The sequence below is a fragment of the Burkholderia sp. AU4i genome (genome assembly GCF_000466765.1).
In the GTDB taxonomy this organism is placed as follows: Bacteria; Pseudomonadota; Gammaproteobacteria; order Burkholderiales; family Burkholderiaceae; genus Burkholderia; species Burkholderia cepacia.
The window spans coordinates 1-57,671 of sequence record NZ_ASSI01000194.1; the positions used below are offsets into that span (position 1 = coordinate 1).

The following is a 57,671-nucleotide window of genomic DNA, read 5'->3' on the forward strand; positions in this document are numbered from 1 at the left end:
GAATAAATCAGCGTTTCCCTAGGGAAAAGAAATCGGCAAAAAAACGCGCGTCATTTATCCGACGACAAACATTCAAATGCCGGTTAATTCGGTAGAGGGATGAATGGTCGCCGCCCGGGAGGCCCCGCCAGGCGGCCAAAAGCGGCACTTTCTACAGACTGGAAAGCGAAAGGCGGTCGTAATTGCCGTTTTCGGGTGTCTTTGCGCGTCTGTTCCGGTTCGATATTTCAGGCGGAAACATCCCCAAATATTTCCAAATTTCTTGTGATTATTTTTGCTTGTAACCTGCATCGCGACGTTTGAAACCCATTTAGCGACAGGGTGCGCCGGCAGCGGTGCCGGTTGCTGTTGCATCAAGTCTGGAGAAGCGCATTGCGACGTCTGATTCTGGTAGGCATGACGGTATGCGCGACGCTGCTGACGAGCGCCGTACCGGCCGAAACGGTGTTGCCCGCGACGACGTCGTGGATCGGCAATACGTTCGGCTATGGCGACGGCAGCTGGACGCAGATCGACATCCGCGCGATCGCGGTGACGCCTGAAGGCAAGGTGTATACGAATGCGCCGTGGGACGAGAGCGGCGCCGAAGCGAGCGTCTACCAGGACGGGAAGATGCTCGGCTTCGCCGGCGGCACGCACGGCTGGGGCAACCTCGGCGGCAGCGCGATCGCCGTGAACAGCAAATATGCGTACGTCGCGATCGGTGTCGGCAACGAGCGCGGCCACCTGCAGTCGCCCGGCATCTGGCCGGACAAGGGCAAGCAGTGGTTCGGCATCTCGCGCCGCACGATCGGCGACATGAAGCAGCCGGCGCCGTTCCGCGCGGCGCCGCAGGTGGCCCCGGGCGGGCGTGCCGATGCCGGCCGCGCGCGGATGGCCGCGAGCTTCATGGTGATGAACGAGGTGGCGGCGCCCGCGCGCTCGGAAACGGGCGAGCAGAAGGCGGAAGTCGGCGGCCTCGCGGCCGACGACAAGACGCTGTTCGCGACGAATCCGACGCGCGACGCGGTGGACGTGTACGACGCGGAGACGATGCAGCAGAAGGGCACGTGGAGCGCGCACGAGCCGGGCCGCATCGCGCTCGCGGGCGACGGCACGTTGTGGCTGCTCACGGACACGATCAAGGGGCCCGCGCACCTCGCGCACGTGCGCGCCGACGGCCGCAAGCTCGACGACGCCCCCGCGCTGCCGGAAGGCACCGACGCGGTGGACGTGGCAGTCGACGCGAAAGGGCGCGTGCTCGTCGCGGACAACGGGCCGCGCCAGCAGATCCTGATCTTCTCGAAAGGCGGTAAGGGTTATGCGCAGTCGGGCACGCTCGGCGAGCGCGGCGGCATCTTCGCGGGCCCGGTGCCGGGCCGGCCCGGGCCGCAGCGTTTCAACGGGCTGACGGGCGTCGGTGTCGACCGGGCGGGCAACATCTACGTGTCGATGAACGGCATCGGGCCGCGTCACGACACGATCGGGGCGGGGCTCGGCGCCGTGCTCGAAAGCTACACGCCGGACGGCAAGCTGCGCTGGCAGGTGCAGGGGCTGCTGTTCGTCGACGGCGCATGGCTCGACCCGGTGCGGCCGAACAGCGTGTACACGGGCAACAAGCGCTTCGAGCTCGACCTGTCGAAGCCGCCGGGCCAGGACTGGAAATACGTCGGCTTCCTGTCGAACCGCTTCAAGTATCCGGACGACCCCGTGTTCCATACGGACCAGTGGCCCGGCATGCCGATCGCGCGGCGCCTCGATGGCCGCACGTTCCTGTACCTGACGGACATGTACGCCGATCACCTGAAGATCTACCGCTTCGACGCGAAGCGCGACGGCGAAGTCGCGATTCCGTCCGGTTTGATCGCGGGCCGCGCGCGGCCGGTCGACAACGTGCCGAACAAGCCGCCGGGCGGCGACTGGATGTGGCGCGACGCGAACGGCAACGGCCGGCTCGATGCAGACGAGTTCGAGATCAATACCACCGGCAAGGCGAAGGCGGGCGGCTGGGGCTGGTGGGTCGACACGAAGGGCGACATCTGGCGCACGAGCGACGTGCGCGGCATCCACCGCTTCCAGTACGGCGGCGTCGACAAGGCCGGCAACCCGATCTACTCGTATGACAAGGTCACGACCTATCCGATGCCGCAGCCGTTCACGCAGATGCGCCGCTCGATCTACGACGCGCAGACGGACACGCTGTACGTGACCGGTTACACGGCCGACGCGCCGCCGCAGCCGGGCATCAACAAGGAAGTGGGCCGTGTGCTGGTCCGCTTCGACAAGTGGTCGACGGGTTCGCCGGTCGTGCGCTACCAGGTCGCGCTGCCGTGGCAGCTCGACGCGAAGCCGATCTTCGACCTGATCGGGATCACGGCCGAGGGCCGCTACCTGTTCGGGGTGGAGCCGGTCGGCAAGATCCACGTGTACGACAAGGAAACCGGCAAGGAAGTGGGCGTGATGAGCCCGGGCGCCGAGGTCGGCAAGGCATCCGGCTGGGTCGACGTGCCGTTCGGCATCAGCGCGTTCCGGCGCGAGAACGGCGAGTACCTCGTGTTCGTCGAGGAAGACGCGCGCGGCAAGGTGCTGATGTATCGCTGGAAACCGTGACGGACGACGTCACACAAGGCAGAAGCATGGACAAAGGCATACTCAAGAACGTTTCGATCAACTTCATCGGGCTGATCCTGCCGACCTTCGTGTCGCTGGTGACGGTGCCCGCATATATCCACGCGCTCGGCGTCGAACGTTATGGCGTCGTCAGCCTCGTGTGGACGCTGATCGGCTATTTCGGGATCCTCGATCTCGGGATGAGCATGGCCGCGCAGAACCACATCTCGAAGGCGCTCGCGAGCGGCAACGACGACGAAAGCGCGCGCGTGTTCTGGAGCGCGTTCTGGCTGAACCTCGGCACCGGCATCGTGGGCGGGCTGCTGATCTATTTCGGCGCGTTCATCTACACCGCTTACTTCACGAAGGTGTCGGCGGCGATGCAGCACGAGGTGTATCTCGCGCTGCCGTGGCTCGCGCTCGCGATTCCGCTGGCGAACGTGTCGTGGGTGTTCGCCGGCGCGATCAACGGCGCCGAACGCTTCGGCGTGTTCAACACGAACCAGACGATCGGCACGTTCCTGTTCCAGCTGCTGCCGCTCGGCGCCGCATGGTGGATCGCGCCGAACCTGCAGACGGTGCTCGCCGCGGCGGTCGTCGCGCGCCTGATCGCGGCGGTGATGCTCGGCCACGCCAGCATCAAGGTGCTCGGGATCCGGCGCATCGACCCGCCGCAATGGGGCACCGCGAAAGGGCTGTTCAATTTCGGCGGCTGGATGCTGATCGCGAGCACGACGAGCATGATCGCCGACACGCTCGACCGCGTGATGCTCGGCGCCGGCATGGGCGCGAAGTTCGTCACTTACTACACGGTGCCGCAGAACCTCGTCATGCGCCTGAACATGCTGCCGAACGCGCTCGTGCGCACGCTGTTCCCGCGCCTGTCGGCCGTCGGCCGCGACCATGCGGACACGCTCGCGCGCCAGTCGCTCGAATTCCTGAACGGGGTGTTCACGCCGGTCGGCATCGTCGCGATCTTCGCGCTTGCGCCGTTCCTCACGCTGTGGGTCGGCGCGGATCTCGCCGCGCATTCGGCGCCGGTCGGCCGCGTGCTGGTGATCAGCGTGTGGCTCGTCGGCCAGGCGAGCGTCACGCGCATCCTGATCCAGTCGCAGGTCAATCCGTCCCGCGCGGCCTTTGCCGGGCTCGTCCAGATGCCGTTCTTCGTCGGCGGCCTGTGGTTCGGTATCCATCACTTCGGGCTGATCGGCGCGGCGGTGGTCGTCGCGGCGCGCGCGTTCGTCGACTACGGCGTGCTGCTGTACCTGTCGGCGATCCGGATGCGCGCGATCGTGCTCGACATGCTCGCGCACCTCGCGTTCCTGCTGGCGAGCCTGTTTCTGGCGCAGGCATGGCCGGGGCTCGTCGAGTCGATCGGCATGTGCGCGGTCGTGCTGCTGCTGAACGTCGCGTGGTCGCTCACGATGACGCCGGGGCTGCGTGCGCTCGTGCGCGACCTGTTTGTCCGTCTCAATGCGAGGAGAACCGCATGAATCGCGATCTGGCGGAACACGCCTTGTTGAATCTCGCCACGGCCGATGCCGCCGCGGCCGAAGCCGGCGATGTCGCCGCACTGCGCCGGCCCGTGCCGGCCGAGCGCGCCAGCGCGCGACAACCGTCGCGCGCGCTGCGCGTGGCGATCGTCCACGACTGGCTCGTGACCTATGCGGGCGCCGAGCGCGTGCTCGAACAGATCGTCGCGTGTTTTCCCGACGCCGACCTGTTCAGCCTCGTCGACTTCCTCGACGACCGCGCGTTCGTGCGCGGCAAGCCGGTGACGACGTCGTTCATCCAGAAGCTGCCGTTCGCGCGCACCAAGTACCGCAGCTACCTGCCGCTGATGCCGCTCGCGATCGAGCAGCTCGACGTGTCGGAGTACGACCTGGTGATATCGAGCAGCCACGCGGTCGCGAAGGGCGTGCTGACGGGGCCGGACCAGATGCACATCAGCTACGTGCATTCGCCGATCCGCTATGCGTGGGACCTGCAGCACCAGTACCTGGAACAGTCGAACCTCACGCGCGGGCCGAAATCGCTGCTCGCGCGGATGATCCTGCACTACATCCGCAACTGGGATACGCGCACCGCGAACGCGGTGGACGGTTTCGTCGCGAACTCCGCGTTCATCGCGCGGCGCATCAGGAAGGTCTACCACCGCGACGCGGCGGTGATCTTCCCGCCGGTCGACGTCGACGCGTTTTCGCTGAACGCGGAGAAGGACGATTTCTACCTGACCGCGTCGCGGATGGTGCCTTACAAGAAGATCGACCTGATCGTCGAGGCGTTCTCGAAGACGCCCGAGCGCAAGCTCGTCGTGATCGGCGACGGCCCCGAGATGCAGAAGATCCGCGCGAAAGCCGGCCCGAACGTCGAGATCATGGGCTACCAGCCGTTCGCGGTACTGCACGACCGGATGCGGCGCGCGAAGGCGTTCGTGTTCGCGGCCGAGGAGGATTTCGGGATCTCGGTCGTCGAGGCGCAGGCGTGCGGCACGCCCGTGATCGCCTACGGCAAGGGCGGCGCGCTCGAAACCGTGCTCGACCCGCAGTCGAACCGGAATCCGACCGGGCTCTTCTTCGACGAACAGACGCCGCACGCGATCGTCGCGGCCGTCGACGATTTCGAGCGCGCGCCGCAGCGTTTCACGCCGGACGCATGCCGCGCGAACGCGGAGCGGTTTTCCGCCGATACGTTCCGGCGGCGCTTTCTCGACTACGTGGAAGCCGCGCTGCCCGGCTCGACCGCGCAGCGCGGTACGGCCGTCGCGCCGCTGCCGGCCGCGCGCGGCCCGGCGACGCTCGTGCTCGACCAGAGCGGCGTGCTTGGCGGCGCCGAGCTGTCGCTGCTCGAGATCATGAAGCACATGCGCGCGAACGCCGACGTGCTGCTGTTCGACGACGGCCCGTTCCGTGCGGCGCTCGACGAGATCGGCGCGCGCGTCGACGTGGTCGACCAGGGGGCGCTCGCGGGCGTGCGCAAGCAGGGCGGCGTGTCGGTCGGCGCGGTGAAGCAGCTCGTGCGGCTCGTGCGCGATGTGGCGCGGCGGGCACGCCGCGCCGAGGTGATCTACGCGAACACGCAGCGCGCGATGGTGGTCGCCGCGCTGGCCGGGCGGCTCGCGCGCAAGCCGGTGGTGTGGCATCTGCGCGACATCGTGAGCACCGACCATTTCGGCAGCAAGCAGTTGCTGGCGATCAAGTACTGCGCGCGGCTCGGCGTCACGCGCGTGATCGCGAACTCCGACGCGTCCGCGCAGGCGTTCCGCGCGCTGACGGGCTTCACGCCGCAGCACGTCGACGTCGTGTTCAACGGCATTTCGGCCGAGCCGTTCGATGCGCTGGAAGGCGTCAGCCAGGCCGCACTGCGCGCGCGGCTGGGGTTGCCCGAGCACGCATGGCTCGTCGGTTCGTTCAGCCGCCTCGCGCACTGGAAGGGGCAGCACGTGCTGCTGGAGGCCGCCGCGCGGCATCCCGACATGCACGTGGTGCTGGTTGGCGCGCCGCTGTTCGGCGAGGACGAATACGCGGCGCAGCTGCACGAATTCGTCGCCCGGCACGGGATGGACGAGCGCGTGCATTTCCTCGGGTTCCAGCGCGACGTGGCCGCGTGCATGACGGCGGTCGACGTCGTCGCGCATACGTCGATCACGCCCGAGCCGTTCGGGCGCGTGATCGTCGAGGGAATGCTCGCGCGCCGGCCGGTTGTCGCGGCCCGCGCGGGCGGCGTCGTCGAGATCATCGAGGACGGCGACAACGGGCTGCTCTGCACGCCGGGCGACGCGGCCGCGCTGGCCAGGGCGCTGGATACGCTGAAGCGCGACGGTGCGCTGCGCGAGCGGCTCGTCGCGAGCGGGCGTGCGACGGCGGTGCGCCGGTTCGGCACCGAAACCTACGTGGAACGGGTCGAGAAGATTCTCGCGGATACGGCGAAGGCCGCGAAGGCGAAAAAGCAGTAGCCGGCGCGAGCCGCCCCGGGGAACGAGCCCTCATGCGGCAATACGCTGCGTGGGGGCTTTGCTTTTCAGCGCGGGGGGCTGGTCGGGCGAGTGGCGGGCGGGTCGTTGCGGAGTGTGGCGGGCGCGTGTTTGCACGATCGCCGTTGGGGGAGCTGCGGGCGATGTGAAAGGGCGGCGCGAGAGGGAGACGCGAGAAGGCAACGCGAGAAGGCAACGCGGGAAGGCAACGCGGGAAGGCAACGCGAGAAGACAACGCGAGAAGACAACGCGAGAAGACAACGCGAGAAGACAACGCGAGAAGACGGCGCCCAGGGCACCCCCCGCAGCGAAAGCAGGCCGAGGACGGCCCAGGCGGGGCGTGGCGCGGCCCGGCGCCGGAGTCCTGCCCATCCGGTCAACCCTGCGTGCCGACGCGCTCAGGCCACGATAAAGCCCCCGCGCGGCGGGGTGCCGCGCGAGGGCTCGGGAACCCGGGCCGGCCGGATCAGGCGGCCCGTTCGGGCGCCGACGTAACGACGCGGGCGGGGCGGGTCGGCTTGAAGCTGGCCGACCACGTCATCGCGGGCCGTTCGAACATCCGGTAGAACAGGTACGCGACCGGGATCGCGACGGCCATGAACGCGAACGACGGCCAGATCGACAACTGCAGTTCGGAATGGAACAGCACCGAGCCGAGGCAGACGAACAGCGGCAGGTGAATCAGGTACAGCGAATAGCTGAAGTCGCCGAACCAGCTCAGCACGCGCAGCGGCGGCGTCGTGCGCGGCGGGCGGGCGAGCGCGCGGTACAGGAAGCACGCGAAGCCGGCCGACCAGAGCTGGAACGCGCCGTACTGGCCGAAATGGAATGCGCCGCAGCCGGCGGCCAGCAGCACGGCGGCCGCGCCGTACCACGCACGCGACGGCACGGCGGCCGCGTCGCGCGGCGACTGTGCGCGCACGTCGGCGATCCACGCGCCGATCGTCCAGGACAGCCAGTACGACGTGAAGAACTGCAGGTCGTGCCGTTCGAGCAGCCACGCCGACGCGACGTTGACGAGCGCGACCGCGGCCACGACCGCCGGCATGCCGATGCGCCGGCGTACCGCGAACAGCAGCGGGTAGATCGCGTAGAACTGCACTTCGAGCGACAGCGTCCACAGCGCGCCGTTCGACCCGTACGTGTAGCCGGCGACGCCCTGCAGCGAGAACAGGTTCACGAGGAACGCGACGAGGCCGACGTCGCGGATCTTGTGGCTGACGGGCTCGATCTGCAGGCTGACCGAGTCGAGCGCGAGCGTGAACAGCAGCGCGGCGAGCAGCACCGGGTAGATGCGCGCGAACCGGCGCATCCAGAAGTTCGGCGCGTCGAGCCGGTACGCGGGATCGGCCGCGAGCTTGAGCGCCGCGTTGCGGTGGATGCAGTAGCCGCTGATCACGAAGAAGATCGGCACGCCGGCGGAGCCCCACGCGAACGGAAAGGTCAGGTAGCCGGCGATCGCGCCCGGGTTGAGCGCATGGCCGTAAGCGTGATGGAAGCTCTGCATGCCGACCCAGACGACCTGCCGGCAGTGGAAATAGGCGACGAGCAGCGCCGCGAAGCCGCGCATCGCGTCGATCACGTGTTCCTTGTGGTCGGCGACGGGCGGCGCGGTCAGAGACGATCCGCTGAAAGCTTGCATGCGATTCGATTCCTTGCGACGGATGGACGGGAAGTTTCATCCAATCGTAATGCGCAAGAATTCGATCAATGAATAAAAAAATCTCACCGGGAAATATCGGTATTCCACATCATGGTTTTATCGCGTTCGGAAAGCGGTTCCGCGAGGCGGGTCAATTATTTACCGATTTTTTTCTGATAGTTTGAAGCTCCAGTTGATTGATGCAAGGAGCGGCAAGATGGACATGCATTGGATCGCGAGCGCTGCAGTACTGCTGGTCATGGCCGTGCTGTCGGCGTACCGCGAGGCGCTGAAGAACGAACCGATTCGCCCGGGGCTCGAACGGGGCGGCGTGCCCTATATCGAGGAATTCGAATCGTAAGAATTTGTATCTGGAAAATCGGTAATTTGTTTCTGCCTCGGCACTCGGTTCGGCAATATCGACCGGGTTGAAAGGATTATATTTTTTCCGGAATCATTGGGCAATCAGTCCATATCGATAATGAGCGGAGTCGAATTGGCAGTACCGTCGATTCTCGATATGCCGTTCGGAACACAATCGCGCCGGGTCGCTGGTCGACGCGGCGCAGTCAACGCAATCAGGATGCGAACATGTTGAAAGTCACCAAGGCCGTGTTCCCCGTTGCCGGTCTCGGCACGCGGTTCCTCCCGGCAACGAAGGCGAGCCCGAAGGAAATGCTGCCCGTCGTCGACAAGCCGCTGATCCAGTACGCGGTCGAGGAAGCGATCAACGCCGGTATCACCGAGATGATCTTCGTCACCGGGCGCAGCAAGCGCGCGATCGAGGATCACTTCGACAAGTCGTACGAGATCGAGGCCGAGCTCGAGGCGCGCGGCAAGGAAAAGCTGCTCGAGCTCGTGCGCGGCATCAAGCCGAGCCACGTCAACTGCTTCTACGTGCGCCAGCCGGAAGCGCTCGGCCTCGGCCACGCGGTGCTGTGCGCGGAGAAGCTGGTGCACGGCGAGCCGTTCGCGGTGATTCTCGCCGACGACCTGCTGCACGGCGAACAGCCGGTGCTGAAGCAGCTCGTCGACGTGTTCGACCACTATCACAGCTCGGTGATCGGGGTCGAGACGATCGCGCGCGACGACAGCCGTTCGTACGGCGTCGTCGAAGGCCGCGAATGGGAAGAAGACATCATCAAGCTGTCGGGCATCATCGAGAAGCCCGCGCCCGAGGATGCGCCGTCGAATCTCGGCGTGGTCGGCCGCTACGTGTTCATGCCGACGATTTTCGATCACCTGCGCAAGCTCAAGCCGGGCGCCGGCGGCGAGCTGCAGCTGACCGACGCGGTCCAGTCGCTGCTCGCGAACGAGCAGGTGCTCGCGTATCGCTACTACGGCACGCGCTTCGACTGCGGCAGTAAGATCGGCTATCTCAAGGCCACCGTCGAGCTCGCGCTCCAGCATCCGGAAGTGAGCCGCGAATTCGAGGCCTACCTGCGTACCTGCTTGCCCGCGCTGGCTGCTGTCGCCTAAGCAGTCTCGCGCTCCGTTGTTTCAGGTGGTGGTTGTTCCGTTGGCCCCGGCCGCTCGCGCGCCGGGGCTTTTTTGCGTATACGGGCGAGCGGATGCGTGATTCCGGTGCGCACCGTCGACGTGAGTGCGGTGGCGGGTTTGCCGCGCGAGCGTTGCCGCGTGCGGAGCCGGGCGCTCGGGCAAGCATGGGCGTCACGCCTGAAACCGGTGCCGCGGCGGGCGACGGTGCGGTCTCTGTCGCGATTCGATTGCGCGCTGCACGTCGATGTTCGGTGCCGCGGCGGTTCTGCCGGTGCCGGTCGATGACGGGGCGCCACGCCACGCTGGCCGGGTGTCGGCTTCAGGGTGTGGCCCGAATCGCGGTTTTCCCGTTCGATCGTATCGGCATCCGTGCGGCGTTCAACGTGCCGACGTGCCCGGCTGTGCGACGAACCGCCGGGCCAGCATCGCGGCGACCGGCTTCTTGAAGTCGAGCAGCCGCTTTTCGAGGTAGCGCCAGGACAGGTGCGCGAGCAGCACGGCGAGCGCGAACTGCAGCATCTCGGGCAGCGTTTCGCGGACGATTTCCGGTATTGCCCCGTGCGCGAAGTGCGCGGGCAGCACGCCGAAGCGCGTCGGAATCAGGTTGTGGAACAGGTAGAAGCCGTAGCTGATCGTGCCGAGATAAACGAGCGGCGCCCAGTCGAGCAGCGCCACGACCGGATGCTCGGGTTCGCTGACGATCCACAGCAGCAGCGCGCCGAGCGACGCGGACAGGCCGAGATCCGCGAGCCCCGCGATCGTGTCGGGGAGTGCCGTGCATGCGGGCAGCACGAGGAAGAACACGACGCCTGCCGCGCCGAGCCAACCGGGCGGCACGCGGCGCACGGCGGCCGCGCCGCGTCTGGCAAGCGCCATCGCGCCGACGCCGCCGAGCGCGATCAGCGCGAAATTCCACGGGGAAAATGCGTAGATCAGCACCGGCGACGCGTCGCACAGGTAGAGCGCGAGATGCGCGAGCGCGCACAGCACGACGGCCGCGATGCCGAGCGCGACGTGTCGCGCGGCCGGCACCGCGAGCAGCGCGAGCGGCGCGATCAGATAGAACTGCTGTTCAACCGCGAGGCTCCAGAAGTGCGACGTGGAGCCCGGCCAGCCGTCCTTCACGACGCCGATCCAGTAATTCGACAGGAACACCGCGTGCCACGCGAGCCCGAGATTGACGCCGCGCTGGTAGAACAGCGCGTGCGCGATCGCGAGCGCGGCGAGCAGCAGGTAATAGACGGGAAAGATCCGCAGCGCGCGCTTCGCGAGGAACAGCGCGAGCGCATGGCGGCGCGTCATGGCGCCGCATTCGACCGCCTGGCGATTGCGATGCAGCTCGCCGACGATCAGGAATCCGCTGATGAGGAAAAACGTCCACACACCAAGCTTGCCGACGTCGACGGCAAGGACGTGGCCCTTGTGGGACAGGAAAACGAGGATGACGGCGAGGGCTCGCAGGCCGTCGAGTCCTTTGACGTATCGGGCTTCGCGCATGGAGGCATCCGGGCATTGAGCGAGCCCAGTATAGGTGCGCAAATATCGAACGTAATTCGCGTTCGGATGCATACGTGAAGGCGTTTTTTGATGCTGGAGCGTCGATGAAATCGCCCGCATGCAAAAAAACCTGCGGGAAACCCCGCGAAAACGCACAAAAGTACTGCACGAAGCGTCACGGCGCTTGTAGAATCCGGCGTTGAAGCGCGCGCGTTGCACGCTTCGTGTATCCAACGACCACACCTGGTAGGAGAAACATGGCGACTTCCGCAAAAAAGGTGGCCAAGAAGGCTGCCGCACCCGCCACCAAGAAAGTGGCTGCCAAAAAGGCTGCGCCCGCGAAGAAAGTAGTGGCAAAGAAGGTTGTCGCGAAGGCGGCACCGGCCGCTCCGACGCCGCTGAAGGACAAGTTCACGAAGGCATCGCTCGCAACGCACATCGCTGAGCGCGCGGCTGTCGAAGTGAAGGCGGTCAAGGCAGTGCTCGTCGCACTCGAGAACGTCGTGCTCGGCTCGGTCCACAAGAAGGGCGCGGGCGAGTTCACGCTGCCGGGTCTGCTGAAGATCACGGCACAAGTCGTGCCGGCGAAGAAGAAGCGCTTCGGCAAGGATCCGTTCACGGGCGAAGAGCGTTGGTTCCCGGCGAAGCCGGCCAGCGTGCGCGTGAAGGCACGTGCGCTGAAGAAGCTGAAGGACGCGGCAGCGTAATGCCGCGCGGCGGCTGCCGAATGCATTCGGCAGCCGTTGCGATGTCCCGAGATCCCCGTACGCGAAAGCGTGCGGGGATTTTTATTGCGCTGCGCAAAGCGCGCGGCCGCGAAGACGTGCGGAAGCGAAATGGCGGAAAGTCCGGTTCGACGCGTGATGCACGCTCGACGACGTGTCGTGCATGCGCGATGACGAACGGCAATCCACTCACAGAAGCTCGCGCTCGCCGCGCCGGTTGCGCCTGTTGCGTACGCTTCGCGAGACACACGCATCGTGACTGAAACCATTCCCGACGAAATCGCGGCGCAGGTCGCCGCCGCATGCGACACGATCGAGCGGCATCTCGGCGCGACGCTGAACGCGATCCACCTGTTCGGCTCCGCGCTCGACGGCGGACTGAAACCGCGCAGCGACATCGACCTGCTGGCGACGGTGTCGGCCCGGCCCGACGAGCCGACGCGGCGTGCGCTGATGCTCGGCCTGCTCGCCGTGTCGGCGCCGCCCGGCCGCGCAGGCGGCATGCGCGCGCTGGAAGTGACCGTCGTCGCGCACGACGAAATCGTGCCGTGGCGTCATCCGGCGCGGCGCGAACTGCAGTTTGGCGAGTGGCTGCGCCACGATCTCGAAGCCGGCATCGTCGAGCCGGCGCTCGTCGATCACGATCTGGCGATCCTGTTGACGAAGGTGCGGCAGCACAGTGTCGCGCTGGCCGGCCCGCCGGCTGCTGCGTTGCTCGAGCCGGTGCCCGCGGGGGATTTTGTCGCCGCGTTGCTGGCGACCGTCGCGCAGTGGCATGCCGAACCGGGCTGGCGCGGCGACGAGTGCAACGTGGTGCTCGCGCTCGCGCGCATCTGGTACAGCGCCGCGACCGGCAGGATCGCGCCCAAGGACGTCGCCGCGACATGGGCGCTGGCGCGTCTGCCGGAAACGTACCGTCCGGTTGTGGCGGCGGCGCGCGCCGCCTATCTCGGCGAAGAGGAAGACACGGCGATCCTGTCGGGCGAACCCCTCGCCGCATTCATCGGTTACGCGCGGCGAACGGTCGAATCGATGCTGTCGACGTCGCCGCAGATGCCGCGAACGTAGCCGGCTTGCGGGCGAGGCCGACGAGGAGCACGGGCGTTTGCAACGCTGTCGCATGCGCATGCCGTCGAGCCGGACGCCTGTCTGGCAACCCGGCGCATCACTCGCACGCGCTTATGCGACAGGCATCGTCAGCCGGCCGTACCGGCAAAGGCGGCTTTCAGCGCGGCGTCGTCGAGCTTGACCATCTGCATCATCGCGGCGGCCACGCGCGTGGCCTTGACGGTGTCGCGGTCGGACATCATCGGGATCAGCGCTTCCGGAACGATCTGCCACGAGACGCCGTAGCGGTCTCGCAGCCAGCCGCAAGCGTCGGCCGTGCCGCCGTTGTCGAGCAGGGCGTTCCAGTAGCGGTCGAGTTCCGCCTGGTCGGCGCAGCTGACCAGCAGCGAGATCGCGTGGTTGAACGTGTCGGTGCGCGGGTGGCTCATCGCGAAGAACGGCTGCCCGAACAGCTCGAACTCGACCATGCGTGTGCCGTCGGTGCCGGGCACCGCCGTGACGCGCACGATGCGCGAATCCGGAAAGATGCCTGCATAGAAGGCCGCTGCTTCTTCGGCTTCCGTCGAATACCAGAGGAAAGGCGTGATCTTCTGAATCGTCATGACGAGTCTCCTGTCTGTATGGGGCAGCGGCAAACCGTGTGCCGCCATCCACACGACGGGCGACGGTTGCCGAAATCGACACGCTGCGGCACATCGCGATCGCACCGGACGAGCGGCGCCGGCAATGCGGATGGTAGCCGCTCGGCGGACGGATGGCGACCGGCGCGACGATCCGCAAACGGCGTTCCCGGCGCTTTACGGCCGCCAGGCGCCGCTGAGGGCCGGTCGGCGTGCGCGTGGGTTCGGGTTCGGGCCGCCGGCCCGTGCGCGGGCTGCCGGTGCATCGGAGACGGACGAAAAAAAACCAGCCGCGGCCGAAACCGGGCTGGCTTTCCAGGTCGGCGGCAAGGCGTCGGAGACGCCGTGCATGCCGGATACTTCGTTTTTAGAACTTGTGGCGCAGGCCGAGTGCGACCAGCTCTTGCGAGCTCTTGCCGGCGATACCGTACGAGCCGATCGACGCTTGCGCATCGGTGCCGTCCGCGTTCTTGCCGCTTGCGTGCTGATACGCGCCAACCAGGTAGACGTCCGTGCGCTTCGACAGCGAGTAATCGGCGCCCAGCGAAACCTGATGGTACTTGCCGTTGTTGTCGCCGTTGCCCTTCGTGTAGATGTAGCCGAGGCCGAGCAGCAGCGGTGCCGATGCCTGATACGTGACGAACGCGCGACCCGTGTTGTACTTCTGGTTCGTGCCGAACGCCGAGTTGCCGTCTGCCTTGTATTGCGCGTTGCTGTAACCGGCGCCGACCGTCACCGGGCCGAATGCGTACTGGCCAGCCACTTGCGCGATGCCGATCGACGTCGACGACGTGAACGCGTTGTTGATGAAGGTCGTGCCCGAATCGCCGTCGAAGATCGCGTCCGACGAGCCAGCCCAGCCGCTACGCGTGCCGTTGGTGCTGAGTGCCGATGCGTTGTTCGCGTGGAAGTAGCCGGCAGCCAGGCCGAGCGGGCCGTTGTTGTACGCTGCTGCTGCTGCCCACGTCTGGCCCTTGCCGGTCGAACCTGCAACACCGCCGAATGCGTACATCGCTTCGACCTGCAGGCCTGCCCAGACCGGCGACGTGTACTTCACTGCGTTGCTGACGCGCAGGCTGTTGTCGTTGTTGTCGACGTCGCCCGGCGTGGCGAACACGCTGCCGAAATAGTTGTCAGCCGTGACTGCCTGGACCAGGTCGACGAGCGGGTCATACTGACGGCCGAGCGTGACCGTACCGTACTGGTCGCTCTGCAGGCCGACGAATGCCTGGCGGCCGAACATGCGGCCACCCTGGCCCAGTGCGCCCGATGCCGAGTTGAAGCCGTTTTCCAACTGGAAGATCGCCTTCAGGCCGCCACCGAGGTCCTCGGAACCCTTCAGGCCGAAACGGCTGCCTTGCAGGTTGCCGCTACCCATCGACCACGAATTGTTGCCTTGACCTGCGTTACCGTGAACATAGGTGATCGACGTGTCGATCACGCCGTACAGCGTCACGCTCGACTGTGCCTGAGCAGCGCCGGCGGCGCCCAGCAGGGCGAGCGAGAGGGTCGAGAGAGCAAGTTTCTTCATCGTTGAGTTTCTCCACGCAAGTGATTCATCGTTATTTGTTGCGGATTGGAGAATAGCTCAGTGCCATAGACGCAAGAAAGCCTAAAAAATAAAGTGTCTCGAAAAGGTAACAGCGCGAAAAAGTCCATATATATCAAGCACATCAACGACTGTTCCCATTTTTGAAATAGTTGACAATTGCTGCGGCGCGATTGTTTCAAAAGTTGATGCGCATTGCGGCAGACAGCCTGTTTCGGCCCGTTGGCGGACAGAAATGGAGGCATGCAAACGTTTGCGGTTGCGACAACGAAGCCGAGGCGTGCAAAGAACGCATCAACGTCGCGCGAACGCGCGGCGGACTACGTGGTTGCAGGAAGGCAGACGGGCGTGCGGAGTCGCGCCGCGACGTTGCTAACAGCGTGAATCAGTCGTCGCGCATGCGATCGACGGGCCGGTCGGCTTGAGCGGGCGCGGCCGGTGCGGTACCGGCGAGACGATGCGCGTTGCCGCGGGCCGCCGCGAATTCCGCGCCGAGCAGCAGCACGATCGCGGAGAAGTACAGCCACATCAGCAGGACCGCGAACGATCCGGCCGCGCCGAATGCACTGGCGGTGCCCGCGTGCGCGAGGTACAGCGCGAACAGTTTCTTGCCGCCCGAGAACAGGATCGCGGACACGATGCCGCCGATCGCGGCGTCGCGCCACGCGACGCGCGCATCGGGCAGGAACTTCATCAGCGATGCGAACGCGCCCGCGAGCACGGCGATGCCGACGAAGAACTGCACGAGGTTCGTGACGATCACGTACGGCGAATTGCCCAGCAGCCAGGTGCCGACGAACGTGATCGCGGTGTCGAGCACGAGCGACACGATCAGCAGGAACGCGACACCGAGCACGAGCCCGAACGAGATCAGCCGCACGCGCACGAGCCCGAGCATGCTCGACCAGCGGTTCTCGGTGGCCGGCCAGATCACGCTGAGCGCGGCGCTGAGCGACGCGAAGGTGGCCGACGCGCCGATGGCCAGCGCGGCGAACGAGATCAGGGTGGCGAGCCCGCCGCGCTGGCCCGCGCGGTGCGCGTTCTGCACGATCGTCTGGATGCTGGCCGCCGCGTCGTCGCCGATCAGCTGGTGCGCCTGTTCGAACACCTGGCCGCGCGCGGCGTCGTCGCCGTAGAACCAGCCGGCCACGGCAATCACCATCACGAGCATCGGCGCGAGCGAGAACGCGGAGAAGAATGCAATGCCAGCGGCCATCGCGGAGCAACGGTCGGCCGAGAAGCGCTTGAACGCCGTGAGGGCCCAGTTGGCCTGTTGTTGCGCGAGACGGGTGGCTTCGGAGGTGATCTGTCGTTTCATGACGGTTCGGTGGCGCGCGGAACGCGGGTCATCGTTGGTAATCAGACAATTCAGTATTGATCCGAAGATTCGAACATAGTTGCGCGAACTGTCTATAATTCCTTTCAGTTTCCTCACCCCCACAATAACGCCGAGACCAGCCATGCTCCAAATGTCCCGGCGCCAGTTCCTGAAGGTGACGGCTACGTCGCTTGCCGGATCGAGTCTAGCCCTGATGGGCTTCTCTCCGTCCGAAGCGCTCGCCGAAGTCCGACAGTACAAGCTGGCGCGCACCGTCGAAACGCGCAACACCTGTCCATACTGTTCAGTGGGTTGCGGCATCCTGATGTACAGCCTCGGAGACGGCGCGAAGAACGCGCAGCCGAGCATCATCCACATCGAAGGCGATCCCGACCATCCCGTCAATCGCGGCACGCTGTGCCCGAAGGGCGCGAGCCTGATCGACTTCATCCACAGCCCGAACCGCCTGACGCACCCCGAGTATCGCGCGCCCGGCTCGGACAAGTGGGAACCGATCTCGTGGAACGACGCGCTCGACCGGATCGCGAAGCTGATGAAGGCCGACCGCGACGCGAACTTCGTCGAGACGGCAGAGGACGGCGCGAAGGTCAACCGCTGGCTGACGACCGGCATGCTGGCCGCGTCGGCGGGCAGCAACGAGGTCGGCTACCTGACGCACAAGACGGTCCGCAGTCTCGGGATGCTCGCATTCGACAATCAGGCGCGTGTCTGACATGGCCCGACGGTGGCAGGTCTTGCCCCGACGTTTGGCCGTGGAGCGATGACGAACCATTGGGTCGACATCAAGAACGCGGACGTGATTCTCGTGATGGGCGGCAATGCAGCCGAGGCCCATCCGTGCGGTTTCAAATGGGTAACGGAGGCGAAAGCGCACCGCAAGGCGCGGCTGATTGTCGTCGACCCGCGCTTTACGCGTACGGCCTCGGTGGCCGACTACTACGCGCCGATCCGCACCGGCACCGACATCGTCTTCCTGGGCGGTGTGATCAACTATCTGCTGACGAACGACAAGATCCAGCATGAGTACGTGAAGAACTACACGGACTTCTCGTTCATCGTGCGCGAGGATTTCGCGTTCAACGACGGCATCTATTCCGGCTACGACGCGGAGAAACACGCGTACCCGGACAAATCGAGCTGGGACTACGAGCGCGGCGACGACGGCTTCGTGAAGGTCGACCCGACGCTGCAGCACCCGCGTTGCGTGTACAACCTGCTGAAGCAGCATTACGCGCGCTATACGCCGGACATGGTCCAGCAGGTCTGCGGCACGCCGAAGGAGAAGTTCCTGAAGGTGTGCGAGATGCTCGCGACCACCGCCGTTCCCGGCCGCGCCGGCACGGTGCTGTACGCGCTCGGCTGGACGCACCACTCGATCGGCGCGCAGATCATCCGCACCGGCGCGATGGTGCAGCTGCTGCTCGGCAACATCGGCATCGCCGGCGGCGGGATGAACGCGCTGCGCGGCCACTCGAACATCCAGGGGTTGACCGACCTCGGGCTGATGTCGAACCTGCTGCCGGGCTACATGACGCTGCCGATGCAGGCCGAGCAGGATTTCGACGGCTACATCAAGAAGCGCGTGCAGCAGCCGCTGCGGCCGAACCAGCTGAGCTACTGGAAGAACTACAAGGCGTTCCACGTCAGCTTCATGAAGTCCTGGTGGGGCGACGCGGCGACCGCCGAGAACAACTGGGCCTACGACTACCTGCCGAAGCTGGACAAGCAGTACGACCTGCTGCAGGCGATCGAGCTGATGAATGCCGGCAAGATGAACGGCTACATCTGCCAGGGCTTCAACCCGCTCGCGGCGGCGCCGTCGAAGGTGAAGACGGCGGCAGGGCTCGCGAAGCTCAAGTGGCTCGTGATCATGGATCCGCTCGCGACCGAGACGTCCGAGTTCTGGAAGCATCACGGCGACTACAACGACGTCGATGCGTCGAAGATCCAGACCGAGGTGTTCCGTCTGCCCACCACGTGTTTTGCGGAGGAAAACGGTTCGCTCGTGAGTTCGAGCCGCGTGCTGCAATGGCACTGGAAGGGCGCGGAGCCGCCGGGCGAAGCGCGCAGCGACCTCGAGATCATGTCGGGGCTGTTCCTGCGCATGCGCAAGATGTACCAGACGGACGGCGGCAAGTATCCGGATCCGATCGTCAACCTGACCTGGCCGTACGCGAACCCGGAAAGCCCGACGCCCGAAGAACTCGCGATGGAATTCAACGGGAAGGCGCTCGCCGACCAGCCCGATCCGAAGGATCCGGCCAAGACGCTCGTGAAGAAAGGCGAGCAGTTGGCCGCGTTCGCGCAGCTGAAGGACGACGGCACGACCGCGAGCGGCTGCTGGATCTTCTGCGGAGCCTGGACGCAGGCCGGCAACCAGATGGGGCGGCGCGACAACTCCGATCCGACCGGCATCGGCCAGACGCTGAACTGGGCGTGGGCCTGGCCGGCGAACCGGCGGATCCTGTACAACCGCGCATCGTGCGACGTGAGCGGCAAGCCGTTCGACCCGACCCGCAAGCTGATCGGCTGGAACGGCAGCGCGTGGAAGGGCGCCGACATCCCCGATTTCAAGGCGGACGAACCACCCGAAAACGGGATGGGGCCGTTCATCATGAATCCGGAAGGTGTCGCGCGCTTCTTCGCGCGTGCGGGGATGAACGAAGGCCCGTTCCCCGAGCACTACGAGCCGTTCGAAACGCCGATCGGCACGAACCCGCTGCACCCGAACAACCCGCTGGCGCTGAACAACCCGGCCGCCCGCGTGTTCCCGGACGATCGGGCGTCGTTCGGCCAGGCACCGGAGTTCCCGCACGCGGCGACCACGTACCGGCTGACCGAGCATTTCCACTACTGGACCAAGCATGCGCGGCTGAACGCGATCATCCAGCCCGAGCAATTCGTCGAGATCGGCGAAGACCTCGCGAAGGAAGTCGGCGTCGTGCATGGCGATCGCGTGAAGGTGTCGTCCAAGCGCGGCTACATCATCGCGGTCGCCCTCGTCACGAAGCGAATCAAGCCGCTGATGGTCGACGGCAAGAAGGTCCAGACGGTCGGTGTCCCGTTGCACTGGGGCTTCAAGGGTGTGGCGAAGCCCGGCTATCTCGCGAATACCCTGACTCCGTCCGTGGGTGACGGCAACTCCTATACACCGGAATTCAAGTCGTTCCTGGTGAAGGTCGAAAAGGCGTAAGGGGAAAGAGATGGCATTGCAATCGCTGGATATCAAGCGCGTCTCGGCCACCACGACGCCACCGCCCACGGTGCGCGAACCGGTGACCGGGAGCGTCGCGAAGCTGATCGACGTATCGAAGTGCATCGGCTGCAAGGCATGCCAGACGGCATGCATGGAGTGGAACGACCTGCGCGACGAAGTCGGCACCAACGTCGGCGTGTACGACAACCCGGCCGACCTCTCCGAGCATTCGTGGACGGTGATGCGGTTCGCCGAATACGAGAACCCGGCGGGCGACCTCGAGTGGCTGATCCGCAAGGACGGCTGCATGCACTGCGAGGATCCGGGCTGCCTGAAGGCGTGCCCGTCGCCGGGCGCGATCGTGCAGTACAACAACGGGATCGTCGATTTCCACGAGGAGAACTGCATCGGTTGCGGCTATTGCGTGACCGGTTGCCCGTTCAACGTTCCGCGGATCTCGAAGAAGGATCATCGCGCGTACAAGTGCACGCTCTGTTCCGACCGCGTCGCGGTCGGCCAGGAACCGGCCTGCGTGAAGACCTGCCCGACGGGCGCGATCGTGTTCGGCACCAAGGAGGACATGAAGCAGCACGCGGCCGAGCGGATCGAGGACCTGAAGGAGCGCGGCTTCGAGCATGCGGGGCTGTACGACCCGCAGGGCGTCGGCGGCACGCACGTGATGTACGTGCTGCACCATGCCGATAAACCGTCGCTGTACCACGGGCTGCCCGACAACCCGTCGATCAGCCCGATGGTGAAGCTGTGGAAGGGCATTGCGAAACCGCTCGCGGTCGCGGGCCTCGCGCTGACCGCGCTGGCCGGGTTTTTCCACTACACGCGGGTCGGTCCGAACGAGGTCACCGACGACGAGGAAGCCGCCGCCCGCGACGAGGCGCGACGCATCAAGGAGGACGCGAAATGAACCACGACGACCCCAACCTGATCGTCCGCTACACGCCGAACGAGCGCACGAACCACTGGATCACCGCGATCACGTTCGTGCTGCTCGCGTTGTCCGGGCTCGCGCTGTTTCATCCGTCGATGTTCTGGCTGACCGCGCTGTTCGGCGGCGGCCAGTGGACGCGGATCCTGCATCCGTTCGTCGGCCTCGTGATGTTCGTGTCGTTCGCGATCCTGGTCGTGCGCTTCTGGCACCACAACGCGCTCGATGCGGACGATCGCCAATGGCTGAAGCAGATCGGCGACGTGCTGACCAACCAGGAAGACAAGCTGCCGCCCGTCGGGCGCTATAACGCCGGGCAGAAGCTGCTATTCTTCACGCTGGTGGCGTGCCTGTTGCTGCTCCTGCTGTCGGGAGTCGTGATCTGGCGGCGTTACTTCTCGTTCTACTTCCCGATCGGGGTGATCCGCGCGGCCGCTGTCGTGCATGCCGTGGCGGCCTTCGTGCTGATCGCGAGCATCATCGTGCACATTTACGCGGCGTTGTGGGTGAAGGGCTCGATCGGCGCGATGGTGCGCGGTACCGTCACGCTGGGCTGGGCTCGCAAGCATCACCCGAAGTGGTTCCGTGAAAGCGTGAAATAACGCACCGGAGCGGGGCGGCTCGCCAGTTGCGGCGGGCCGTTCCGCCAACCGCCGGAATCGCCCGAAAGCGCCGATGCGTCGGCGCTTGTTTGGGGTCTGTTTGCGCATGGAACGCGCATGCGAATGCCCGAAATCGCTCGTCCCCCAAGGGGACTTCCTGCGGGGCGTAGGGCAAGAAGTGAGGAGCGCCGTTTGGCCGAGCCAAACAAGCGACGAGCGACGCCGCCATACGGGCGATTTCGGGCATTCCCGTGGCATGTATTTTTTAAATTTGGGGTTGCCACGAGAACGGCCGCTCGCCGCGTTGCGCTCCTTGCGAATACGTCAGTATGCGCGGCGTCGCGCGCCTCGCGAGCGGCCGTTCTCGTGGCAACGCATGCGCGTTCCATGCGCAAACAGACCCCTTGGAAGACATTTTTGTGACACAACGCATCCTCGAACCGACCGAGATCTCGACACTCGATCATTCGGCCATCCCGCGCTTTCGCCTGCCGGAGCGCGCCACCGCGTTCTCGGCGCGCGCCGCGCGGCTGCGCAAGCTGGCCGACCTGAACCCGATCAGCGGCTACCTGCGGCTGATGGCCACCGTCGCCGATGCGCAGCACGCGACGCTGCAGGCGCTGGAACTGCCGCTGCCGTCGAAGGAAGCGATCGCGCTTGCACAGCAGCATTCGATGCCGCTCATACCGGCGCTCGACGGCGAGCGCAACCCGCAATGGCGTGCCGTGCTGTACGAACTGCTCGACCGCGTCGAAGGCGCCGGGCTCGTCAACCCGCAGCTCGCGAAGCTGCTCGACCGGCTGCGCCTGATGGCGCCCGCCGAACTCGACGCGCAAGCCGACGCGATCCTCGCGCTGCGCTTCGCCGAAGTCGATCCGGCCACCGCGCCGTTCCTGATGGCCGCGCTGCAGGTCGTCTGGACGGATCTCGCAAGCTGCGTTGCGCCGGCCGACGTCCCGTATCTCGACCAGCCGGGGCTGTGCCCCGTGTGCGGCACGCACCCGGTCGCGAGCGTCGTGCGGGTCGGCGGGCAGTACCAGGGCTACCGTTTCCTGCAATGCGGGCTGTGCACGACCGAGTGGCACATGGTGCGCACGAAGTGCTCGCACTGCGATTCGACGAAAGGCATCGCGTATCACGGGATCGAGGGCGGCAGCGAAGCCGTCAAGGCCGAATCGTGCGACGAGTGCAAGACCTATCGCAAGATCGGTTACCAGGACAAGGACTACGAGTTCGAGCCGCTGGCGGACGATCTCGCGAGCCTCACGCTCGACCTGCTGATGAACGAGGCCGGTTACCAGCGCAGTTCGCCGAACCCGCTGCTGTGGCCGGACGTCGCGCAGGAAGCGGATTGACGACGTCGGCCGGGGCGGCGCGCGAGCGCCGGCGCCGGCCGACTGCGAAGCATGAGACTGGAGCCACCACGACGTGACCGAACCCGGTTTGAATGAACTGAATGCCGTGCTGGCGCGTGTGCCGTCGGTCGAGCGCGTGCTGACGTCGGCACCGCTGCAACCGCTGCTCGCCGACTACGGCCGCACGCGCGTGCTGAACGCCGTGCGCGCGGAGCTCGAACGCTGGCGTACCGCCGCGCAGCACGATCCGGCGGGCGCCGAACCGCTCGACGAACCGCGCATCGCCGCGGCCGTCGCGCGCGCGCTGGCTGCGCAGAGCGCGGGCGCGGTGCGCACCGTGTTCAACCTGACGGGCACCGTGCTGCACACGAACCTCGGGCGCGCGCTGTTGCCCGACGACGCGGTGCGCGCGGTGGTCGACGCGCTCACGCGCCCCGTCAACCTCGAATTCGACCTCGCGACGGGCCGCCGCGGCGATCGCGACGACCTGATCGACGATCTGCTGTGCGAACTGACGGGCGCGGAAGCCGCGACCGTCGTCAACAACAACGCGGCGGCCGTGCTGCTGGCGCTGTCGGCGCTGGCGACGAAGCGGGAAGTCGTCGTGTCGCGCGGCGAGCTGGTCGAGATCGGCGGCGCATTCCGCATCCCCGACATCATGAGCCGCGCGGGCGCCAGGCTGCGCGAAGTCGGCACGACCAACCGCACCCATCTGCGCGACTACGCGGAGGCAATCGGCCCGCGCACCGCGCTGCTGATGAAGGTGCACTGCAGCAACTACGCGATCAGCGGCTTCACGAAGGAGACGTCGCTCGCCGAACTCGCGCCGCTCGCGCGCGAGCACGGGCTGCCGGTCGCCGTCGATCTCGGCAGCGGCACGCTCGCCGACCTGACGCAATGGGGCCTGCCGCACGAGACGACCGTGCAGGAAACCGTCGCCGCCGGCGCAAACGTTGTCACGTTCAGCGGCGACAAGCTGCTTGGCGGGCCGCAGGCCGGCCTGATCGTCGGCGATCGCGCGCTGATCGCGAAGATCAAGAAACATCCGCTCAAGCGCGCGCTGCGCGTCGGCAAGCTGACGCTCGCGGCGCTCGAACCCGTGCTGCGCCTCTACCAGTCCCCCGAGTTCCTGCGCGACCGGCTCACGACACTGCGCCTGCTGACGCGCCCGCACGGCGAGATCGCCGAGGCCGCCGAACGCGTGCGTCCGGCGCTGCAGGCCGCGCTCGGCGGCGGTTTCGACGTAGCGGTCGAGCCGATGTTCAGCCAGATCGGCAGCGGTGCGCTGCCGGTCGACCAGCTGCCGAGCGCCGGGCTCGTCGTGCGCACGGCGGACGGCAAGCGCGGCGGCCGCGCGCTCGCGCAGCTCGAGAAGCGGCTGCGCGAATGGCCGCGCCCGGTGATCGGCCGCGTGGCCGACAACGCGCTGCGGCTCGACCTGCGCTGCCTCGAAGCGGCCGACGAGGCGGCGTTCGTCGCGCAATGCGTGCCGCTCGCGGGGCCCGCTGCATGATCGTCGGTACCGCCGGACACATCGACCACGGCAAGACGACGCTGGTGCGCGCGCTGACGGGCGTCGATACCGACCGCCTGAAGGAGGAGAAGGCGCGCGGCATCTCGATCGAACTCGGTTATGCGTATACGCCGCTCGACAACGGCGACGTGCTCGGCCTGATCGACGTGCCGGGCCACGAGAAGCTGATTCACACGATGGCGGCCGGCGCATGCGGGATCGACTTCGCGCTGCTCGTGATTGCCGCCGACGATGGCGTGATGCCGCAGACGCGCGAGCATCTCGCGATCCTGCAACTGCTCGGCGTCGCGCATGGCGCCGTCGCGCTGACGAAGTGCGATCGCGTCGACGCCGCGCGCGTGGCCGAGGTGCGCGACGAGATCGCCGCATGGCTGAACGATTCGACGCTGGCCGGCGTGCCGATCTTCGAAACGCAGGCGACGGCCGTGGACGATCCAGGTGTCGCCGCGTTGAAGCGTCATCTGGCGGACGCGGCGATCGCGTGGCGCGCACGCCGCGACGACGGGCTGTTCCGGCTCGCGGTCGATCGTGTGTTTACGCTCTCGGGGCAGGGCACCGTCGTGACGGGCACCGCGTTCGCGGGCCGCGTCGCGACCGGCGATACGCTCGCGATCGTGCGCGCGGGCGGCGCGGCGCGCGTGCGCAGCATCCATGCGCAGAACCGGCCGGTCGATGCCGGCCGCGCGGGCGAGCGTTGCGCACTGAACCTGGCCGGGGTCGACAAGGCCGATGTCGAGCGCGGCGATACCGTGGCCGATGCGCGGCTCGTTGCGACGTCGCCGCGTCTCGACGTCGAACTGACGTTGCTCGCGGATGCGGGGCTGACGCTTACGCACTGGGCACCGCTGCACGTGCATCTCGGCACGCTGCATCGCGTCGCGCATGTCGCGCTGCTCGACGGCGATACGCTTGCGGCCGGCCAGCGGATGCGCGTGCAACTGGTATTCGACGAGCCGGTGTTTGCGTTGCCGGGCGATCGGTTCATCGTCCGCAATCCGCAGGCGACGCGCACGGTCGGCGGCGGCCGCGTGCTCGACCCGTTCGGGCCGGCGCGCAAGCGTCGCACGCCGCAGCGCCGCGCGTGGCTCGACGCGCTTGCCGAATGGCTTGACGCCGGGCGTCTCGATGCGCTGCTCGCGCAGGCGCCGCTCGGTGTCCCGCGCGCGATGCTCACGCATCTGACGGGTTTTGCGCCGAACGCGCTGGTTTTGCCGGATGACGCGCTGGCGATCGGGCAGCGCGACGCCGCGTCGAATGACGGAACGGTGATTGCGCATGCGCACTGGCGTGCGCTGCAGACGCGGGCGATCGATACGCTGCGCGCGTATCACGAGCGCATGCCCGACGAGCAGGGGCTCGACGGGGCGCGGCTACGACGGATGGCGGCGCCGCTCGCCGGCGATGCGCTGTGGCGCGCGCTCGTCGATGCGCTGGTGACCGGCGGCGAAGTGGCGCGAAGCGGGCCGTGGCTGCACCTGCCGTCGCATTCGGTGAGCCTCGAGCCGCGCGAGGAAGCGCTGGCGCAGCAACTGCTGCCGCTGATTCATGCGGGGCGCTTCGATCCGCCGTGGGTGCGCGACCTGGCTCGCGACACCGGGGCGGCCGAGGACGCGGTGCGTACCGTGCTGCGCAAGCTCGCACGGCGCGGCGACGTGCACCAGGTCGTGCGCGACCTGTTCTATCACGCGGACGTCGTGCGCGAGCTCGCGGAACTGGTTGCGCATCTCGCGCCGTCGCGCGACGGCGGGCTCGATGCCGCGACGTTCCGCGACGCGACGGGGCTCGGCCGCAAGCGTGCGATCCAGATTCTCGAGTTCTTCGACCGGGTTGGGTATACTCGCTTCCACCGCGATCTTCACTTCCTGCGGCCTGACAGCGGTTGGGCGGGTATTCAGGCGTAGGCGCTCGTTGTTCTTTGTTTTTTTCCCACGACGGAAGGCATTCGTATCCGGTGGTACGGCCGGGCTTCAAATCCGGTTAGGGGCGTCAGACGCTCCTGGGTAGGTTCGACTCCTGCTGCCTTCCGCCACGCAACGCATCCCCGACTCTCCGGAATCTACCGATCACCCCCCGGCATATCGCTCGACAGCCGGGCCGCGACCGCGCGCGCGGCCAGATCGAGCAGGAAACCGAGCACGCCGATCACGAGGATCACGGCCGTCAGCTCCGAATACGCGAGGCGGTCGCGCGTGTCGAGAATCAGATAGCCGAGCCCCGCGCTCACGCCGAGCATTTCCGCCGGGACCAGCACGATCCACAAGATGCCGATCGCGAGGCGCACGCCGGTGAGCACATGCGCGGCGATACCCGGCACGTAGATGTGCCAGAGCATTTCCGCGCGCGTCGCGGCAAGGCTTTCGCCAAGCTGGACCCAGCGCCGGTCGAGATGCGCGACACCCGATGCGGTGCTCATCACCAGCGGCCACACCGCGGCGAAAGCGAGCAGAAAATACACCGCGCGATCGCCGACGCCGAGCGACATCACCGCAAGCGGCATCCACGAAAGCGGCGAGATCATGCGAAGAAACTGCAGCGTCGGCGACAGCGTCCGTTCGAGCCAGCGCAGACGGCCGATCGCGAATCCCAACGGCACGCCGACCACGAGCGCCCACGCCAGCCCGACGGCGATGCGCCTGAGGCTGGTCGCCACATGCACGAGCAGCTGATCCTCGGTGACGAGCGACGGCAGCACTTCGAACGCACGCTGCGGCGCGAACTGCGCGGCCATCGCGTTGTGGCCCGCGAGCAGCGTAACGGCGAGCCACCACAGCGCCAGGGCGGCCGCCAGTCCCGCACCGCCCAGCACGATGCTGCGCCAGTGCGTGGACCCGGGCACCGGACGCCGCGCCGCCGCCGACGTTTCCCGAACGAGCACGCTAGACAACGATCGTCTCCTTGCGTGCATAACCGCCATCCTGGCCGAACGCGGACAAGCCACCCAGCGCTTCGATGCTCTTCTTCACGAACCGGTCGTCGACCAGATCGCCGGCGACCCGTTTCGGATCGAGCGACGCGAGGAACTGGCTCGCGCCTTCCACCTGGGTCGTTTTCAACCGGCGTACGAGTTCTTCCGTATAGCTCGGATACGGATACGGCTGGAAGTCGATGCGCTTCACGCCCCAGTTCGCGTGCTGGATCGCGCGATCGCCGAGATAGCGCCCCTGATCGGCTGCTTGCGGCGCGAGTACGCGTGCGAGCAGTTGCGAAGGATGCGGCGTGTAGCGGTTCGGGCCTTCCTTCGACAGCAGCCTGGCCGCCTCTTGCGGATGGGCGCGCGTCCACAGCTGGGCGTTGACGATCGCATCGACGACCTTCTGCGACCACGCCGCGCGTTGCGTCAGGTCCTGCTCGTGCATGAAGATCACGCAGCACGCGTGGTTGCGCCACACGTCGCCCGTGAAGCGGAGAATCTTGCCGATGTTCAGCTGCTCGGCGGCCGCATTGAACGGCTCGGCGACGATATATCCGGCGATCTTTTTCGACGCCAGCGCGGGCGGCATGTCGGACGGCGCCATCACGACCAGGTTGACTTCCTTCGGTCCCGGCTGCCCCGACTGCTTGAGCACGGGCGCGAGACCCTGCGCACGCAGCAGGTCCTGCAGCACGACGTTATGCACCGAATACCAGAACGGCACCGCAACCGTCTTGCCACCGAGGTCCGCCACGGTGTTCACGTCGGGCGCAACCGTCAGCGCAGAGCCGTTCACGTGATTCCATGCGACGACCTTCGCGGGCGCCTTGCTGCCGTAGCGCGCCCACACGGTCATCGGCGACAGCAGATGCACGACGTTGACCTGTCCCGACAGAAACGCCTCGACCAGCTGCGCCCAGCTTCGCAGCAGCGTCGGCTTCTCCGCCTGGATGCCGGCCGCGTCGAAGTAGCCGTTGTTGTGTGCGACGAGCAGCGGCGCCGCATCGGTGATCGGCAGGTAGCCGATGCGCACGGGCGCATTCGGATCGGCTGCCGCGCGCGCGTCGGATGCCTTCAGCAGCGGCGCCGCGCCCGCGACGGTAAAGAGCGACGCGAGCTTCAGCCATTCGCGTCGTGACATCGGTACGTTGCACATGAGGATTCCCCGCTGGTATCGGCCGGATTCAGGCGGCTGCTGAAATCGAGTTCTGCAGCGCCTGGAGAATGGAGATGCGCAGCTCGCCGAGCGAGCGCACTTGCGTGTGCCGCGGCTGCGGCAGTTCGACGGTCCAGCGTCCCACCAGCGTGCCGCGCTTGCCGAGCAGCACGATCCGATCGGCGACGAGCAGCGCTTCGTCGATATCGTGCGTGACGAGAAGCGCAGACGCGCCGGTGTTGCGCACCGCGGCAATCAGGAGCTGCTGCATGTCGGCGCGGGTCACTTCGTCGAGCGCGCCGAACGGTTCGTCGAGCAGCAGCGCGCGCGGCGCCCGCGCGAGGCAGCGCGCCAGCGCGGCGCGCTGTGCCATGCCGCCCGACAACTGCGAAGGCAGCGCGTGCCGTGCATGATCGAGCCCGACGGCGGCCAAAGCGTTCGTCACGCGTTCCTTGCGGTCTGCACGTGTCAGGTGCGGTTGACGCGCGAAGGTCAGCCCGAACCCCACGTTCCGCTCGACGGTGAGCCACGGCAGCAGGCACGGGTCCTGAAACGCGAGGGCGACCTCCGGGCGCGGGCCGTCGACGGGCTCGCCATCGACGCGAATCGTGCCGGATGCGGTTCGCGTCAGGCCGGCGATGGCCCGCAGCAGCGACGACTTCCCGCAACCGCTCGGCCCGAGCAGCGCAACGAGTTCGCCGGGCGCAACCGACAGGTCGACGCCGTTCAGCACGCTGCGCGATCCGTACCGCAACGTGACGCCGTTCGCGACGATATGCGCGCCTTGCGTCATGCTGCCGCCGCCCGTCGATGCCGCGCGAGCTGCGATTTCAACTGCACGAGGCTCGGCGTCACGATCGGGATGAACGACGCTTCGCGCACGCGCCGCGCGCTGCCGCTCTGGCCGCGCAGATAGCCGCGCCCTCCGGTCGCTTGCACTTCGAGCGAGACCGCCTGCGAGACGGTCTCGACGAGCGCGATGCGCAGTTCGAACATCGTCGCGGGCGAGCGGAAGAAGGTGCCGTCGAGCACGCCGCGCTTCAACTGCGCGGCCTGATCGGCGAGCGTCGTTTCGAGTTCGCGAATTTCCGCGCCGAGCGACGCGCGCGACGGCGCGCTGGCATCCAGCGTGGCCAGCAACGCGCGCCGCGCCAGCCCGATCGACATCCCGCATTGCAAGCCGAGAAACGCCGGGCGCACGCGCGCGAGCCAGGCCGGTGCGTCGGCGGCGAGGCGGTACGATTCGTCGAGGACGGTATCGCTCACGCGCAGCGCGGCCGTATTGCTCGCGCGCAGGCCGATCAGGTCGAGATCGTCGCTGCGCTCGACGCCCCGCGCGTCATGCGGAATCGCGAAGACGGACGGCGGCGTGCCGTCGTCGTGATCGAACGCGGCCGCGGCGATGAAGCCTTCGCGCCGCAGGTTCGTGATCCACGGCAGGCTGCCGTTCAGCACGAACGCGTTGCCGCTGCGGGCCGCGTGCATCTGCAACGGCTCGATGTCGGACAGGTACTTCATCGCGTTCGAAAGACCGGTGGCGCCCGCCACTTCGCCGTCGAGCAGCGGCGTCAGCCAACGCGCGCGCAGCGCGTCGTTGTCGCTCTGCAGTACGTATTCGATGAAGGTGCGATGTCCCCACAGCACGAATGCGGCCGTCAATGAGCGTTGCGCGACGGCGGCCACCGTGTCGATCGCGTCCGCGATCGTGCCGCCCGTGCCGCCCATGACCTCCGGCACTCCGACGGCGACGGTGCGCGAGCGCACCAGCTGCGGCAGGATGTCCGCCGCACGCGACGAGTCGACGTCGAGCGCGTCGGCATTTGCTTCGAGCCATGCGTCGAACGCATCGGAGCTCGCCGGCGCGGTCATGCTGCGCGCGCCGTCGGCTCCCAGCGATACGCTTCGAGCTGCGGATTCAGTTCGTTGCGCGCCAGGTTGTTCGCGAAGTTGCAAAGCGTCGCGAGGCTCACGCCGAGTACCACTTCAAGCGCGCCGGCATCGCTGTAGCCGGCCGCCTTGAACGCGGCGAGCGCTTCGTCGGACACGGCGCCGCGCGTCGCGATCACGTCGCGCGTGAACGCGGCGACCGCATCGAGGCGCGCGTCGGACAACGGGCGCTGCGCGCGGACCTCGTCGACGAGCGCGGCGGGCAATTGCGCCTTCTTCAGCGCGACGGCCGTATGGCCGGCCACGCAGAAACCGCAGCCATGAACGGCGGCGGCGGTGATCTGCACGATTTCGCGCTCGGCCAGCGTGAGGCCGCTGCGTGAATTGATTTCACCGACGGTCAGGTACGTTTCGAGCGCAACCGGTGCATTGGCGAGCGCGGCTACGAGATTCGGCAGGAAGCCGTTGGCGGCTTGCGACTTCTGGAGAAACGGGCGGCTGGCTTCGGGCGCGCTTTCGACGGTTTGGAGGGGCAGGCGGCTCATGGCATCCTCGATCGGAAAGCCGTCATTGTTGGCGGCGCCGGTCGAGCCGGCAATGCGCGGCCGTCTCTGTTTCATGCGCGTTTGTCTCGCGTCAATGCACGGGTGTCGCGCCGGTGCGCTCCGGGGCGCGGCGGCAGGTGCCGGGCGGCAGGCCGGTGACGCGCTTGAATGCCTGCGCAAAGGCGGATTCCGACTGATAGCCGACATGCTCGGCCGTGCTGAGCGTGGATGCTCCCTGCCGCAGCATCTCGGCCGCGACCTTCATGCGCAGCAGCGCAAGGAACTGCGCGGGCGGCTGTCCGCATGCCTGCGCGAACTGCTTGCAGAAGCGCGCGCGGGACATGTGGCAAAACGCGGCCATCGTGTGCGTGGTCCAGTCGTCGCCGGGTTTCTCGATGATCGCGCCGACGAGCGGCGTAAATTCGGCGCGCCGCATGACCGACCACAGGCCCGGCGCAAAGTCGTCGCTGCTCGCGACGGCACGGAGTGCATAGAAGAACAGCGCATCCGTCAGACGATTGACGAGCGGCGACGGTGCATCCTGGGCACGCGCCGCTTCGGTGCGGATCAGGTCGAACAGCGTGCGCGCGCCCGCCAGCTTCGCGTCGTCGTGGCGCGCCAGGAGGTGGTCGGGCAGCAGGCCGGCGATCGCGTCGCCAAGATCGGAACGAAACTCGAAGAAACCGCATGCCAGCGCGACGTCGCCCGGTGATGACGCCGGCTCGGCAAGCGGCGTCATCGTGCCGATCCGTACCGTGTATTCGTCGTCGGACGGCGCAATCGCGTCGGGCGTCAGGCAATGCGTCATGTCGTGCATCAGGAACACCGCGTCGCCGGCGACGAGGCGCGTGCTGTGCGCGGCGCGGCCGTTCCGGGCGGGCAGGTGCAACCAGCATGCGCCTTCGAGCACGAGGTGGAAGCTCGCGCGCTGATGGCCGGCCGTCGATGCGCGATAGACGCCGCAATACCGGCCCACGTGAAACAGCGTGCTGCGCAGTTCGAGTCCGGAGAGCAGCCAGTCGGCGGCCTGGTCGGCGGAGTTCGGCATGGTGGGCGAAGGCGGGGAAGCCATTGGGAAGTCGACGGCGGGTTCCGAGCTTAGCGCCGCGACGTTGTGCGGTAAAACAAGCGATCGTGGAATGCATATGGGCGTGCGGCATATGCGTTCTTCGGTGGCCGGCGCCGGCTCGGCCGAGCCGGATTGCCGATCCGTTCCGGCCACTCGCGGATGTGTGGGTACCGACGTCGGCGATACCGGGCACGTTTGCTGGACACCGAGACTGCAATCCGGAGCGGCATCTTTGACAACAACTCGCCCGGGCGGCCGCGATCGATAAAACTTGATCGGTAGAAGCACTAAAGCTTCAATGATTTTTTTCCGGGCTATAGTGGAATCACTGAAGGTAGACGCGGCGTTCTTTGCCGATACCGTTCAGGTAATGACTGTAGACGGGTGCTGCATGCAAAATAAAATCGACAAGACCACCGGACCGATCTGGGGCGTGGCTGCAGGATTGCTTCTCGCGGCCGCAGGATTGAGTCTCGGCATATTCCCGGCGTCCCTGCACGGTTCGGGTAGCGCAAACGACTTCATGGCGTCCGGTGCCGCGATGCTGGGCATCTTCCTCGTTGTCTATTCCACGCGCGAATTGCGCAGAAAACGCATGCACTGAGCGGTCGTGCGTCGCGGGTTCACGACCAGCGACTCGAGCCGGCCGCCGGCCGACCGATGCGCTCGTCCGTCGCGCGCTACGCCTTGCGGATTTCGTGTTGATGGACGAGTTCGACGATTCGCTTCGTCGGAATGCTTGCGCGCAATCCGTCGACGCCGTCGATCGGAAACCACTTGCATTTCTCGATCTCGTTGTTCGCTTGCGGCGTCTGGTCCGGGGCGACTTCCGCGAAGAACACGTGATGGATCTTTGCGAGCCCGGTGAACTGCATCGAATAGACGAGATTCTGGCCGGTTATGCCGGTTTCTTCGGACAACTCGCGATGCGCGGCTTCGAGCGGCGATTCCCCGCGCTTGATCGTGCCGCCGGGAAGGGCCCAGCGCGACGCCGCGCGGGCGACGAGCAGGACTCGTTCACCGCGGTAGCAGACGACGGTCGCGCGTTCCTTGACGGGGACGGCGGGCGTCTCGGGGGCGTTGTTGGGGGCAGGGGCTCGGGGCATGTCGTGATTCTAACCAGCACAAATCGATCGGCCAAGGCGGCATGACCGGGTTTGACCTTTGATCGCCGCCGACACGGGGTCGATAACCCCGGGGTACGTCAAAAGCGCAGTTCGGCGTGCGCGTTTCGTGGGGTGTGGCTGGTGGCTGGTGCCGCGCCGGACGCCCTTGCGATGGCGGGCTGCAGCCGGTTCACGACGTGGTGGCTGTCGTGCGTACGCTGCTGCAATTCTCCGATGCGGCGTTCGTACGGGAACCGGTGATGCCGGCGACAGCGGCCGAGCGGTTCCAGGCGCGCCGCGGCGCCGCGTGGAATCGGGGCAACGGGTGGCGCGAGCGGAGTCGGCCGGTTAGCGATACGCCGATCGCGTTGTCCGCACCGGGCGCCGCGGGTGCCGGCCGGTACGACGCGCGGTGCGGCCCGTCAGGCGTACCGCGCGTCGTGGGGCTCATCCGCTTACTTCTTTTCCGGCAGGAACCAGTTCATCACGAGCGCGCAGATGCCGCCCGTCGCCACGCCCGATTCCAGCACGTTCTTCAGCGCGTGCGGCAGGCTGTTGAGGATGTCCGGCACCTGCGACACGCCGAGGCCGAGCGCGAGCGACACCGCGATGATCAGCAGCGCGCGGCGATCGAGCTGGACGCCCGCGAGGATGTTGATGCCCGATGCGGCCACCGCGCCGAACATCACCATCGCCGCGCCGCCGAGCACGGGCTCCGGCACGGCCTGCAACACGCCGGCGACGACCGGGAACAGGCCGAGCACCACGAGCATGCCCGCGATCCAGATGCCGACGTGGCGGCTGGCGACGCCGGTGATCTGGATCACGCCGTTGTTCTGCGCGAACACCGAGCTCGGAAACGTATTGAACACACCGGCCAGCAGCGAGTTCGCGCCGTTGACGAGCACGCCGCCCTTGATCCGCTGCATCCACACCGGGCCTTCGACCGGCTCGTTCGAGATCTTGCTGGTGGCCGTGACGTCGCCGATCGCTTCGAGCGACGTGACGAGGTAGATGATCAGCATCGGCACGAACAGCGACCACGAGAAGCCGATGCCGAAGTGCAGCGGCGTCGGGACCTGGAACAGCGCGGCCTGGTGCATGCCGGTGAAGTCGAGGCGGCCGAGGAACGCGGCCGCGAGATAACCGATGACGAGCGCGATGACGAGCGCGGTGCTGCGCACCCACACGATCGGCACGCGGTTCAGCAGGATGATCGTACCGAGCACGAGGCCCGACAGCGTCAGGTTCTCCGCGCTCGCGAAGGTGCCGTTGGCCATCGCGCCGAAGCCGCCGCCCATGCTGATGAGGCCGACCTTGATCAGCGTGAGGCCGATCAGCAGCACGACGATGCCGGTGACGAGCGGCGTGATCAGGCGCTTCACGAACGGCAGGATGCGCGACACGCCCATTTCGACGAACGACCCGGCAATCACGACGCCGAAGATCGCGGCCATCACGGTTTCGACCGGCGTGCCTTGCTTGACCATCAGGCTGCCGCCGGCGATCAGCGGGCCGACGAAGTTGAAGCTGGTGCCCTGGACGATCAGCAGGCCGGCGCCCAGCGGGCCGAAGCGCTTGCACTGGACGAAGGTGGCGATGCCGGAAATCACCAGCGACATCGACACGATGAGGGTCGTATCGCGGCTGGACACGCCGAGCGCCTGGCAGATCAGCAGGCCGGGCGTGACGATCGGCACGATGATCGCCAGCAGGTGCTGCAGCGCTGCGATGAAGGCGACCATCGGCGCCGGCCGGTCGTTCGGGCCGTAGACGAGGTCGCGGGCCGCACCTGCGGCGTCGGCGCCATGGGCGGCGGGTTGGGCGGAGGAGGCGGGTTGCATGGCGAGCGGGCCGGACAAGGTGGAAAGTGCGGCATTTTAGCCGAACGGCCTGCCGCCGCCGCCGGGGGCGCCGCAATAGAGGGAATTCGGCGGATCGGGAAAACGGTGGCGGTTCGGCACCCGGGCGGCCGTGACCGCGACGCCCGCCGGTCAGCGGGGTCGCCGCGATGCGCGCGCGGCCGAATTGGCGGCCGAGTTGGCGGTCGCGGCGGTCGTCGCATGGAACCCGGGCAGCCCGGGAATCCGCTGCTCCATGAACTGCAGGAACGTGCGGGTCCTGAGCGGCAGATACCGGCGCGACGCATACACGAGGTGCAGCGCATGCGGCGGCACCATGTCCCACTTCGGCAGCAACCGGACGAGTTGACCGCTGTCGATCAGGTCCTGAACCAGCCACGCCGGCCCGCTGCCCACCGCGTTCCCGGCGAGAAAGCATTCCCGCAGCGCCATCGAGCTGTTTACGCGATACCGGCCGCGCACCGGAACGGCGACCTGCTCGTCGCCGCGGGCGAATGCCAGTTCGTTGCCGATGTCCGCGCGTGCGTAGCCGACGTACGCGTGCCGCGCCAGGTCTTCCGGCCGGCGGAGCCTCGGTGCCTGCGCGACGTACTTCGGCGTGGCGACCAGCAGGCGGGGCGACGACGCGATGGGGCGCGCCACGGCATCCGGCGGCAGCAGGTGGCCGAGGCGAATGGCGACGTCGACGCCTTCTTCGACCAGGTCGATCACGCGATCGGTCAATTGCAGCTCGACCTCGATCTCCGGCCATGCGGCGAGGAATTCGAGCACGAGCGCATTCAGCCTCAGCTCGCCCAGCCCCAGCGGCGCATTGACGACCAGCTTGCCGACCGGCCGCACCGTTTGCCCGCGCACCTCGGCCACCGCGCTCGCGTATTCGTCGATCACGCGCTTGCAGCGATCGTAGAACCGGCGGCCTTCGTCGGTGGGCGCGAGGCTCGTGGTCGAGCGTTCGAGCAGGCGGACGCCCAGTTCCTTTTCGAACGCGGCGACGATCTTGCTGATCGTCGGCTGGCCGGTACCTTCCTCGCGCGCGACCGCCGAGAAATTGCCGAGCTCGATGGCGCGGACGAACACGCGCATGGATCGCAGCGATTCCATCTTATTCCTTTTTGGAATGAACCCTATTCAAGTCTCCCACGTTCCTGCGCAATGGAGAATGACCTAACGTTTGCGAACCTTCAATCCCTGATGAGGAGTCGACATGAACGAGGCAACGCAATCTTCGGCACTGGACGGTGCGCACGTCGTGATATTCGGCGGAAGCTCCGGAATCGGCCTCGAGGCCGCGGCCGCCGCGAAGGCGAAAGGCGCGAGCGTCACGCTGGTCGGCCGGACCCGCGCGAAGCTCGAGGCCGCCGCGCAAGCGATCGGCGGCGCGCGCATCGCGGTGGCCGACATCGCGGACCGGCAGGCGGTGCAGGCCGTATTCGACGCGCTCACGCGCGTCGATCACCTGGTCGTCACGGCCGGCCGGTTCATTGCGGGCAAGCTGAACGAGACCGATCCCGATCATTTGCTCGCCGCGCTGCAGGAACGTATCGCCGGGCCGGTCTACGCGATCCGGGCCGCGTTGCCGCTGATGCCGGCAACCGGCTCGATCGTGCTGACCGGCGGGCAACTGTCGGATCGTCCGGCCGCCCACGGCACGTCCGTCATCGCCGCCGCCGTGCGCGGCGTCGAGGCGCTGGCGCAGTCGCTCGCGCTGGAACTGAAGCCGATTCGCGTGAACGTCGTCGCGCCCGGCTTCGTCGAGACGCCGCTCTACGACGCGTTCGGCGCGGAAGCGCGCGACACGATTCTCGCGGGTGCGGCGTCGGCTTTGCCCGGCGGCCGGGTCGGGCGTGCCGATGAAGTGGGGGAGGCGATCGCGTTCCTGCTGGGCAACGGCTTCATGAACGGCGAGATCCTGCACATCGACGGCGGCGGCCGGCTGGTCTGAACCGCGTGTCAGCCTGCGGCGCGCGAGCCGGTGCGGCGTGCCGGCGGGCGCGATGTGTGCGATGTGTGCGGTGTGCGGGAATCCGGATACGCGCGCTGGCAGACGGCGATGACCGCATCGCGCAGGCGGCGATGCACGGGGTCGCCGTGCATGCGCGGATGCCACAGCGCGGAAACGAGGATCCCGGGCAGGCGCACCGGGATCTCGAAACTGCGCAGCCCGAGGGCGTCCGTAAGCCCAGGCGAGAACGCGTTGCCGAGGCTCGAGCGCGGCACGAGCGCGATCAGGTCGGTGCTGGCCGCGACACGCATCGCATCGGGGTAGCCCGGTACGACGACGCGCACGGTGTCGCCCTGGCCGTCCCCGCCGGCCGGGTCGTCGGCCGGCCCGCCGAAATCGCCGAGCTGCGACGCGATCACGTGACGGCAGGCCGCATAACGCGCGGGCGTGATCCTGCCCGATGCGAACAGCGGATGCCCGGCGCGTGCCACCGCGACGTGCCAGTCGTGAAACAGCATGCGTGTGTGCAGTTCGGGCGCATCGTCGCCGCGTTTGCCGATTTCCAGATCGACGGCGCCGTCGCGCAGCGCTTGCGGATCGCGGTCGGGTTTCGGGACGAAGCGGATGCGCACCTGCGGCGCGATTTCGCCGAGTGCGGCGACCACCGGGCCGGACAGCATTTCCATGAACGATGCGGCCGCGCGGATGGTGAACGTGGACGCGTGCGTCGCCAGATCCACGTCGGCCGTTGCAGGCCGCAGCACCGCGCGCGCATCGGTTGCGATCGCGTGCACGCGGTCGCGCAACGCGGCTGCGTGCGGCGTCGGCACGAGCTTGCGCCCGGCGCGCACGAGCAGCTGATCGCCGGTGGACACCCGCAGCCGCGTGAGCGTGCGGCTCATCGCGGACGTGCTCAGGCCGAGCCGGCGCGCGGCGCCGGTCACGCTGCCTTCCGACAGCAGCACGTCGAGCGCGGTGACGAGGTTCAGGTCGATGTCTTCCATGGCGACAGGATACGCCACCGGACGATGTGACATGGCGTTTGGTGCAACTATGGTTTGAGTCGGGTGCGTCTGGTGCCTGTCGTGATGCGCACCTATAGTGGCTGCATGACGCAACCCGGCAAAGGCGGACACCATGCAATCGACTGTATCGAGTAAAAACGCACCGACGATCCTGCTCGTCGCGGCCTCGCGCGGCCTCGGGCTCGCGATGGCGGAGCAATTCCTGGGCAAGGGCTGGAGCGTCACGGGCACCGTGCGCGAAGGATCGGGGCGCACGCGGCTGCATGACCTCGCCGACCGGTTCGACGGCCGGCTCGACATCGAGACGCTCGACATCTGCGAGCCGGCGCAACTGGCGGCGCTGCGCAAGCGGCTGTCGGGCCGGCGCTTCGACATGCTGTTCGTGAATGCGGGAACGACGAACGAGCCGACCGAAACGATCGGCGAAGTGACGACCGACGAGTTCGTGCGCGTGATGGTCACGAATGCGCTGGCGCCGATGCGCGTGATCGAGACGCTGCAGGATTGCGTGACCGCGGACGGCCTGATCGGTGCGATGTCGTCGGGGCAGGGCAGCGTCGCGAACAACGTCAGCGGGATGCGCGAGGTCTATCGCGGCAGCAAGGCCGCGCTGAACCAGTTCATGCGCAGCTTCGCGGCGCGCCATGCCGATACGCGGCGTGCGATGGTGCTGATGGCGCCCGGCTGGGTCCGCACGGAGCTGGGCGGGCCGGATGCGCGCCTGACGATCGAGGAAAGCGTGCCGAGCCTCGTCGACGTGCTGGTCGCCAAGCGGGCGCGCCCGGGGCTCGAATATCTCGACTATCTGGGGCGCACGGTGCCGTGGTAATCGTCGCGGCGGGCTCCCCGCTGCGATCCGCCGCCTCGTGATCGGGGCGCGGGATTCGCCGGGCCTTTTGCGGCCCGATGCCGGCTCTGCGAAGACCGTGCGGATTCAATACAATGCGACGACAAGCCAGTGACACGGCGTTGCGCCGTCGCGTTCGAATCCCCCGGTTCGCCGCGCATCGTGTGCGTCCCCGTCGTGACGGCCCCCAGTCGAACACGGAGCGCAACATGAACGAACCCTACCTGCAGGTCATCGCGCATTTCTTCGCCAAACCCGGCAACGGCGACCGCGTGCTCGAACTGCTCGCGGAACTCGCGCCGGCGACGCGTACCGAGCCGCAGAACCTCGACTACGCGTATTTCCGGTCGGCGGAGGACCCCGACCATATCGTGATCCTCGAACGCTACCGCCACGCGGACGGCCTCGACGTGCATCGGGATACGCCGCATTTCCAGCGGATCGGTGTCGGCGCGATCTTTCCGTTGCTCGATCGCCGCGACGTGTTGCGCTTCATGGTGCAGCCGGACACCGGCACGGCGACGTCGCCGGGAGGCGCCTGATGAACCCGTTTCAATTCCGTACCGTGCCGACGCAGGTCGTCGAATTCGGCGCCGCGCGCCGGCTCGGCGCGTTGTTGCGTGAACGCTTTCCGGCGCTCGTGCGGCTGTGCGTCGTCACCGACGCGTTCCTGCATCGCAGCGGCGTGCTCGCGCCGGCGCTGGAGAGCCTCGCCGCGCACGGCTGGCAGGTCACCGTGATCGACGACGTGATCGCCGATCCGCCCGAGCACGTGGTGCTGGACGCGACCGAGCGGGCCGTCGCGGCCGATGCCGAGATCGTGCTCGGCCTGGGCGGCGGATCGTCGATGGACGTCGCGAAGCTGATCGCGGTGCTCGTGCCCGGGCAGCAGGCGCTGGCCGACATGTACGGTGTCGACAAGGTCACGAGCGCGCGGCTGCCGCTCGTGCAGATGCCGACGACCGCCGGCACGGGCTCCGAAGTGACGGCCGTGTCGATCGTCACGGTCGGCGAGGCGCGCAAGATGGGCGTCGTGTCGCCGCACCTGTTCGCGGATGTCGCGATCCTCGACGCCGAGCTGACGCTCGGCCTGCCGCGCGCGGCGACCGCCGCGACGGGCATCGACGCGATGGTGCATGCGATCGAGGCCTACACGTCCGCGCGGCTGAAGAACCCGGTGTCCGACATGCTGGCCGTGCACGCGCTGACGCTGCTGTCGCGCAACCTGCTCGCAGCGTGCGACGACGGCCACGACCGCCACGCGCGCGAGGCGATGCTGGTCGGCGCGATGTTCGCGGGGCAGGCGTTCGCGAATGCGCCGGTCGCCGCCGTGCACGCGCTGGCCTATCCGGTCGGCGGGATCTTCCACGTGCCGCACGGGCTGTCGAATGCGCTCGTGCTGCCGCACGTGCTGCGTTTCAACGCACCGGCCGCCGCACCGCTGTATGCGGAACTCGCGGCGATCGTCGCGCCGTCGGCGACGGGCAGCGACGAAGCGCGTACGCACGCGCTGATCGGCGAGATCGACCGGCTGATCGCCGCGACGGGCATTCCGCGCACGCTGCGCGAGGTCGGTATCGGCGAGGCCGACCTGCCGAGGATGGCATCGGACGCGATGCTGCAGACGCGCCTGCTCGTGAACAATCCGCGCGAGGTGACGGAAGCAGACGCGCTGGAGATTTACCGGCAGGCGTGGTGACGGGGCGGGCGGGCGCGCCGCGCCGCCCGCCACGCATTCACGTCACGATGCCCGCGTCGTCCGGCAGTCCCGAAGCACAGCTGCCGCACTGCCCGCCGGGTTATGCACTCGACGCGTCGGCGCCGGCCGCCACCACATACGCCGACGCCTGTTTCGTGCCGTCCGGCTGCGTGTGCAGATAGACGCCCTGGATTTCCGGCTCGAAACCCGGCAGCGCGTTGATCCCGGCTTCGAGCGCGCGGAAGTAGTCGAGCGCCGGGCCGCCCCAGACTTCGCCGGGCACCACGCAGAAGATGCCGGGCGGATAGGGCAGCGCGCCTTCCGTCGCGATCCGGCCTTCGATGCGATCGAGCGTGACGAGTTCGACGTTGTTGCGGATCAGCTCGGCGTTCGCGGCCTGCGGCAGCATCGCCTGCTTCGGAAATCGTGCGCGCCGGAACATCAGCTTCTGCAGATGCTTCATGTCGTGGCTGCGGTAGAAGTCGTGCATCCGCTGGCACAGCTGCCGCAGGCGCATGTTGCCGTACAGCTCCGGATACGCTTCGCACAGCGACGGAATCGCTTCGCGCAGCGGCGTGTCCTGGTCGAGATGCCGTTCGAACTGCGCGAGGTGCGCGACCAGGTGCTGCAGCTTGCCGAAGCTTTCCGACGGCGTGAGCAGGAACAGGATCGTGTACAGGTCGGCCTTCTCGGGCACGACGCCGTGCTCGCGCAGGTAGCGCGCGAGGATCGGCGCCGGCGCGCCGAACGGCGCGTACTCGTGCGTGTCGCGATCGATGCCGGGTGTCGTCAGCAGCAGCTTGCACGGGTCGACGAAATACTGGTCGTCCGCATAACCCTCGAAGCCGTGCCAGGTGTCGGCCGGGTGGAAGCGGAAGAAGCGCAGGTCGTCGACGATCTGCTCGGTCGGGTAGTCGGCCCACGGGCGGCCGTCGACGTTCTGCGGCACGAACGGACGGATCTGGCGGCAGGTCTTGAGCAGCAGCTTGCGCGCGTCGACGCCGTGCGCGACGCAGTCGCGCCACAGGCGCTTGCCGGCCGGGCCCGCGTGCATCTGCGCGTTGACGTCGAGCGCCGCGAACATCGGATAGAACGGGCTCGTCGACGCATGGATCATGTACGCGTTGTTGAAGCGCCGGTGATCGCAGAAGCGTTTCTGGCCTTCGATGTGGCTGTCCTTCTTGTGGATCTGCGACGTCTGCGAGAAGCCGGCCTGCTGCTTGTGCACCGACTGCGTGACGAAGATGCCGGGATCGTTGGGGCCGAGCGCGAGCATCAGCGGCGAGCAGTCCTGCATCATCGGGATGAACTGCTCGTAGCCGACCCACGCCGAATCGAACAGGATGTAGTCGCACAGATGCCCGATCCGGTCGACGATCTCGCGCGCGTTGTAGATCGTGCCGTCGTAGGTGCCGAGCTGGATCACCGCGAGCCGGAACGGGCGCGAGCGGTCGGCGCGCTCCGGCGCGACGTCGCGGATCGCGTCGCGAATGCGCGCCTCGTCGAGCGCCGCGCTGTCGACGCCGCCGATGAGGCCCCACGCGTTGCGCGCGGTTTCGAGGTAGACCGGGCGCGCGCCCGACAGCACGAGCGCGCCGAGATGCACCGACTTGTGGTTGTTGCGGTCGAACAGCACGAGATCGTCGGGGGCGAGCAGCGCGCTCGTGACGACCTTGTTCGACGTCGACGTGCCGTTCAGCACGAAATACGTCTTGTCCGCGTTGTAGATCCGCGCAGCATTGCGCTGCGCTTCCAGCGCGGGGCCTTCGTGGATCAGCAGATCGCCGAGCCGGACATCCGCGTTGCAGAGGTCGGCGCGAAAGATCGTCTCGCCGAAGAAGTCGAAGAACATCCGGCCGAGCGGATGATTCGAGAAGAACTGGCCGCCCTGGTGGCCGGGGCAGTCGAACTCCACATAGCCGCGCTGCACGTATTCGCGCATCACCTTGAAGAACGGCGGCAGCAGGTTCTCGCTGTAGATGTCGGCGGCGGCGGAGATCTGCCGGCCGTAGTAGTGGCGCCCGCCATGACGGAGCTGGATCACGCCGCTCGCGCTCGGCAGGACCGACGGCGGCACTTCCTGGCCGGGCTCGACCGCGACGAAGAACGGAATCGCGAACCCGGTTCGTTCGACGGTTTTCAGCACCTGTTGCGCCGAATCGATTCCGACCACGATTGCCGCGATATTCGTGAAATCGGTCTGAAATACATCGACCTGTTCATGCGTGGTGAGGAAGGCGCCGATCAGCGCCGGCTCGACTGCGATTTTCAACAGGCTCACGCGAATTCTCCCGTAAATGTGCCGAAACGGGAGCCGCATTCGCACGGGCGCGTAATCCGCATAATCCGGCACGCGCCGCAGCCGATTGAAATGCTCCCGCGAATGCTGAATGCCGAATGACGCACGGCGCGCCGCGCGGAGCGGCCTTGCGCGGCGCCGTGCAGCCGCCGCCGGTCAACGCACGGCGCAGCCGATCGTAGCAACAAAACCCTGCGAATTCAATCGACCGGAATCGCCGGTCCGGCTGCCGGGTGAAAGCACTCGAATAATCGGGAATGCGCGTGTTGCAATGCACATCAAAATGAACCGGGCGTGAAATGCGATTTGAAAACGGCTGACAGTTTCACCGAATCGTCTGCTTTTCATCAAAAGGCATCTATGGCATAGTCGGCTCCGAATTGGATGGCGAATCAAACCGGATTGGCGAGCGTCTCACGCCGCGGCCCGTGGCCTGCTGTCCGCGTGCTCGTGAGACGGATCACACTAACGAAGCATCGGAACAACGAGGGCAACAACATGAATACGTCCGTCGGTGGCATTCGTCGTCTCGGCATGCGCGCGCTTCTGGTCGACGACGAGATCACGCAGGAAACGGCGACCGGGCGCGCGGTCCGCACGCTGAGCGCGGAGCTCGCACAGCGCGACATCGACGTGCTCACGGCAACCTCGGCCGACGATGCGATCATGCTGATCCGTTCCGATCCGTCGATCCAGTGCGTGCTGCTCGACTGGGATCTCGGCGTGGACGGCCACGGGCCGTCCGAGGCCGTGCTCGACGCGGTCCGCCATCGCAACGGCAAGGTGCCGATCTTCCTGCTGGCCGACCGCAGCGTCGCATCGACGGTGCCGTCCGCGGTGATGGGCCAGGTCGACGATTTCGTGTGGCTGCTCGAAGATACCGCCGACTTCATCGGCGGGCGCATCCATGCGGCGATCGAACGCTATCGCGCCACCGTGCTGCCGCCGATGTTCGGCGCGCTCGCGAAATTCTCGCGCGTCTACGAATACTCATGGCATACGCCCGGCCACACGGGCGGCACGGGTTTCCTGAAATCGCCGGTGGGCCGCGCGTTCTTCGAGTACTTCGGCGAAGCGCTGTTCCGTTCCGACCTGTCGATCTCGGTCGGCGAGCTCGGTTCGCTGCTCGACCACTCGGGGCCGATCGGCGAGAGCGAGCGCAACGCGGCACGCGTGTTCGGCGCGCATCGCACGTATCACGTGACGAACGGCTCGTCGACGTCGAACCGCATCATCCTGATGGCGAGCGTGAGCCGCGACCAGATCGCGCTGTGCGACCGCAACTGCCATAAGTCGGCCGAACACGCGATGACGATGTCGGGCGCGATCCCGACCTACCTCGTGCCGACGCGCAACCGCTACGGGATCATCGGGCCGATCGCGTCCGAGCGCCTCACGCAGACGGCGATCCGCGAGGCGATCGCGTCGAACCCGCTCACGGCCGGGCTCGCCGATCGCCAGCCGAAGCATGCGATCGTCACCAACTCGACGTACGACGGCCTGTGCTACAACGTCGCGCGCGTCGAGGAGCTGCTCGGCGCGAGCGTCGATCGATTGCATTTCGACGAGGCCTGGTACGGCTACGCGCGCTTCAATCCGCTCTACCGCGATCGCCACGCGATGCACGGCGACCCGCGCGACCACCATGCGGACCGCCCGACGGTGTTCGCGACGCAGTCGACACACAAGCTGCTGACCGCGCTGTCGCAGGCCTCGTACATCCACGTGCGCGACGGCCGCAACCCGATCCCGCATGGCCAGTTCAACGAAACATTCATGATGCACGCGTCGACGTCGCCGAACTACGCGATCATCGCGTCGAACGACGTCGCGGCCGCGATGATGGACGGCCCCGGCGGCGCGGCGCTCACGCACGAGTCGATCGAGGAGGCCGTCGCGTTCCGGCAGATGATCGCGCGGATGAACAGCGAGTTCGGCGCGAAAGGCGACTGGTTCTTCGAATGCTGGCAACCGGACACCGTGCTCGAGACGCGCACGGGCCGCACGCTCCCGTTCCACGATGCGCCGCCCGAGCTGCTCGCGAGCGATCCGTCGTGCTGGGTGCTGCGCCCCGGCGCGCAATGGCACGGCTTCGGCAACATCGAGGACGGCTACTGCATGCTCGATCCGATCAAGGTGTCGATCGTCACGCCGGGTGTCGCGCCGGCCGGCGGCCTGATGCCGGTCGGCATTCCGGCGAGCGTTCTGACCGCGTATCTCGACGCGCGCGGGATCGTCGTCGAGAAGACGACCGACTTCACGATCCTGTTCCTGTTCTCGATCGGCATCACGAAAGGCAAGTGGGGCTCGCTCGTCAGCGCGCTGTGCGACTTCAAGCGCGACTACGACGCGAACCTGCCGCTCGACATGGCGATTCCGTCGCTCGCGAAGGCGCATGGTTCGCGCTATGCGGGCATGGGGCTGAAGGACCTGGCCGACACGATGTTCGCGGCGATGGAGCAGCTCGGCACGACGCGGCTGATGTCGGAAGCCTTCTCGATCCTGCCGAAGCCGGAGATGAGCCCGGTGCGCGCGTACGAGCATCTGGTGCAGGGCCGCGTCGAGCAGGTCACGCTCGAGGAACTGGCCGGGCGCACGGTCGCCACCGGCGTCGTGCCGTATCCGCCGGGCATTCCGCTGCTGATGCCCGGCGAGAACGCGGGGCCGGCCGGCGGCCCGGTGCTCGGTTACCTGAAGGCGCTCGAGGCGTATGACCGGCGCTTCCCGGGCTTCGCGCACGACACCCACGGCGTGGAAGTCGAGGACGGCACGTACCGCGTGTACTGCCTGACGGCCTGAGCATCCGGCCGGGCGAACGGGTCAACCCGCGAACACGCGAACACGCGAACACGCGAGCAGGCGAGCAGGCGAGCAGGCGAGCAGGCGACCGGCCGCGCGGCGGCCTCACATCGAAGGATCGACATCATGGAAAACGCAGCGCGCATGTCCGACGCGGCCACGGCGGCCGCGCCGAAGAACCGGATGAACGTCTGGCAGCTGACCATTCTCACGGCGGTCAACATGATGGGCTCCGGCATCATCCTGCTGCCGTCGAAGCTCGCGCAGGTCGGCACGATCTCGCTGCTGTCGTGGATCGTCACGGCCGGCGGCTCGCTCGCGCTGGCCTATGCGTTCGCGCGCTGCGGCATGCTGAGCCGCAAGCCGGGCGGGATGGGCGGCTACGCGGAATACGCGTTCGGCAAGGCCGGCAACTACATGGCGAACTACACGTACGGGCTGTCGCTGGTGATCGCCAACGTCGCGATCGGCGTGACGGCAGTCGGCTACGGCACCGTGCTGTTCGACGCGACGCTGTCGCCGCTGCAAACCGGCCTGTGGACGATCTTCCTGCTCGTGCTGACGACGGTCGCGAACTTCGGCGGCTCGCGCATCACCGGCCGGATCGGCGCGGTGACCGTGTGGGGCGTGATCATTCCGGTCGTCGCCGTGTCGCTGATCGGCTGGTTCTGGTTCAGCGGCGCGACCTGGGGCGCCGCGTGGAATCCGAACAACCTGCCGTTCGGGCCGGCCGTCAGCAGCTCGATCGCGGTGACGCTGTGGGCGTTCCTCGGGCTCGAATCCGCGTGCGCGAACTCGGACGCGGTCGAGAATCCGGAGCGCAACGTGCCGATCGCCGTACTCGGCGGCACGATCGCGTCGGCGATCTTCTACATCGTGTCGACCAACGTGATCGCGGGGATCGTGCCCAACGCGATCCTCGCGAAGTCGAACGCGCCGTTCGGCATCGCGTTCGCGACGATGTTCACGCCGACGGTCGGCACGATCGTCACCGCGCTGATGGTGATCGCGTGCATCGGCTCGCTGCTCGGCTGGCAGTTCACGGTCGCGCAGGTGTTCAAGAGTTCGGCGGACGTCGGTTATTTCCTGCCGGTGTTCGCGAAGGCGACCCGCACCGGCACGCCGATCGTCGGGATGGTGATCCTGCTCGTCGCGCAGGTCGCGCTCGCGCTGATGACGATCAGCCCGGAACTGAGCAGCCAGTTCCAGAAGATCGTCGATCTGGCCGTCGTCACGAACCTCGTGCCTTACGTGATGTCGATGGCCGCGCTGATCACGATCCAGAAGGTCGCGAAGGTGCCGCCGGCGAAGGCGCTGCTGACGAACGTGATCGCGATGGTGGCTACCGCGTACAGCTTCTATGCGCTGTTCAGCTCGGGCGAGCAGGCGCTGATGCTCGGCGGCCTGTGCGTGTTCCTGGGCTGGACGCTGTTCGGTTTCGTCAGCGCGCGCTTCTACCAGATGGAAGTCGACGCGCACGTGAAGGAGCCGGGGAAGTCGCTGCAGGCTTGACGGCGGCTGCCGTCGTCAGCGGGCGGCGCGGGCCAGCAGCGGCGGGATGTCCTGCTTCAGCACGTCGACGACGGCCCGCACGCGCGGCGGCAGCGGCCGCTGCGCGTGGACGAGCACGTTGAGCGCGAAGTCGGGAATCGCGTAGCGCGGCAGAAGCTCGACGAGCGTGCCGGCCGCGAGCGCGTCGGCGCAGGCCGGGTGCTGGACCACGCCGATGCCGCCGCCCGCCGCGATCGTGTCGAACATCGGCCGCCAGTGGCTCGTCGTCATGATCGTGCGGATGCGCGCGTATTCGAGCGGGCCGCCGTCGTGCTGCACGGGCAGCCGTTCGCTCGCGAAGACGCCTTTCACGCGGATGAACGGATGGTTCGCCAGATCGGCCGCCGTGTCGATCGGGCCGCACCGGTCGAGATACGACGGCGCGGCGACGAGCCGGCGGCCCACCGCGCCGACCGGGTGCGCGACGAACCCGCCGTCGCCGAGCTGTCCGACGCGGATCGAGATGTCGACGCCTTCCGTGACCGGGTCGACGATGTCGTCGTTCAGGACCAGATCGATGTGCAGGCCCGGATACGCGGTGCGGACATGCATCAGCACGCCCGGCAGCACGACCTCGCCGAAGCATTGCGGCGCCGCGAGCCGGATCGTGCCGTCGAGCGCGGTTTCCGTCTTCGAGACCGATGCGACCGCATCGTCGGCCGCTTCGAGCAGCGCCTTGCTGCGGTCGTAGAAGATCCGGCCTTCTTCCGTGCACACGAGGGTGCGCGCACTGCGCATCAGGAGCCGTGTGCCGAGATGTTTCTCGAGCCGTTCGATGCGCTCGCTGACGGCCGGCTGGCCCATGTCGAGATCGCGCGCCGCGCCGGACATCGTGCCGCGCTCGACAACCCTGACGTAGATGCGCATCGTCGCCAGCAAATCCATGAAGTCGCGCCCCTTGTCCGGTTCCGGTTGATGCCGATCGACGGATGGTACCAAAGCACGGCTGAATGAAGGTGCGGAGCGACCCGATACTGACCATCGGTTGCGCAGGCCGCGTGTGTTCGCCGGTGCGATGGGCGACAATCGGCCTCCGTGCGATCGACTGGAGACGACGACATGACGCAACAGGATGAAGCGGTGCGCACGCGCTGCGTCGCATGGCAGATCGTGCAGACCTGGCAGGCGGCCGAATGGTGCAGGCTCGTCGAGTCGCGAACGGGTATCGGCTTGTCGGGGTCGGTGTCGGGCGCGATCGACGGCGCGCCGTTTCGTGTCGATTACGCGATCTCGTGCGGTGCCGACTGGCTCACGCGCGCGGCACGCATCACGCAGTGGGGCGGCACGCAGCCGCCACGGCAGCGGGATATCGCGTGCGACGCAGGGCGCTGGACGATCGACGGCGTGGACGTACCGGCGCTCGCGGGCGCGACCGATATCGATCTCGGTTTCAGCCCGTCGACGAACACGTTGCCGATCCGGCGGCTCGGGCTGGCCGTCGGCGAGGCGGCCGTGATCCATACCGCGTGGCTGCGCTTTCCCGAATTCGAGTTCGTGCGCGGCGAGCAGCGTTATACCCGCACGGCGGAGCACGTGTACCGCTACGAAAGCGGCACGTATGCGGCCGATATCGCGGTCGACGAAGCGGGCCTCGTTACCGACTACGACGAATGGCGACGCATCGGCGCGGCCTCCGCGCGCTGACGCACGCGGGCCGCGTCGTGCCGTGCCGTGCGTCAGCGGCAGTGCATCAGCGTGCGCTGGCCACCGACAGCTTGCCGGGAATCAGCTTCAGCGCGCTGAACGCGTCGGCGATGTTCTGCTGATACGCGAGCGTCGCGTCGCTGATCGGCTGCACGCCATAACCGGCGCGCTTGAGCGCGACTTCGAGCGTCGGCGCGTCGAGGCCGACGAGCGGCGACAGTTGCGCGGCGACTTCCGTCACATGGTCGCGTGCCCAGCGGTCGACCGCGTCGACTTCGTCGAGCAGCGCGCGCAGCACCTGCGGATGAGCGGCCGCGTATTTTCGGGCGGCGAGGTAGTACTGCGTATTGCGCACGAGCCCTTCGCCGTTCGCGATCACGCGCGCGCCGATCTGCCGCTCGGCGGCGGCCAGGTACGGATCCCAGATCACCCACGCATCGACGTTGCGCTGCACGAACGCGGCGCGCGCGTCGGCGGGCGTCAGGTAGATCGGCTGGATGTCGGCATACGTCAGGCCCGCGTGTTCGAGCGCCTTCACGAGCAGGTAGTGGACGTTCGAACCTTTGTTGAACGCCACCTTCTTGCCGCGCAGCTGCGCGACGTTGCGGATCGGCGAATCGGGCAGCACGACGATCGCCTCGCCCTGCGGCGCGGGCGGCTCGTTGCCGATGTAGACGAAATCGACGCCGCCCGCCTGCGCGAAGATCGGTGGCGTCTCGCCGACCGTGCCGACGTCGATCGCGCCGGCGTTCAGGCCCTCGAGCAATTGCGGGCCGGCCGGAAATTCGAGCCATTGCACCGTGACGCCCTGGCTCGCGAGCCGCTTTTCCAGCGTGCCGCGTGCCTTGAGCACGACGAAGTTGCCGTATTTCTGGAAGCCGACGCGCAGCCGCGTGCCGCTGTCTTGCGCGTGCGCGGGCAGGCCGGCGAGCGGGCCGAGCGCGAGCCCGGCCAGCCCGGCGGCCGCGCCTTGCAGCCAGTGGCGGCGATGCGGGTTCGCCGGTGTCGGTTCAACGTCTGCGTGCGGTGTGTCGTTCATCGAGGCGTCCTGCGGGCGAAGGAGCGGGCCGCGCGCGAAAGGCGACGCGGTCGGCGCAGGGCGGGGCCGGATGCGGGCGCTGCACGCCACGGGCCGGCCCGCGCCGGACTCGTGACGATACGTCCGCCTGCACCGGCGGCCAACCAACGAATGCGCATATGCAAATCAGCGGTGGACGCGTTGCGGGCGTTCGCTCCGGCGATCGATGCAAAAACCCGCCGGGACGAGCCGGAACCCGCAGCGACGAGCCGAAACGCGGTCAAAACGCGGCCAAAACGCGGCCAAAACGCGGCCAAAACGCGGCCGGAACGGCGCGGCATGGCAGGCCGCCCCGGAGAAATCGCCGCGTCACACGCGTGGCCGCCCGGCGTTCGACGAGCCGCTGCCTGAACCGCTGCCGCGACGCTCAATCGGAGCCGGTCGGGCTTTCCTCGATCGAATCGACGCGATCCGGATAGAACGCGAGATGCCCGCGGATCGCGTCGACGGCCGGATAGGGTGCCTCGTAGGTCCAGACGGCATTGACCGCGCGTTCGCCGCCGACCGGGATCGAGTAGTACGCGCAGTCGCCCTTGTACGGGCAGTAGGTCGCGTGATCGGTGCGCAGCAGCAGCGTCAGGTCGGCGTCCTCGCGCGGGATGTACAGCACGGCCGGGTAGGCGGCTTCGCGCAGCGCCAGCGCGCGGCGCGTGTCGGCGACGATCCGGCCGGCCACCTTGACCACGACCCGCCGCGGGTGCGATTCGATCGTGAGCGGGTGATCGGGGCCCGGCGTCTTCACCGGGCGAGCAGGCGTATCGGGGCTGACAGGCATGGTGTGTCCTCCTGGAATCGGCGGCGCGACGGGATACGCGCCGGCGTGGGCCAGCCGATACGATGCACCCATTTCGGCGAACCTGCACGGGGCCGGAAGAGACCTCGCGGGCCACGTGCCCGACGCTCGCACGGACATCCCCGTGCCGCGGCGGCGGGATGCCGATCCAGCGATAAGCAACGCGGAATTAATTGGTAAGCGATCGGCGGGCGACGCGCGAAGATCGGCCGTCGTCATCTGCATGACAGCCATCGATTCCGCCACCATGAAGACCTCTTTCGTTTCGTCCGCCGCGCGTCGCGTGCGGAAACCGCCGCGCGCCGCGACGGCCCTGCGCTGCATCGTGGCGTCGCTGCTGCTCGCCGGCGCGGCCACGCACGCGCTTGCCGCGCCCGCCGGCAAGACGCTCGTGTATTGCACCGAAGGCAGCCCGGCCGGCTTCGATCCGGGCCAGCACACGACGAGCACCGATTTCGACGCGAGCACGTTCACGATCTACAACGGGCTCGTGCAGTTCAAGCGCGGCACGCTCGATCTCGAACCGTCGCTCGCGACGAGCTGGGACGTGTCGCCCGACCAGCGCACGATCACGTTCCATTTGCGGCGCGGCGTGAAGTTCCAGACGACCGCTTGGTTCAAGCCGACGCGGCCGTTCCAGGCCGACGACGTCGTGTTCACGTTCCGCCGGATGCTCGATCGGGACGATCCGTTCCGCAAGGCCTATCCGGTCAGCTTCCCGTATTTCAGCGACCTCGGTTTCGACCGCAACATCGAACGCATCGACAAGGTCGACGACTACACGGTGCGCTTCGTGCTGAAGACGCCCGACGTCGTGTTCGTGCGCAATCTCGCGATTGCGTTCGCGTCGATCCTGTCGGCCGAGTACGCGTCGCAGCTCGCGGCGCGTCATCGAGAGGCCGACATCAACCAGTTCCCGGTCGGCACGGGGCCGTTCCTGCTGCGCACGTACCAGAAGGACGCGCTGATCCGCTACGACGCGAATCCGGACTACTGGAAGCCGGACGACGTGAAGCTCGCCCGTCTCGTGTTCGCGATCACGCCCGATCCGGCCGCGCGCCTGCAGAAGCTGGTGTCCGGCGAATGCCAGGTGTCGGTGTTCCCGCGGCCGGCCGACCTCGACACGGTGCGGCGCGACCCGAAGCTGTCGTTGTTCTCGGGGATGGGTTTCAACGTCGGCTTCGTCGCGTACAACACGCAGCATGCGCCGCTCGATCGTGTCGACGTGCGGCGCGCGCTCGACATCGCGATCGACAAGTCGGCGATCGTGAAGACCGTGTTCAACGGCGACGCGAAGATCGCGACGAACCCGATGCCGCCCGCGCAATGGTCGTACAACCCGCGCCTGAAGGATGCGCCGCGCGATCCGGCGGCCGCGAAGGCGCTGCTCGCGCAGGCCGGTTTCCCGAACGGCTTCGACCTCACGCTGTGGGCGATGCCCGTGCAGCGCCCGTACAACCCGAATGCGCAGCTGATGGCGCAGTTGATCCAGCAGGACTGGGCGAAGATCGGCGTGCGCGCGAAGATCGTCAGCTACGAATGGGGCGAATACAACCGCCGCGCGAAGCTCGAAGGGCAGCACGACGCGATCCTGTACGGCTGGTCGGGCGACAACGGCGATCCCGACAACTGGCTCGGCACGCTGCTCGGTTGCGACGCGGTGCACGGCAGCAATCTCGCGAAATGGTGCAACCAGGATTTCGAACGGCTGGTGGACGCCGCGCGTTCCAATGCGGACGTCGCGAAACGCACGGCGCTGTACGAACAGGCGCAGGTCGTGTTCAAGGACCAGGTGCCGTTCACGCCGATCGCGACGTCGATCGTGTCGCTGCCCGTGTCGAAGCGCGTGCACGGGCTGACGTTCTCGCCGCTCGGCGGGCACCGCTTCGACGGGGTCTGGCTGGATTGACCGACGGGCCGCGCACACGCGCGGCCCACGCATTCATCGGCATGACGTGACGGAAGCACGGAAGCGAAGGAAAGGCCGGCGCGCCGCGGTGCGCCGGCTGCCGCCGGTTCAGTTGAGCGCGATCGCCGCCGCGGCCTCGACCGGCGAGCCTTCGAGTGCGACCGACGGCCGGCCGTCGGGGCCGACCGGCACGTCGCCGGTGAGCGTCGTGCGATAGAGCTGGCGGTCGAAGTCGAGATCGAAGATGTCGACCGGCGCGAGGTGGGCGGTCGCGCGGTTGTCCCAGAACGCGATGCTGCGCGGCTCCCACTTGAAGCGGATCGTGAATTCGGGCCGCGTCACGTGTTCCCACAGCAGTTCGAGCAGGGCCTGGCTCTCGCGCGGCGTCAGCCCGACGATCGATTTCAGGAAGCTCGGGCTCACGTACAGCGCGCGTTCGCCGGTCTCCGGGTGCACGCGCACGAGCGGATGCTCGGTCACGAGCGGGCGGCGTTCGACCGCGTCGTCGAACGCATCGGTTGCGCGCGCGCCGGCCGGCGGCGTGAAGCGATGAAGGCCGCGCAGGCCGTCGACGAAGCCGCGCAGCGGCGCGGACAGCGTTTCGTACGCGCGCACGAGGTTGGTCCAGTGCGTGTCGCCGCCGTAAGGCGGGATCGTCACGCCGCGCAGGATCGACGCCCACGGCGGGTTCACGGCGGCCGTCACGTCGGTGTGCCAGCCGGTCCACGGCCGGCGCACCGGTTCGCCTTCGAAGCGGGTGGCCTTGCGGTGCTTCGCGATCGAGTACACGGCGGGATGCCCGTCGACGTGCCCGAATACCGGGTGGCCGACCGTCGGCTCGCCGAACTGCGCGGAGAACGCGACGTGCTGCTCGTGCGTGAGGAACTGCTCGCGGAAGAAGATGACGCGCCATTTCAGCAGCGCGGCGCGAATCGCCGATATCTGCGGCGTGGTCAACGGTTGCGTGAGGTCGACGCCGCGTATTTCCGCACCGATATGGGCGGACAGCGGGATCACGTCGATCGGCTCGGCGGCGGGTTCGAGTAAGGCGCTCATGCGACGCTCCTGGCGGAAATGAACGGGGTGCGGGGCCGACATCGTTGCGCGTGCGCGCGTCGGTTCGGTGGCGGGAAAGGCATGGTCGGGTGTCCGGTGGCGGGGGAGGCAGGTGCGGCGGCGCGCACGGAACGGCGCCGCCGCGTGACACGGGCGTTATTGCAGCGTCGCGCCCGGCCCCTTCAGCACGACGCTCCGGCGGCCGTCGATGCCGACCGGCACGTCGCCGTGCACGGTCGCGCGGCGCACGACACGGCGCGCATCGCCGTAGTCGTTGATCGCGTAGTGCTGCGTCGCGCGGTTGTCCCAGATCGCGACGTCGCCTTCCTGCCAGTTCCAGCGCACGGTGTTCTCGAGACGCGTCACATGTTCGTGGAATACCTGCAGCAGGTGCGCGGAATCCTGCGCCGACAGCCCCTTGAGCCGCTGCACGAAATGCCCGAGCACGAGCGTGCGTTCGCCGGTTTCCGGATGGACGCGCACGACCGGGTGCTCGGTTTCGTAGACGGTCGACGTGAACACTTCGCGGTAGCGCTTCAGTTGCGCATCGTCGGCATGCACGTGCGTCGACGCGTAGTCGTATGCATTGGTATGCAGCGCCCACAGCGTGTCGGCGAGTGCGCGCAGCGGGTCGGGCAGGTTCGCATAGGCGGCGGCCGTGTTGGCCCACACGGTATCGCCGCCGAACGGCGGGATCACGACCGCGCGCAGGATCGAGACCTTCGGGTACGCATCGACGAACGTCACGTCGGTGTGCCACGAATTGGCGCGCGCGCCGTGTGCGGAATCGAGTTCGAGCAGGTGCGCGCTGCCGTCGACGGACGGTACGGTCGGGTGGGCGACGGTCTCGCCGAAGCGGCGTGCGAACGCTTCCTGCGCGGTGTCGTCGAGGTGGTGCTGGCCACGGAAGAACAGCACCTTGTGGCGCAGCAGCGCGGCCTGGATCGCGTCGAACGTCGCGTCGTCGAGCGTACCCGACAGCCGCACGCCGGCGATCTCGGCGCCGATCCGGCCGGCGACCTGGCGAAGCTGGAGCGGGGTGGCGGCCGTGCGCGGCGCGGCGTGCGAAGCATGCGAAGACGGGTGAGCGGCGTGCTGGACTTCGGACATCGGGAGTCTCCTGGAGTCGGGTCGGTCGAGTCTCCATTCAAGCAGGGACCGTGCGCAACCGGAACCGATGAATCGTCACAACCTTAGCGTGCGAGCGGCGACGATCGATATGCGTCGTCGTGCTGAGCAAATCGAAGCGCCATGCGTGCTACCACGCGAGCCGCCATTCGCCGATCCGGTGCGGGCGCGGCGGGTCGATACGCTTGCCGCGCGGGTGGTCGTCGCCCGGCGGTTCGCCGTCGTCGAAACCGGCGAGCACGGTGTCGCGCAGCCGTGCGAATTCCGGTGAATCGCGCCGGCGCGGGCGCGGCAGCGCGACGTCGACGATGCGCTCGATGCGGCCCGGGCGCGGCGCCATCGTCACGACACGGTCGCCGAGATACACGGCTTCGTCGACGTCGTGTGTGACGAGGATCATCGTGATGCGCTCCTGTTCCCAGATGCGCAGCAGCTCGTTCTGCATCCGCGCGCGCGTCTGCGCGTCGAGCGCGCCGAACGGCTCGTCGAGCAGCAGCACGCGCGGGCGGTTCACGAGGCCGCGTGCGATCGCGACGCGCTGCGCCATCCCGCCCGACAACTGGTTCGGATACGCATGCTCGAAGCCGTTCAGCCCGACGAGCGCGACGTGATCGGCGACCGCGCGGCGCTTCGCGGCCGCATCGAGCGGCGCGTTGCGCAGCGCGGCCTCGATGTTCTGCGCGACGGTCAGCCACGGGAACAGCCGGTGATCCTGGAACACGATCCCGCGTTGCAGCGACGTATCGCGGACGCGCTCGGCACCGGCACGGATCTCGCCCGCGTAATCGGTGTCGAGTCCGGCGATCAGGCGCAGCAGCGTCGACTTGCCGCAGCCGCTCGCGCCGACGATCGTGACGAACTCGCCGGCGCGCACGTGCAGCGACACGTCGTCGAGCACGGCGAGCGCGGCGCCGCGTTGCGCGTAATGCTTGCTCACGTGGAGGATGTCGAGCGAATCGGAGGCGAGGGTCGTCATGGCGGGTCTGAGGAAGGAGAAGGAAAGGGCGATCAGCGCGGCAGGTCGCCGCGCCGGGCCAGCACCTTGCGCTCGATCGCGCGTGCGATCGCGTTCAGGGCCCAGCCGGTCACGCCGACGACGATGATCCCGAACAGCACGAGATCCATCCGGAACTGCTCGCTGCCGTCGATCAGCGTGTTGCCGATCCCGCTGCCGGCGACCAGCAGGTATTCGGCGCCGAGCGTCGCGAGCCACGAATAGATCAGGCCGAGATACAGCCCGGTGAAGATCGACGGCAGCGCGGCCGGCAGGATCACGTGGCGCACGAGCTGGAGCCGCGAGTAGCGCAGCGCGCGGGCGACGTCGACATACGCGCGCGGCACCGCATGAATGCCGTCGCAGGTGTGCGCGGCAACGGGCAGCAGCGCGGCGAGCGACAGGAACACGACCTTGGCGACGTCGCCGAGGCCGAACCATACGGAAATCAGCGGAATCCACGCGAACAGCGAGATCTGCTTGAACGTGTCGAAGCTCGGGCCGACCATTCGCGCGGCGAGGCGCGACAACCCGAGCGCGGCGCCGAGCAGCAGCCCGCCGGCCGCGCCGATCGCGAAACCGCAGGCTTCGCGCGCGAGCGACGCGGACAGCGCGCGGCCGAGCGCGCCGCTCGTGGCTTGCACCCATGCGGTGCGCAACACGTCGGCCGGGCCGACGAGCAGCCCGCTGTTCACGAGGTGCACGGAGGCGATGGCCCACCACAGCGCGAACGCGACGAGCGGCAGGACGAAGCCGCGCCAGTCGGGCGCGCGCAGGCGACGGGCGACCCTGGCGGCCGTGGCGGCCGGCGGTGCGGCGTCCGGCGAAGCGGAATGCGTCACGCGAGAATCTCCTTCGGTTGCGCGGGCAGGGCGGGCATCGTGTGTGGCTCAGCCCCGGAAGGCGGACGGCACGCCGCGGCGCAGGCGCGCCTCGAGCGCGTCGAGCAGCCGGTTGATCAGCAGGCCGACCGCCCCGACGACGATCACGGCAGCCATCACGAGATCGAGCTGGAACAGTTGCCGCCCGTACACGATCAGGTAGCCGAGCCCTTCGGACGACGCGACGAGCTCCACGACGACGAGTGCGAGCCACGACTTCGTGAACGCGAGCCGCACGCCGGTCGCGAGCGTCGGGATCGCGGCGGGCAGCACGACGTGCACGATGCGCTGGCGGCGCGTGTAGCCGAATACGCGCGCGACTTCGTCGAGCGCGGGCGGTGTCTGGCGAAACCCTTGCAGCGTGCTCAGCGTGACGGGAACGAGTGCCGCATGTGCGATCAGCAGGTACTTGAGCGGTTCGCCGACGCCGACGAGCAGCAGCAGGAACGGTAGCCAGCCGAGCACCGGAATCTGCACGAGCGCGTTGAAGCTCGGCAGCACGTAGGCTTCCAGCGTGCGCGACAGGCCGAGCGCGACGCCGGTCGCGAAGCCGAGCAGCGTGCCGGCGGCGAACCCGACCAGCACGCGCTGCAGGCTGATCAGCGTGTGGCGCACGAGATCGCCGCTCGTCGCGAGATCCGCGAGCGCGTCGAACACGCGTTCCGGCGGCGGCAGGATCTGCGGCGCGATCCAGCCGCGCGCGCTGCCGACGCTCCACAGCACGAACAGCAGCGCGGGCAGCAGCCACGGCGCGAGCCGCCACGACCATCGTTTCACGTGCGCCGCCGGTTGCGGCTGCGCGGCGAGCGCGGCGGGCGTGCGAGTGTCGGACGACGGGGCGGAAAACGCGGTGTCGCTCATCGGGGAGGTCCGGGTCAGGAAAGGGGCTTGCCGGCCGCGTCGTATCGTTGCCAGTAGTTTTCGAGCTTCAGCGTGCGCAGCGCGTTGTCGAGATACTTCGGCTCGAACCAGCCGTCGACGTCGACCGGCTGGCGAATCAGTTTCAACGCGAGCGCATCCTGCGCGACGGACTTGTAGCGCGCGACGAAGAACGGATCGATCAGCGGCGACAAGCGGTCCTTCAGGCGCTGGTTCGCGTAGTCGGCCTGCCACGACGAAACCGGCACGCCGCTCTTCGCCCACAGCTTGAACAGCGCATCGCGGTTCGCCTCGTCGGACGACCATCGCGCGCTCTTGACGATCGCGGTCACGACACGCTGCACGATGTCCGGATGCGCGCGCTCGAAATCGTCGAGCACGAGCAGGTGGGTCTGACGCGTGAACTGCGGGCCGTCGTTCTGCGATTCGTAGATGATCTTCGCGAGCCCCGCGTCGCGCAGCTTGTACAGCTGGTAGTC

The 57,671-nt window shown here is 67.5% G+C and carries 47 protein-coding genes and 1 tRNA gene (1 of these 48 running past the window's edge); 23 read left to right on the plus strand and 25 right to left on the minus strand.

The features are described 5' to 3' along the window. Positions 1-396 precede the first annotated feature (396 nt). From L810_RS34765 to L810_RS34775, 3 genes are read left to right on the plus strand one after another with little or no spacing between them, the layout of a single operon-like run. Positions 397-2,589 (plus strand): hypothetical protein, encoded by a 2,193-nt coding sequence (locus L810_RS34765; protein ID WP_021162855.1) that lies wholly within the window; start codon positions 397-399, stop codon positions 2,587-2,589. A 26-nt stretch (positions 2,590-2,615) separates the two neighbouring features. Beyond that, positions 2,616-4,082: a flippase gene (locus L810_RS34770; protein WP_021162856.1), complete on the plus strand. Its 1,467-nt coding sequence runs from the start codon at positions 2,616-2,618 to the stop codon at positions 4,080-4,082. After that, complete coding sequence (locus L810_RS34775; RefSeq protein WP_021162857.1) at positions 4,079-6,544, plus strand: glycosyltransferase family 4 protein; 2,466 nt, start codon at positions 4,079-4,081, stop codon at positions 6,542-6,544. Before L810_RS34770 ends, L810_RS34775 begins: the two co-directional genes overlap by 4 nt. Positions 6,545-7,028: 484 nt before the next feature. On the opposite strand, the gene L810_RS34780 is transcribed toward L810_RS34775, so the two are convergent. After that, positions 7,029-8,204, minus strand: a complete 1,176-nt coding sequence (locus L810_RS34780) for an acyltransferase family protein (protein WP_021162859.1) — start codon at positions 8,202-8,204, stop codon at positions 7,029-7,031. Between the two features lie 217 nt (positions 8,205-8,421). On the opposite strand from L810_RS34780, the gene L810_RS48565 reads away from it, so the two are divergent. Further along, on the plus strand, positions 8,422-8,565 hold the full coding sequence (locus L810_RS48565) for a hypothetical protein (protein WP_006479318.1): 144 nt from the start codon (positions 8,422-8,424) through the stop codon (positions 8,563-8,565). A 230-nt stretch (positions 8,566-8,795) separates the two neighbouring features. Continuing rightward, positions 8,796-9,683 (plus strand): UTP--glucose-1-phosphate uridylyltransferase GalU, encoded by an 888-nt coding sequence (gene galU / locus L810_RS34785; RefSeq protein ID WP_021162860.1) that lies wholly within the window; start codon positions 8,796-8,798, stop codon positions 9,681-9,683. A gap of 399 nt (positions 9,684-10,082) precedes the next feature. Here galU and L810_RS34790 read toward each other — a convergent pair whose 3' ends face one another. Further along, positions 10,083-11,201 carry an acyltransferase family protein gene (locus L810_RS34790; protein WP_042977424.1) on the minus strand — a complete coding sequence of 373 codons (1,119 nt, stop codon included), beginning with the start codon at positions 11,199-11,201 and terminating at the stop codon, positions 10,083-10,085. A gap of 257 nt (positions 11,202-11,458) precedes the next feature. Here L810_RS34790 and L810_RS34795 point away from each other — a divergent pair, with 257 nt between their 5' ends. After that, positions 11,459-11,908, plus strand: coding sequence for an HU family DNA-binding protein (locus L810_RS34795; protein ID WP_011355701.1), 450 nt, complete (start codon positions 11,459-11,461; stop codon positions 11,906-11,908). 273 nt (positions 11,909-12,181) lie between these two features. After that, the gene (locus L810_RS34800) at positions 12,182-12,994 is read left to right on the plus strand and encodes an AadA family aminoglycoside 3''-O-nucleotidyltransferase (RefSeq protein ID WP_042977427.1); all 813 of its coding nucleotides are present in this window, start codon (positions 12,182-12,184) and stop codon (positions 12,992-12,994) included. Between the two features lie 128 nt (positions 12,995-13,122). On the opposite strand, the gene L810_RS34805 is transcribed toward L810_RS34800, so the two are convergent. The 3 genes from L810_RS34805 to L810_RS34815 form a co-directional block, all read right to left on the minus strand. Next, entirely contained in the window at positions 13,123-13,596 is a 474-nt protein-coding gene (locus L810_RS34805) for a VOC family protein (protein ID WP_042977429.1), read from the minus strand. A gap of 385 nt (positions 13,597-13,981) precedes the next feature. After that, positions 13,982-15,145: a porin gene (locus tag L810_RS34810; protein WP_021162863.1), complete on the minus strand. Its 1,164-nt coding sequence runs from the start codon at positions 15,143-15,145 to the stop codon at positions 13,982-13,984. A 403-nt stretch (positions 15,146-15,548) separates the two neighbouring features. Next, positions 15,549-16,481: a YihY/virulence factor BrkB family protein gene (locus L810_RS34815; protein ID WP_042977432.1), complete on the minus strand. Its 933-nt coding sequence runs from the start codon at positions 16,479-16,481 to the stop codon at positions 15,549-15,551. Positions 16,482-16,623: 142 nt separating this feature from the next. Here L810_RS34815 and fdnG point away from each other — a divergent pair, with 142 nt between their 5' ends. From fdnG to L810_RS34855, 7 genes are all read left to right on the plus strand, one after another. Beyond that, positions 16,624-19,695: a formate dehydrogenase-N subunit alpha gene (gene fdnG, locus L810_RS34825; RefSeq protein ID WP_155836438.1), complete on the plus strand. Its 3,072-nt coding sequence runs from the start codon at positions 16,624-16,626 to the stop codon at positions 19,693-19,695. Positions 19,696-19,705: 10 nt separating this feature from the next. Next, on the plus strand, positions 19,706-20,620 hold the full coding sequence (gene fdxH / locus L810_RS34830; RefSeq protein ID WP_021162865.1) for a formate dehydrogenase subunit beta: 915 nt from the start codon (positions 19,706-19,708) through the stop codon (positions 20,618-20,620). Further along, positions 20,617-21,243 carry a formate dehydrogenase subunit gamma gene (locus L810_RS34835; RefSeq protein ID WP_021162866.1) on the plus strand — a complete coding sequence of 209 codons (627 nt, stop codon included), beginning with the start codon at positions 20,617-20,619 and terminating at the stop codon, positions 21,241-21,243. The genes fdxH and L810_RS34835 overlap by 4 nt, the downstream gene beginning before the upstream one ends. A 419-nt stretch (positions 21,244-21,662) precedes the next feature. After that, complete coding sequence (fdhE, locus tag L810_RS34840) at positions 21,663-22,598, plus strand: formate dehydrogenase accessory protein FdhE (protein ID WP_175851567.1); 936 nt, start codon at positions 21,663-21,665, stop codon at positions 22,596-22,598. Positions 22,599-22,671: 73 nt separating this feature from the next. Continuing rightward, complete coding sequence (gene selA, locus L810_RS34845) at positions 22,672-24,111, plus strand: L-seryl-tRNA(Sec) selenium transferase (protein ID WP_042977439.1); 1,440 nt, start codon at positions 22,672-22,674, stop codon at positions 24,109-24,111. Next, the gene (gene selB / locus L810_RS34850) at positions 24,108-26,033 is read left to right on the plus strand and encodes a selenocysteine-specific translation elongation factor (RefSeq protein WP_021162869.1); all 1,926 of its coding nucleotides are present in this window, start codon (positions 24,108-24,110) and stop codon (positions 26,031-26,033) included. Before selA ends, selB begins: the two co-directional genes overlap by 4 nt. 32 nt (positions 26,034-26,065) lie before the next feature. Further along, positions 26,066-26,161, plus strand: a tRNA-Sec gene (locus tag L810_RS34855). A gap of 27 nt (positions 26,162-26,188) precedes the next feature. Here L810_RS34855 and L810_RS34860 read toward each other — a convergent pair. The 6 genes from L810_RS34860 to L810_RS34885 form a co-directional block, all read right to left on the minus strand. Next, on the minus strand, positions 26,189-27,037 hold the full coding sequence (locus tag L810_RS34860; protein ID WP_042977440.1) for an ABC transporter permease: 849 nt from the start codon (positions 27,035-27,037) through the stop codon (positions 26,189-26,191). Next, positions 27,009-28,199 (minus strand): ABC transporter substrate-binding protein, encoded by a 1,191-nt coding sequence (locus tag L810_RS34865; RefSeq protein ID WP_021162871.1) that lies wholly within the window; start codon positions 28,197-28,199, stop codon positions 27,009-27,011. Before L810_RS34865 ends, L810_RS34860 begins: the two co-directional genes overlap by 29 nt. 28 nt (positions 28,200-28,227) lie before the next feature. Beyond that, positions 28,228-28,992 (minus strand): ABC transporter ATP-binding protein, encoded by a 765-nt coding sequence (locus tag L810_RS34870; RefSeq protein WP_021162872.1) that lies wholly within the window; start codon positions 28,990-28,992, stop codon positions 28,228-28,230. Further along, entirely contained in the window at positions 28,989-30,068 is a 1,080-nt protein-coding gene (locus L810_RS34875) for an acyl-CoA dehydrogenase family protein (protein WP_021162873.1), read from the minus strand. The genes L810_RS34870 and L810_RS34875 overlap by 4 nt, the downstream gene beginning before the upstream one ends. Continuing rightward, positions 30,065-30,631, minus strand: coding sequence for a carboxymuconolactone decarboxylase family protein (locus tag L810_RS34880; protein WP_042977455.1), 567 nt, complete (start codon positions 30,629-30,631; stop codon positions 30,065-30,067). The genes L810_RS34875 and L810_RS34880 overlap by 4 nt, the downstream gene beginning before the upstream one ends. A gap of 91 nt (positions 30,632-30,722) precedes the next feature. Beyond that, the gene (locus tag L810_RS34885; RefSeq protein WP_224051379.1) at positions 30,723-31,703 is read right to left on the minus strand and encodes an AraC family transcriptional regulator; all 981 of its coding nucleotides are present in this window, start codon (positions 31,701-31,703) and stop codon (positions 30,723-30,725) included. 388 nt (positions 31,704-32,091) lie between these two features. On the opposite strand from L810_RS34885, the gene L810_RS34890 reads away from it, so the two are divergent. Further along, entirely contained in the window at positions 32,092-32,304 is a 213-nt protein-coding gene (locus L810_RS34890) for a hypothetical protein (protein WP_021162876.1), read from the plus strand. Positions 32,305-32,380: 76 nt separating this feature from the next. Here L810_RS34890 and L810_RS34895 read toward each other — a convergent pair whose 3' ends face one another. The 3 genes from L810_RS34895 to L810_RS34905 all read right to left on the minus strand — a co-directional run bounded on the left by L810_RS34895 (position 32,381) and on the right by L810_RS34905 (position 35,769). Continuing rightward, positions 32,381-32,806: an NUDIX hydrolase gene (locus L810_RS34895; RefSeq protein WP_021162877.1), complete on the minus strand. Its 426-nt coding sequence runs from the start codon at positions 32,804-32,806 to the stop codon at positions 32,381-32,383. A 455-nt stretch (positions 32,807-33,261) separates the two neighbouring features. After that, positions 33,262-34,650, minus strand: a complete 1,389-nt coding sequence (locus L810_RS34900) for a nucleobase:cation symporter-2 family protein (protein WP_042977444.1) — start codon at positions 34,648-34,650, stop codon at positions 33,262-33,264. A 150-nt stretch (positions 34,651-34,800) separates the two neighbouring features. Next, a complete protein-coding gene (locus L810_RS34905) occupies positions 34,801-35,769 on the minus strand; it encodes a LysR family transcriptional regulator (RefSeq protein WP_021162879.1) in 969 nt (322 codons plus the stop codon). Positions 35,770-35,872: 103 nt separating this feature from the next. Here L810_RS34905 and L810_RS34910 point away from each other — a divergent pair, with 103 nt between their 5' ends. Further along, entirely contained in the window at positions 35,873-36,610 is a 738-nt protein-coding gene (locus L810_RS34910) for an SDR family oxidoreductase (RefSeq protein ID WP_021162881.1), read from the plus strand. Positions 36,611-36,618: 8 nt separating this feature from the next. On the opposite strand, the gene L810_RS34915 is transcribed toward L810_RS34910, so the two are convergent. Beyond that, the gene (locus L810_RS34915) at positions 36,619-37,614 is read right to left on the minus strand and encodes a LysR family transcriptional regulator (protein WP_021162882.1); all 996 of its coding nucleotides are present in this window, start codon (positions 37,612-37,614) and stop codon (positions 36,619-36,621) included. A 133-nt stretch (positions 37,615-37,747) separates the two neighbouring features. Between L810_RS34915 and L810_RS34920 the strand changes: the two genes are divergently transcribed. The 3 genes from L810_RS34920 to L810_RS34930 all read left to right on the plus strand — a co-directional run bounded on the left by L810_RS34920 (position 37,748) and on the right by L810_RS34930 (position 40,181). Beyond that, a complete protein-coding gene (locus L810_RS34920) occupies positions 37,748-38,464 on the plus strand; it encodes an SDR family oxidoreductase (RefSeq protein ID WP_021162883.1) in 717 nt (238 codons plus the stop codon). A gap of 227 nt (positions 38,465-38,691) precedes the next feature. Then, entirely contained in the window at positions 38,692-39,024 is a 333-nt protein-coding gene (locus L810_RS34925; RefSeq protein ID WP_021162884.1) for a putative quinol monooxygenase, read from the plus strand. After that, positions 39,024-40,181 carry an iron-containing alcohol dehydrogenase gene (locus L810_RS34930; protein ID WP_021162885.1) on the plus strand — a complete coding sequence of 386 codons (1,158 nt, stop codon included), beginning with the start codon at positions 39,024-39,026 and terminating at the stop codon, positions 40,179-40,181. The genes L810_RS34925 and L810_RS34930 overlap by 1 nt, the downstream gene beginning before the upstream one ends. 100 nt (positions 40,182-40,281) lie before the next feature. Here the strand turns inward: L810_RS34930 and L810_RS34935 are convergent, their stop codons facing one another. Continuing rightward, entirely contained in the window at positions 40,282-42,462 is a 2,181-nt protein-coding gene (locus tag L810_RS34935; RefSeq protein WP_021162886.1) for an ornithine decarboxylase, read from the minus strand. Between the two features lie 516 nt (positions 42,463-42,978). On the opposite strand from L810_RS34935, the gene L810_RS34940 reads away from it, so the two are divergent. Then, complete coding sequence (locus L810_RS34940) at positions 42,979-45,279, plus strand: Orn/Lys/Arg decarboxylase N-terminal domain-containing protein (protein ID WP_021162887.1); 2,301 nt, start codon at positions 42,979-42,981, stop codon at positions 45,277-45,279. Positions 45,280-45,405: 126 nt separating this feature from the next. Then, on the plus strand, positions 45,406-46,791 hold the full coding sequence (gene potE / locus L810_RS34945; RefSeq protein ID WP_021162888.1) for a putrescine-ornithine antiporter: 1,386 nt from the start codon (positions 45,406-45,408) through the stop codon (positions 46,789-46,791). A gap of 15 nt (positions 46,792-46,806) precedes the next feature. On the opposite strand, the gene L810_RS34950 is transcribed toward potE, so the two are convergent. After that, positions 46,807-47,715: a LysR family transcriptional regulator gene (locus tag L810_RS34950; RefSeq protein WP_042977447.1), complete on the minus strand. Its 909-nt coding sequence runs from the start codon at positions 47,713-47,715 to the stop codon at positions 46,807-46,809. 174 nt (positions 47,716-47,889) lie between these two features. On the opposite strand from L810_RS34950, the gene L810_RS34955 reads away from it, so the two are divergent. Then, positions 47,890-48,474: a putative glycolipid-binding domain-containing protein gene (locus L810_RS34955; protein ID WP_021162890.1), complete on the plus strand. Its 585-nt coding sequence runs from the start codon at positions 47,890-47,892 to the stop codon at positions 48,472-48,474. 46 nt (positions 48,475-48,520) lie between these two features. On the opposite strand, the gene L810_RS34960 is transcribed toward L810_RS34955, so the two are convergent. Both L810_RS34960 and L810_RS34965 read right to left on the minus strand, forming a co-directional pair. Continuing rightward, a complete protein-coding gene (locus L810_RS34960; protein WP_021162891.1) occupies positions 48,521-49,513 on the minus strand; it encodes a sulfonate ABC transporter substrate-binding protein in 993 nt (330 codons plus the stop codon). Between the two features lie 406 nt (positions 49,514-49,919). Then, positions 49,920-50,327, minus strand: coding sequence for a DUF427 domain-containing protein (locus L810_RS34965; RefSeq protein ID WP_042977450.1), 408 nt, complete (start codon positions 50,325-50,327; stop codon positions 49,920-49,922). Between the two features lie 265 nt (positions 50,328-50,592). Between L810_RS34965 and L810_RS34970 the strand changes: the two genes are divergently transcribed. Beyond that, positions 50,593-52,254, plus strand: coding sequence for an ABC transporter substrate-binding protein (locus tag L810_RS34970; RefSeq protein WP_021162894.1), 1,662 nt, complete (start codon positions 50,593-50,595; stop codon positions 52,252-52,254). Between the two features lie 108 nt (positions 52,255-52,362). Here the strand turns inward: L810_RS34970 and L810_RS34975 are convergent, their stop codons facing one another. From L810_RS34975 to L810_RS35000, 6 genes are all read right to left on the minus strand, one after another. Beyond that, a complete protein-coding gene (locus L810_RS34975; protein WP_021162895.1) occupies positions 52,363-53,310 on the minus strand; it encodes a TauD/TfdA dioxygenase family protein in 948 nt (315 codons plus the stop codon). Positions 53,311-53,466: 156 nt separating this feature from the next. Beyond that, positions 53,467-54,420, minus strand: a complete 954-nt coding sequence (locus L810_RS34980; protein WP_021162896.1) for a TauD/TfdA dioxygenase family protein — start codon at positions 54,418-54,420, stop codon at positions 53,467-53,469. A 148-nt stretch (positions 54,421-54,568) separates the two neighbouring features. Further along, entirely contained in the window at positions 54,569-55,414 is an 846-nt protein-coding gene (locus L810_RS34985) for an ABC transporter ATP-binding protein (RefSeq protein ID WP_021162897.1), read from the minus strand. Between the two features lie 32 nt (positions 55,415-55,446). Next, positions 55,447-56,274 carry an ABC transporter permease gene (locus L810_RS34990; protein WP_021162898.1) on the minus strand — a complete coding sequence of 276 codons (828 nt, stop codon included), beginning with the start codon at positions 56,272-56,274 and terminating at the stop codon, positions 55,447-55,449. Between the two features lie 48 nt (positions 56,275-56,322). After that, a complete protein-coding gene (locus L810_RS34995) occupies positions 56,323-57,174 on the minus strand; it encodes an ABC transporter permease (RefSeq protein ID WP_021162899.1) in 852 nt (283 codons plus the stop codon). 14 nt (positions 57,175-57,188) lie between these two features. Next, a protein-coding gene (locus L810_RS35000; RefSeq protein WP_021162900.1) for an ABC transporter substrate-binding protein crosses the window boundary here: on the minus strand, positions 57,189-57,671 show its 3' end. 585 nt of this gene lie beyond the right edge of the window; only the last 483 of its 1,068 coding nucleotides appear in the window; the start codon falls outside the window, past its right edge; it ends in the stop codon at positions 57,189-57,191.

Coding starts and splice junctions, on each gene's coding strand:
- L810_RS34955 (WP_021162890.1), top strand. CDS start 47,890: ATGACGCAACAGGATGAAGCGGTGCGCACGCGCTGCGTCGCATGGCAG.
- L810_RS34965 (WP_042977450.1), bottom strand. CDS start 50,327: ATGCCTGTCAGCCCCGATACGCCTGCTCGCCCGGTGAAGACGCCGGGC.
- L810_RS34910 (WP_021162881.1), top strand. CDS start 35,873: ATGAACGAGGCAACGCAATCTTCGGCACTGGACGGTGCGCACGTCGTG.
- L810_RS34940 (WP_021162887.1), top strand. CDS start 42,979: ATGAATACGTCCGTCGGTGGCATTCGTCGTCTCGGCATGCGCGCGCTT.
- L810_RS34930 (WP_021162885.1), top strand. CDS start 39,024: ATGAACCCGTTTCAATTCCGTACCGTGCCGACGCAGGTCGTCGAATTC.
- L810_RS34835 (WP_021162866.1), top strand. CDS start 20,617: ATGAACCACGACGACCCCAACCTGATCGTCCGCTACACGCCGAACGAG.
- L810_RS34950 (WP_042977447.1), bottom strand. CDS start 47,715: ATGGATTTGCTGGCGACGATGCGCATCTACGTCAGGGTTGTCGAGCGC.
- L810_RS34810 (WP_021162863.1), bottom strand. CDS start 15,145: ATGAAGAAACTTGCTCTCTCGACCCTCTCGCTCGCCCTGCTGGGCGCC.
- L810_RS34870 (WP_021162872.1), bottom strand. CDS start 28,992: ATGACGCAAGGCGCGCATATCGTCGCGAACGGCGTCACGTTGCGGTAC.
- L810_RS34860 (WP_042977440.1), bottom strand. CDS start 27,037: ATGCACGCAAGGAGACGATCGTTGTCTAGCGTGCTCGTTCGGGAAACG.
- L810_RS34865 (WP_021162871.1), bottom strand. CDS start 28,199: ATGTGCAACGTACCGATGTCACGACGCGAATGGCTGAAGCTCGCGTCG.
- L810_RS34790 (WP_042977424.1), bottom strand. CDS start 11,201: ATGCGCGAAGCCCGATACGTCAAAGGACTCGACGGCCTGCGAGCCCTC.
- galU (WP_021162860.1), top strand. CDS start 8,796: ATGTTGAAAGTCACCAAGGCCGTGTTCCCCGTTGCCGGTCTCGGCACG.
- fdxH (WP_021162865.1), top strand. CDS start 19,706: ATGGCATTGCAATCGCTGGATATCAAGCGCGTCTCGGCCACCACGACG.
- L810_RS34975 (WP_021162895.1), bottom strand. CDS start 53,310: ATGAGCGCCTTACTCGAACCCGCCGCCGAGCCGATCGACGTGATCCCG.
- L810_RS34875 (WP_021162873.1), bottom strand. CDS start 30,068: ATGACCGCGCCGGCGAGCTCCGATGCGTTCGACGCATGGCTCGAAGCA.
- L810_RS34925 (WP_021162884.1), top strand. CDS start 38,692: ATGAACGAACCCTACCTGCAGGTCATCGCGCATTTCTTCGCCAAACCC.
- L810_RS34895 (WP_021162877.1), bottom strand. CDS start 32,806: ATGCCCCGAGCCCCTGCCCCCAACAACGCCCCCGAGACGCCCGCCGTC.
- L810_RS34880 (WP_042977455.1), bottom strand. CDS start 30,631: ATGAGCCGCCTGCCCCTCCAAACCGTCGAAAGCGCGCCCGAAGCCAGC.
- L810_RS34915 (WP_021162882.1), bottom strand. CDS start 37,614: ATGGAAGACATCGACCTGAACCTCGTCACCGCGCTCGACGTGCTGCTG.
- L810_RS34815 (WP_042977432.1), bottom strand. CDS start 16,481: ATGAAACGACAGATCACCTCCGAAGCCACCCGTCTCGCGCAACAACAG.
- L810_RS34905 (WP_021162879.1), bottom strand. CDS start 35,769: ATGGAATCGCTGCGATCCATGCGCGTGTTCGTCCGCGCCATCGAGCTC.
- L810_RS34900 (WP_042977444.1), bottom strand. CDS start 34,650: ATGCAACCCGCCTCCTCCGCCCAACCCGCCGCCCATGGCGCCGACGCC.
- L810_RS34920 (WP_021162883.1), top strand. CDS start 37,748: ATGCAATCGACTGTATCGAGTAAAAACGCACCGACGATCCTGCTCGTC.
- L810_RS34890 (WP_021162876.1), top strand. CDS start 32,092: ATGCAAAATAAAATCGACAAGACCACCGGACCGATCTGGGGCGTGGCT.
- potE (WP_021162888.1), top strand. CDS start 45,406: ATGGAAAACGCAGCGCGCATGTCCGACGCGGCCACGGCGGCCGCGCCG.
- L810_RS34780 (WP_021162859.1), bottom strand. CDS start 8,204: ATGCAAGCTTTCAGCGGATCGTCTCTGACCGCGCCGCCCGTCGCCGAC.
- selB (WP_021162869.1), top strand. CDS start 24,108: ATGATCGTCGGTACCGCCGGACACATCGACCACGGCAAGACGACGCTG.
- L810_RS34970 (WP_021162894.1), top strand. CDS start 50,593: ATGAAGACCTCTTTCGTTTCGTCCGCCGCGCGTCGCGTGCGGAAACCG.
- L810_RS34770 (WP_021162856.1), top strand. CDS start 2,616: ATGGACAAAGGCATACTCAAGAACGTTTCGATCAACTTCATCGGGCTG.
- L810_RS34795 (WP_011355701.1), top strand. CDS start 11,459: ATGGCGACTTCCGCAAAAAAGGTGGCCAAGAAGGCTGCCGCACCCGCC.
- L810_RS34995 (WP_021162899.1), bottom strand. CDS start 57,174: ATGAGCGACACCGCGTTTTCCGCCCCGTCGTCCGACACTCGCACGCCC.
- L810_RS48565 (WP_006479318.1), top strand. CDS start 8,422: ATGGACATGCATTGGATCGCGAGCGCTGCAGTACTGCTGGTCATGGCC.
- L810_RS34980 (WP_021162896.1), bottom strand. CDS start 54,420: ATGTCCGAAGTCCAGCACGCCGCTCACCCGTCTTCGCATGCTTCGCAC.
- L810_RS34775 (WP_021162857.1), top strand. CDS start 4,079: ATGAATCGCGATCTGGCGGAACACGCCTTGTTGAATCTCGCCACGGCC.
- L810_RS34805 (WP_042977429.1), bottom strand. CDS start 13,596: ATGACGATTCAGAAGATCACGCCTTTCCTCTGGTATTCGACGGAAGCC.
- L810_RS34960 (WP_021162891.1), bottom strand. CDS start 49,513: ATGAACGACACACCGCACGCAGACGTTGAACCGACACCGGCGAACCCG.
- L810_RS34885 (WP_224051379.1), bottom strand. CDS start 31,703: ATGGCTTCCCCGCCTTCGCCCACCATGCCGAACTCCGCCGACCAGGCC.
- L810_RS34765 (WP_021162855.1), top strand. CDS start 397: ATGACGGTATGCGCGACGCTGCTGACGAGCGCCGTACCGGCCGAAACG.
- L810_RS34985 (WP_021162897.1), bottom strand. CDS start 55,414: ATGACGACCCTCGCCTCCGATTCGCTCGACATCCTCCACGTGAGCAAG.